We start from the raw sequence: 55,258 nt of genomic DNA, 5'->3' as shown, positions 1-55,258 counted from the left end.
GGCTTCACGGCCCTCAACCGGCGCTTCATCCTGCCGGAACTGCGCGAAGCGGTGCGTAGCGTCGCCGCCGACGTGGTGTTCCTCCAGGAAGTCCACGGCACCCACGAACATCACCCCAAGCGCTATAGCAACTGGCCGACGATGCCGCAGTATGAATTTCTCGCCGACAGCCTTTGGCCGCAGTTCGCCTACGGGCGCAACGCGGTGTATCCGGAGGGCGATCACGGCAATGCGCTGTTGTCGAAATTCCAGATCATCCGCCACGACAACCTCGACGTCTCGATCAGCGGCCACGAGAACCGCGGCCTGCTGCACTGCGTGCTGCGCCTGCCCGGTGACGGGGTCGAGGTGCATGCGATCTGCGTGCACCTGGGCCTGCGCGAAAGCCACCGCAACGCGCAGTTGAAGCTGCTCGGCCAACGCCTTGCGGAACTGCCGGACGATGCCCCGGTGATCATCGCCGGCGACTTCAACGACTGGCGCCAGCGCGCCGATGCGCTCCTCACACCCTGGGGCCTGCGCGAGGTCTTCGCCGAGCATCACGGCAAACCCGCACGCAGCTTTCCGGCGCGCCTGCCGACCCTGCGGCTCGACCGCATTTACGTACGCAACCTCAAGGCCCGCCAGCCGAAAGTCCTGGCGAACCGGCCCTGGTCACACCTTTCCGACCACGCCCCTTTATCGGTGGAGATTGAATTATGAACAGCGCACCGCTGGAGAAATCCACCGTGGAACCGATCAACATCGCCCCGCCCGTGCGCGAGCCCGGCCAGGTTGACGTCGAGTACAGTTGGCAAGGCAACAACCGTGTCGAACTCCTGGAAAACGGCGAAGAATATTTTCCCCGGGTGTTCGACGCCATGCGTGCGGCGAAAAGTGAAATCCTGCTGGAAACCTTCATCGTTTTCGAAGACAAGGTCGGCGCAGAGTTGCAGCAGATCCTGATCGACGCGGCACAGCGCGGCGTGCGCACCACCGTCAGCCTCGACGGCTTTGGCTGTGGCGAGTTGACCACCGCTTATCTCGCGGCCCTGAGTGATGCGGGCGTGCACCTGCAGATGTTTGATCCGGCGCCCAAGCACCTGGGTTTTCGCACCAACTGGTTCCGCCGCTTACACCGCAAAATCGTGGTGGTCGACGGCCTGGTTGCGTTCATTGGCGGGATCAATTTTTCCGGCGATCACCTGGCCGACTTCGGCCCCGAAGCCAAACAGGATTATGCCGTGCAGATTCAGGGCCCAGCGGTTGCTGACCTGCATCACTTTGCCCTGGTGCAAAGCGGTCGCCCCGGACGCGCACGCTTCTGGTGGCAGCGTCGGCGCCAGCGTCGCGCAGACATGGCCTTCAGCGACCACGACGGTCAGGTGCGCCTGGTCTTTCGCGACAACGATCAGCACCACACCGATATCGAAGACGTGTACTTGCAGGCACTGCGCCGGGCCAAACACCGGGTGGTGATCGCCAACGCCTACTTTTTCCCCGGCTACCGTCTGCTGCGCGAGATCCGCAATGCGGCGCGGCGGGGCGTCGATGTACGGCTGATCCTGCAAGGTCAGCCCGACATGCTGGTGGCCAAACTCGCGGCGCGCATGACCTACGACTACCTGCTCAAGGCCGGCGTGCAGATCCACGAGTATTGCCAGCGACCGCTGCACGGCAAGGTGGCGCTGGTGGACGAAGAATGGAGCACCGTCGGCTCGAGCAATCTCGACCCGCTGAGCCTGTCGCTGAATCTGGAAGCCAACGTGCTGATTCGCGATCGGGAATTCAATCAGCATTTGTTCGAGCGCCTCGAAGACCTCAGCCAGAACCACTGCAAGGCCATGGACGCCGACATGTCCCCGCGCGGACGGATCTGGCACATGACCGTAGGTTTTCTGGTGTTTCACTTTCTGCGGCACTTCCCGGCGATGGCCGGTTGGCTGCCGGCGCACAAACCACGGCTCAAGCCGTTTCGAGGTGGCCAGTCATGAGCCACTCCGAAGCACACTCGACAGGCCACGCCGCGCCAGCGACTCACTCGAAATGGAGCCGCTGGAAACGCCCACTGACGCTGTTGTTTTTCCTCGCGTTGATTGTCTTGCTGACGCTGTTCGCCACCCGTATCGAATGGGCCGAAGTGCTGCAAACCCTCGCCGACTTCAAGGTGCGCACACTGATCATCGCTGCCGGCCTGACCTTGCTGAGTTTCCTGACTTACGCCAGTTTCGACCTGATCGGCCGCACCTACATTCGCCAGGACCTGACCTGGAAACAGATCCTGCCCGTGGGGATCATCAGTTACGCGTTCAACCTCAACCTCAGCGCCTGGGTCGGCGGTATCGCCATGCGGTATCGGCTGTATTCGCGCCTGGGCGTGAGCAAAGGCAACATTGCGAAGATTCTCGGCTTGAGCCTGGCGACCAACTGGTTCGGCTACATGACCATTGCCGGTGTGGTATTCAGCAGTGGCCTGGTGCGTATGCCGCCGGGATGGAAACTGAGCAGCGATGCATTGCAGGGCGTCGGTATCTTATTGCTGCTGATCAGCGCCGGGTATCTCGCGGCGTGTCAGTTTTCCAAGCGCCGCGAGTGGTCGATTCGTGGGGTGGAAATCAACCTGCCGTCGCTGCGCATGGCCGTGCTGCAACTGTTGCTCGGTGCCTTGAACTGGTCGCTGATGGCGGCGGTGATCTTCACCCTGCTTCCGAGCAAACTGGATTATCCGCTGGTACTGGGCGTGTTGTTGATCAGCGCGATTGCCGGGGTCATCACCCACATACCGGCGGGGCTGGGTGTGCTGGAAGCGGTGTTCGTCGCGCTGCTGCAACATGAAGCATCACGCGGCAGCCTGGTGGCGGGATTGCTGGCATACCGGGCAATTTATTTTCTGTTGCCGTTGCTGATTACGGTGGTGATGTATTTGCTGGTGGAGGCCAAGGCGAAGGCCTTGCGGATCGAGAAGAAACCGTCCTGAGGTTTTTTGTCGAAGTTGAGAAGGCTATCTCGACTGAATGATGCTCAAGCGCTCCCCCACCACCATCTCGGTAATCCAGTCCACCAGAATCGAGGTATACGCCTGCTGCGACACCGGTTCGCTCAATGCATGATCGGCGCCGTCGATAATCCGGTGCGTCAGCGAATGAGTCTGCTGACACGCCGCGCGATAACTCATGATTGTTGCGTGGGGCACGTAGTCATCGGTTTGCGATTCCACCAGCAACACATCCCCGGTGAATTGCGAACAGGCATGCAGCGCACGGTTAGTGTCGGCACGGACCAAGGTGCTTCGGTAATCACGCAAATCGGCCTTGTCCAGATCGCGCTTGGGCGTGTGCCATTGCTCATCGCGATACAGCGCCGGCACCCGCAGCGCCAGCCAGCGCACCGGACGCAACGAAGTGAGGATCGAGGCGAGGTAACCGCCATAACTGGTGCCGACCACCGCAATCGCCGAGGTGTCGAGCGCAGGGTGCGCGAGCAGGCGGTCGTAGGCTGCGAGGAGATCGCGCAGGTTGTCTTCGCGGGTGACCCGGGTCAGTGGAATGCCGGTGCCACCGGTGTGGCCGCGCAGATCGAAGGTCAGGCAGACGCAGCCAAGACCGGCGATGCCTTTCGCCCGCTCCAGGTCGCGCTCTTGGCTACCGCCCCAGCCGTGGACAAACAACACACCGGGCACCTTGGATTTGGGGCTGAGAAACGTCCCGCTCATCTGTTCATCATCAATGTCGATTTGAATGCTTTCGCTTCTAGCCGTCATAGGGTTTGACCGTTACGTATTTGAGGAGAAACTCGCTGTTCTCGGCCGGCCCGCGATACACCTCGATGGCGTCCGCCGGCAGTGGCTGATCAACGTAGGTTTCCACCGAAGACACGCGAATCGCGCGCATGCCCGGATCGTTGACGAAGCTTTGCAGCGCCGCCACTTCGGCGCTGCTGGCACCGCCCATACGCCAGGATTGTTCGAGCACACCACTGCGCGGTTTGCCATTGCTGTCCAGGCCCTGGGCAATGTCGTAGTTGCGGCGCGAAGCGTAGAACCGCGGATAAGCCTCATCCGCCGCCCGGTCGAAGACCTGCGCCTGCTCGATGGCCAGCCGTACAGCGTCCGGCAGTTCCAGCGCCAGCAACTGCGGATAACCACCCTGTACCACCAGCAGACTCGAACCACCATAGACGTCTTCGCCATGGGCATCTTGAGTCAAGTATTGATCACCGCAGTAGCTCAGCACCTTGCCGCCGATGAATGACTGGCCGACGCTATGGGTGATCACTTCACTCAGATCCTGCTCCAGCACCACACCATCGCGAAACATCTCTGCAGCTTCCGCTCGGGCAAGCACCTCGTCGAACGCGTCGAGGCTGTTGATAACTTCCTGGCCGCGACCGGCACAGGCGTGAATCGGCTTCAGGCGGACCGGCCCGTTGTGCAGCAAATGCTCGGCAGCCGGTCGCGCATCTTCCAGAGCAAACACGGTAAGGCCATCGAGCACCACGTCGCGCACACGCTTGGAGAACAAAGGCGCCCAGCCCTGGGGCGCGTGGGCCAGATGACTGCGCAGGCCGTGGCTGATGGCTTTGGTGCAGATGAAATCGTGTTCGACGAATCCGCCCCACAAGTCATTCGCACCTTTGATGCCCAATTGCTGCGCCTGTTTGGCGCCAACAATGGTTTGCGTCGGCAGCCAGTACAGGTCGCGACCTCGGTGTTTTTCCGGGTCGTAGCTACCACCGAATTTGAGCCCGATGATGTGTGCCAGCCAGCGTGCCAGTGCCTTGTTGGTCTGCACTTCGTGCTCTGGCGCCCCGTTACGAACTGAATGGGCGACTACCAATTTTTTGCTCGGCGTTGGGGTCATGCGTCCCCCTTCAGCGACTCGATGAATGTAGTCGTTGGAAGTGCAGAGATCAGGCCAATCGCCGCGCAACAAGAATGCACAATGAATCAAGCGCTTGCGCCAACATTGATGGCACCGGGCCTGTTTCAATCTGCACGAACATCCGGTAATCCCCGGCAATTTGCATGATCGCGCGACCTACCTTTGCTCTCGAACTTCCCTCCATATAGCGTCAAACATGACGCATCGCTTGTTGATCGCCTGACGCCCGATTTGCATCGCAATCACCTTTGCTTCAGGTGCGTGTCGAGTCAATCGCCCCAGAATCTTCAGCATGGTGACCGCGTGACCCTCATCTTCTTCGATGTGTATGCGGAAAAACTCCAGACCTTCCTCGCTGATATTCAGCCTCTCCAGCGCCGCCAGAATCGGTTTGTAGAGCAATGGCACGATGGCTTCAGCCCCCAGGCATAGCGCCGCGAGACCTTCAACCGGATTTTCACTGCGACAAAATTTCATGACCGAATGGGTAAATTCAATGGTCTGGGGCAGAGGCGGCTGCGCCGTGGCGTGGGTGCCCACAATATTGAGAGATCGTTGGAACAGATCGGCATGGGTGACTTTATCATCACCGTCAATACCCATTTCCTCCTGCAGGTTTTCCATTAAAAGTTTAATGTCGTCGAGTGAATCAAGGCGATTGATAACCGCACAAAGAAAGCGAGTGAAGTTTCGAGAGTAGTAATGATGCTGCACCAGAAAATAGCGCATGCCACTCAAAGAAACATGGCCACTCCCCATTGCCACCAACAGTTCATGATGAACCAGTCTATTTAACGCGCCAGCGTCCAGCCACGTGTCCCATATGGACCCACCGGTGACCGCTTGAATAGCATGCACTACATCATCGCTGTATAACTTGTTATCTTTTTGCACCATAAAATTCCTTTTAACTCTCACCCGGCCATCCAATGACTAAACCATTCAGTGACAAACCAACCAAAGCACTTAAGTCCTGACGGTAGTGTTTTAATCACTGCGCATCACTGCAAACAACTTGTCGCTCATACCTGGCGAGAAAATAAGCACACAGAGAGGCAAAAATAATACACAGACCACCTGACGCAAGAATAAGAGCGCTGCTGGAAAATTGGAGCAACAGCCATCCACTGAGCAAGCTCGCGGGCGGAATAGCCAGATAGGCAATGAGCCTGGTGACCCCGACAGTCCGCCCCAGAATGGCTTGCGGAACCACTTGTTGGCGATAGGTGAAAAAAGCGATGACCACCACGGATTGGCAGCAAGTGGAAAGCGCCCAAAGCGCCGCGAGTATCCAGGGCTCGCTCGCCAGCGCTGCGGCCAACGTGAAGATCCCTGCCAGCAGGCAACTGCCCCGGATGAGCACGCCAGCCGGATAGCGCTTCACAAAAACTGCACCTGTTGCTGATCCGGCAACGGCACCTGCGCCAATGAGTCCGTAGTAGTAGCCGACATCGCTCAACGGCACAGCCAGGAGCGTGGTGAAAACATAGATCAGGCTGGCACCGATCAGGGCAAAACCGAAGTTGCAGAAGAAGAACAGCACAACCAATGAACACAGTTCTCGATGCCGAAGGACATAGAGCAGCCCGGCTTTGATTTCGGTGAAGACCCGGGTGGTGGCGGGCTGAGGTTTGCCCTGCTCTTTTAGCCAGTAGCAAAGCGGCAGAGAGAGCGCAAAGCCGACAATACTGACAACGAGAATCCGCTCCTTGGTGCTGAAAGCCAGTACCGCTGCCACGCTGATCGGCGCAACGATGCGAATGATGTTGTCACTGGCGTTGACGATCGCATTGAACCGATGAAGTTTTCGCCCCTCGACCAGCGCAGGAGCGATGCTCTGAAATACCGGGTGATGGGTTGCGCCAACGCTTGCCAGCATGAAGCTCAGCAGCAACAGCGTGATGCTCAAGGCGTCCCCGGACAAGGTGCTCACGGCGACGTACATCAGGCTGCCGATGGCAATGTTGATAAGATCGCCACCGATCAGAAATCGCCGTTTGCTGTAGCGATCACTCCACACCCCGGCAAAGGGGGTGACCAGTATGTAAGGCGCCATCGCCGCGAAAAAAGCCAGCGATGTCCAGACAGGGGAGCCTGTCTGCTCATAGACGTAAAGCGGGATGAGAAATGCAATGGCCCATGAGCAAACGGACGTGATGACATAGGACGCCAGCAGCTTGAACATCTAGACGGTCTCCGTCTGCACGGATAGCTGCTGCGAATTGGCGAGATGCCCGCACACCGGGCAGTCCGGATTCTGCTGCCAGACTTCGGCAATGCCGACATCCAGATCGTCGAAGGTGAATTCCTTGAGCTTGTTGGTCAATTGTGGCGGCTGGCAGCCGGTGAGGATCTTGACGGTTTCGCTCACCATCATGCCCGCGGTCACGGCCACCAGGGTCACCAGTGCCGGGCCTGGGTGCCGGTAGGTTATGTCGTGTTGCTTGGCCATGGTCGAAATACTGTTAACCAGGCTGCTTTTGTTGCGCGCCGAAGTCAGCCAGCAAGCACCGCACCCCGAGCTGCCGGGTACCACCGAATAGAAAACCGAGCGGCGCACATCGAGCCCACCGGATATGAAGGGGACGCCCTCCTGAACGCAGGCCTCGTTCAGCCAGTCGGCCATGTAGTTCGCGGGTTTGTCGGCAACGCAAATCACAATATCGTGGCCACTTACGACTCTGGCGACATCCTGAGCCGATTCAAGGCGCGTCTCATGGGCGGTGATGTCGAGGTGACTGTTGAACTCAAGCAACCGGCGCCGGGCGGTCTCGACCTTCGGCATCCCGATGTCGCTCTCCTTGTAAAGGATCTGTCGATTCAGATTGCTCAACTCGATCTTGTCAAAATCAAGGATCGTCAGCTGATGTACACCCAGCGCTACCAGATCGAACAGGATATGGGTGCCGAGCCCGCCGCAACCCAGTACGCAGACCCTGGCCGCACGCAGTTTCTCCTGAGAGGAAAACTTGTTCTCTCCCACCGCCGCCATCGACCCGAAAAAATCGATGTTTCGGGAAAATCTGTTGCGATCGTGGTCCGAAAGAGAAGTCGTCTCGGACGCATCAGGACTCTCGACCAGTCGGTATCTGATCAAATCCTGCGCAACGCTGCGCAGATCCTCCTGATCCACTGCGGGATAACGTTCGGCCACCTGGTTAATCAACGTTTCGAATGGCGCACTGCCGTCCAGTGCAGTTGCGAATTCCCAGATAGCACCATGGGGGTCGGGGATCTTCGCGTATTGCCCGTTGAACCGCAGAACAACCTGGCCTTCAAGTTTGAACGGAATGATGGTCGGCTTCAGGCAAAGTTTCATATAGCAGCCTCAGATACAGTTAAAAATAAGTTCATCAAGAACCAGGGCCATAAGGCCCCAGTTCTCATTGGCTAGCTCAGCCGATCTGAGAATCGCCAGCGGAAGATGCTTTTTCGAAAGTCATAATGATTTCCTCAAAAGTTAAAGGGCCAGTGGTCGAACCAACTTTCCACCGGAGTGAAGGTGTGCACATACAAAACCTAGAATAAGTTTCCGAGACTTGCGAACCCGCGTTATTTCTTAATGTTACTCAAATAAAATGCGCACCATCACTCCTACTGCACGCAAGTGTTAGTTCTTACAGAAACCAGAAAAAACAATGTAGGAATATTTCCTAAAACTTAAACAACAAAAAAACAATTACTAAAATCCAAAATAATTGTGACGAGCTGACACAACATTTCAGATACGACCAAGCGATGTGTTCCTCACGGCAAAAACACTGACGAACCGTGCGCGTCAGGACTTTTTCGATGCATCGAAAAAATCTCACGCGTGAGCCATTGATGGCACTTTGAATTGGTTGTAGTGTGGCTCACGCGTGAGATGTTCATAACGGAGTCATCGCCATGAAAAGCCGCTCCCCCACTGTTGCGTCAGAGAGCCCAAAGGGAGAGCGCTCGAAATCGTCCGCGAAAAAGCCGTCGAGCTTCTACATGAAGCAGATGCGTGCGGGCCTGGCTGCCGCCGGTTATGTGAAACACGAAACTTGGGTGCTTCCGGAAAACCGAAGCTTGCTCAAGCAAATGGAGCAACAGCTACGCCAACCGATTCTGGCTGGCTCATTCATGTCGGAGAATTACATGAGCGCAGGCAACAACTGGAACATTGATAGCCTCTTCAACGCCCTCAAGGCACTGGATGAGGTGGCTTCGCACGAGATCACACTGTCTCTGATCCAGAGCTCCGAACCCAGCATCAAGCTGGAAATGAACGAATTCGGCGGTCTGCCGATTCACATCGCCCTGGCCGGTGCACAGATCATCGTCGACACCGTGCTGGTGGACAGCGATTCGATCACTGACGTGCGCGCCTTCAACGACGCCGTGCTGCGCAGCCGGGAAATGTTCCCGCTGTCGTCGATCGGTATCGAGTCGATGCCGAACGGGCAGACCGTTTACAACATGTTTGGCGCCCTCAGCGCCGACTCGAGCCTGACCAACGTCGTCACCGAGGTGAAAACCCTGGTCGACAACGTGCAGCGCGCGAGCGAAGCCTTCGAACACTTCTTCAAGTAATCAACAGGGAATATCCAATGACTCAGTCCATCTGGAGCAAGTTGTTCACCGCACTGCGCGGCGGCGCCAATGAAGTCGGCGAAGCGATCGTCGATCAACAGGCCCTGCGCATCCTCGACCAGGAAATCCGCGACGCCGATACCGCGCTGTCCAACGCCCGTCGCGAACTGGTCACCATCATGGCCAAGCACAAACTGGCGGCCGACCGCGTGAGCGAGTACGACGCCAAGATCAAGGACCTGGAAGCCAAGGCGGTCTCGGCCCTGAGCGCTGGCCGTGAAGACCTCGCCATGGAAGTGGCCGAAGCGATTTCGACCCTGACCAATGACCTCACCGCCGAGAAAAAGCTCAGCGACGAATTCGGCACCTACGCCGAAAACATGCGCAAGGACATCAACAAGGCCGAAGCGCGAATCAAGAGCCTGCGCCAGCAAGTGGACATGGCCAAGGCCCGCGACAGCGTGCAGAAAGCCCAGGTCAGCGCATCCATCGCCAGCGGCGGCGCCAACGGCAAACTGGAAACGGCCGTCGGCACCCTGAACCGCCTGCAAGCCAAGCAGCAGCAACGCGCGGCCGAGTTGAGCGCAGCGGACGAACTGGCCGACGCTTCGACCGGCAACGATCTGGAACGCAAACTGCGCGACGCTGGCATCACGCCGAACGAAGGCAGCGCCAATGCGATCCTCGAGCGCCTGAAGCAGAAGTCCGCTCAGTAAACCCATAAACAAAACCGGTGGGAGCGGGCTTGCTCGCGAAGACGCAGTGTCAAACGACATCCCTGTTGAATGACATTCCCTCTTCGCGAGCAAGCCCGCTCCCGCATGGTTTGTGCAGTGCAAATGTCACTGCTCGTTCGCCGCCCGGCCCGGTACACTAGCGGCGCTTTTTACGACGAACACCTCCACCCGCCTCAAGGAACGTACCCATGGGATGGTTTAAAGATTTGCTGGGCACCAGCAACTGGCAGGCCGCTGCGCCAACCTCGACCGCCGCCAGCGGCCCACTCGGGATGGCCCAGGGCAAAGGCGTCCGGTTCGATTCGACCCTGGCGCTGCTGCTCGACGGTTCGACGTCGGTTCGGGTGCCTTTCGATCAGGCGATCTGGAGCGCAGGCTGGGTGGACCTCGGCCAGTCCAACAAACTGCACCGCTATTACATGAACGACGAGGATTTCTGGGTACAGATCCACGTCACCGGTGATGACCAGGTCGAATCGGTCACCCTGTTCAACTACCTCAGCTACGTGACCGTGAACAGTGACGCCGAACTGCAGCGCCTGGCCGGCCCCAACAGCCTGATCGGTCTGCCGGCCTACACCCATCAGGGTGTCGAATACCTCCGCGAATGGGGCACCGAACAAGGCCAGACCGAACTGGTGCCGATGACCGAACACGTGGTCAATCCGGACGAGAGCTACACCATCAACCATCACTCGATGCTTTACGCGCGCGACACCGGCCTGACCGATCGCCGCGAACTGCTGCTGTTCTCCGTCGAACAAGACGAAGAAGGCACCGTCAGCCTGAGCACCTCACTGGGCATCTCGCTGTACACGACTGACCTGAGCACCATTTAAATAAGGAAGTTTTTCATGCTGGAAGTGCTGGCCGTTTCCCTGAACAAGACCGCGTTGACCGGTTTCGCTGTCTACCTGATCGGCGCCGTGCTGCTGTTCATGCTGTTTCAATTCATCTACACCCGCATCACCCCGCACAAAGAGTTCGAGCTGATTCGCGCCGGCAACAGTGCCGCGGCCATCGCCTTGGCCGGTGCAATCATCGGGTTCGCGATTCCGGCAAGCAACATCATCTCCCACTCGGTCAACGTCCTCGACTTCGTACTCTGGGCGGTGATTGCGGCCGTGGTGCAACTGCTGGCATTCCTGGCAACCGGTCTGGTGCTCAAGGGCACGTCCCAGCGCATCGCCAACGGTGAAATCGCCTCGGGCATCTACGTGGCCGCAGTGGCTATCAGCGTCGGCATGCTCAACGCCGCATGCATGACCCCGTCCAACTGATCGGCAGGAAGCCTTCGATGAAACGCAGCAAGTACGTTCAACTGTCCCTCGCCGCTTCAGTGGCGCTGGCGATTTCCGGCGAGGTGGCCGCGCAGGACACGCAACGCTTTCAATCTGTCGAGGAGTGCGTCGGCGCCGAAGTGGCCGCCGATGTCTGCACCAACGCCTACGTCGCGGCGCTGACCGAGCACCGGCGCATTGCACCGGCCTACGACGACAAGGCCCAGTGCGATGCAGATTTTGCCGCGGACTGGTGTCAAAAAAATTCCGCTGGCCGCTTTGTACCGAAACTCGGCGGCTTCAAGGTGCCGCAAAACGGTGAGGCACCGCAGAATCTCGACGCTGTGGCCAATGCGCAAATGCCCGCGGGTGAAGCAGCGGCTGCACAGCATGTGCAAAGCACGTCCCACTCTTCCGGGGGCGGGGGCAATGGCTGGTTGAGTGGCTGGCTGATCGGCAACGCGATGAGCAACAACGCGAACCGTACGGTATATCGAGATCGCGACGATGACCGCCAGACCTACACCACCTCGACGCAATACCGCAAAATCGAGTCGGCACCGACGAGTCGTACCGACACCAGCAGCTACGACAGCACTCGAAGCAAATCGGTAAATGTCGCTTCCTCGACCTCCCGCGGCGGCTTCGGCAGTCAGTCTTCGGCGCGCAGCGGTTGGGGCGGCTGGGGCAGTTCGAGCAGCTGACCATGAAGAAGATCCACTGCGCCGAGCGCCCCGACTGGCAACAGACCGCTGAAGAGCTCGGTTTTCTGTTCCACACCATCGACGACGAGCCGTACTGGGACGAAAGCGCTTACTACCAGTTCACGCTCGCGCAGATCGAAAACGATCTGGAGGACCCGACCACCGAACTCCACGAGATGTGCATGGATCTGGTCGATCGCGTGGTGCGCAGCGAAGAACTGCTGGATCGTCTGAGTATTCCGGTTTCGTACTACGACATGATCCGAACATCCTGGCTGGAAGGTCATCCGCATCTGTACGGACGCATGGACTTTTCCTACAGCGGCAACGGCCCGGCGAAACTGCTGGAGCTGAACTACGACACACCGACCAGCCTCTATGAAGCGGCGGCGTTTCAGTGGGGCTGGCTGGAACAATGCATCGAGCGCGGGATGCTGCCGCGCCATGCCGACCAGTTCAACAGCATTGATACCAAACTGCATCAGGCGTTTTCCGAGTTGCAGCTCAAGCGGCCGTTCTACTTCGCCTCGATGAAAGATTCCGTCGAAGACCGCGGCACCACCGACTATCTGCGCCTGATCGCAGAAAAAGTCGGCATCGAGTCGCGGCACATCGACATCGAAGACATCGGCCTGACAGCCGAAGGCCGCTTCGTTGATCTGCAGGATCGCTGGATCCCGCACCTGTTCAAGCTCCATGCCTGGGAGTTCATCTTCCACGAACCGTTTGGGCCAGCGATTGCCGAGTGCGACACGCAGTTCTTCGAACCCGCATGGAAGTCGATCCTGTCGAACAAGGGCGCGTTGCCGTTGCTGTGGGAACTGCATAAGGGGCACCCGAACCTGCTCGCGGCGCACCTTGATCCAAATCCAGCCAGTGCGGTGCCGAAAGGCTGGGTGCGCAAACCGTATTTCTCCCGCGAAGGCGCCAACATCGAACTGCAAACGGCGGAAGGTCTGATCGTCAAAGAGGACGGACCTTACACCGATGCGCCGTTTATCCTGCAGGCGTTTGCGCCGTTACCGAAGTTCGATGACAGCTACACCCTGATCGGCTCGTGGGTGATTGGCGACCAGGCAGCGGGGATTGGTGTGCGCGAGGACAACAGCCTCATTACGAAAGACTCCAGCCGGTTTCTGCCCCACTTGATCCTCGACTGAAAACGAACAACCTGTGCGAGCCTGCTCGCGATAACCGACTGTCATTCAATAAATGTTTTGACTGACCCGACGCCTTCGCAAGCAGGCTCGCTCCCACAAAAAAGGCCCGTCGCTTGTTGCGACGGGCCTTTTTATTTAACGCGGATGCAGCAACCAATCAGAACGGAATATCGTCATCAAAGCTGTCGAAATCCGGAGCCGGTTGCGGTGCGGCCTGCTGTGGAGCCGGGGCCGGGCGCTGTTGCGGAGCCGACTGCTGCGGGCGTGGCGCCTGCTGACGCGGAGCCTGCTGCTGGTAGTTGTTGCCACCGCCTTGTTGGTCGCCCTGTTGTGGACGGCCGCCGAGCAGTTGCATGGTGCCTTGCATGTCGACCACGATTTCGGTGGTGTAACGCTTGATACCGTCTTTTTCCCACTCGCGGGTCTGCAGCTTGCCTTCGATGTAGACCTGCGAACCCTTGCGCAGGTATTCGCCGGCGATCTCGGCAACCTTGCCGAACATCGACACACGGTGCCATTCGGTCTTCTCGACCTTCTGACCGGTTTGCTTGTCGGTCCACTGTTCGCTGGTTGCCAGACTCAGGTTGGTCACGGCGTTACCGTTAGGCAGGTAGCGAACTTCGGGATCCTGGCCGCAAGTGCCGACCAATATGACTTTGTTAACCCCACGGGCCATAACGTTCTCCTAGGCTTCGCAAGCAGCCCCGGCCGGGTTGTTGACCAGGCGTTCGAGGGTGTCGCGATCCACTAATTCTTTGTCCAGTTTGATGTAAACAGCCGCTTCGTCAGCGACTATCACTGCATCTGTTACCCCTACGAGGGCCTTGAGGCGCTCGACCAGACCCGCTTCGCGGATCGCCTCGGGCGACAACGGCAAGCGCAGACTCGTCACGTAGGGAGGTTCGCGCATGGTAACAGCAAAGGCCAGCCAGATGGCAGCCAGACCGGCACATCCAAGGAACACAACCGACAGACCGCCATGCTGAAACAGCCAGCCGCCAAGTATCCCGCCGAGTGCCGAACCCAGGAATTGACTGGTGGAATACACGCCCATCGCCGTGCCCTTCCCGCCCGCCGGTGAAACCTTGCTGATCAGCGACGGCAATGAGGCCTCCAGCAGATTGAACGCGGTGAAAAACACCACCGTGCCGATCACCAGCGCCCGCAAGCTGTCACCGAACTGCCAGAAGAATAGCTCAGTGAGCATCAGCGTCATGACGGCGCCGAGCAAAACTCGTTTCATTTTGCGTTTCTTCTCGCCATAGATGATGAACGGGATCATGGCGAAGAACGAAATCAACAACGCGGTGAGGTAGACCCACCAGTGCTGTTCCTTGGGCAAACCGGCCTTTTCCACCAGCGCCAGCGGCAAGGCCACGAAGCTCGACATCAACATGGCATGTAACACAAAGATGCCCAGATCCAGGCGCAGCAGATCCGGATGCTTGAGCGTCGGCATCAACGCCTGCCGCGCAACGCCGGACTCACGATGCTGCAATGGCCCGGTGGACTTCGGCACCACGAACAGGATGATGGCGATACCAATCAGGGCCATCGCCCCGGTGGCGAGGAACAAGCCCGAGAGCCCGAAAGCCCGGGTCAACAACGGCCCGACGACCATGGCCACGGCAAACGACAGACCGATGGTCATGCCGATCATGGCCATCGCCTTGGTGCGGTGCTGTTCGCGAGTGAGATCGGAGAGCAAGGCCATGACCGCCGCGGAAATCGCCCCGGCGCCTTGCAGGATGCGACCGGCGATCACGCCCCAGATCGAATCCGCCTGCGAGGCCAGCACACTGCCAAGGGCGAAGACGATCAAGCCCAGGTAAATGACGGGACGCCGGCCAATACGGTCGGAAATGATCCCGAACGGAATCTGGAAAATCGCCTGGGTCAGGCCGTAAGCGCCGATGGCCAGCCCGATCAAGGCCGGGGTCGCGCCCGCCAGATCCATGCCATAGGTCGCCAGGACCGGCAACACCATGAACATGCCAAGCATACGGAAGGCGAACACCAGGGCCAGACCGCTCGCCGCGCGGGTCTCGCTACCACTCATGCGTTCGCTGTGGGGATCGTGCATGGAAAAACCTCGTGTGAACCGGCGGCGATTCTACCAGTCCCATCGAAAGACGGGGTATATCGCGACGCTTTGCCACGTATAGATGAAACTCTCTTCATGTAGAGCAAAAAACGCTTCGCTTGATAGTGTGCATCCATCCAGTATTTGCCCGTATACTCCTACGTTTTCGACGCCCGCCGAGCGAGGCCACTTTGGACAAGATCCTGATACGTGGGGCCCGTACCCACAACCTGAAGAACATCGACCTGACCCTGCCACGGGACAAACTGATCGTCATCACCGGCCTGTCCGGATCCGGCAAATCGTCTCTGGCCTTCGACACGCTGTACGCCGAAGGTCAGCGCCGTTATGTCGAATCGCTGTCGGCCTACGCCCGTCAGTTCCTGTCGATGATGGAAAAACCTGACGTCGATACCATCGAAGGCCTGTCGCCGGCAATCTCCATCGAACAGAAGTCGACCTCGCACAACCCGCGCTCTACGGTCGGCACCATCACCGAAATCTACGACTACCTGCGTCTGCTGTATGCACGCGTCGGTACGCCGCGCTGCCCCGATCACGATATTCCGCTGGAAGCACAGACCGTCAGCCAGATGGTCGACCTGGTGCTGGCCCAACCGGAAGGCAGCAAACTGATGTTGCTGGCGCCGGTGATCCGCGAACGCAAGGGCGAGCACTTGTCGGTGTTCGAGGAATTGCGCGCGCAGGGCTTCGTCCGCGCGCGGGTCAACGGCCGCATTTGCGAGCTTGATGAACTGCCGAAACTGGACAAGCAGAAGAAGCACTCGATCGACGTGATCGTCGACCGCTTCAAGGTCCGCGCCGACCTGCAGCAACGTCTGGCCGAGTCATTCGAGACCGCGCTGAAACTGGCAGACGGCATTGCCCTGGTCGCGCCGATGGACGACGAGCCGGGCGAAGAGATGATCTTCTCCGCACGCTTTGCCTGCCCGATCTGCGGCCATGCGATCAGCGAGCTGGAACCCAAGCTGTTCTCCTTCAATAACCCGGCCGGCGCCTGCCCGACCTGTGACGGTCTGGGCGTTAAGCAATTCTTCGACATCAAACGTCTGGTCAACGGCGACCTGACACTGGCCGAAGGGGCGATCCGCGGCTGGGACCGGCGCAACGTCTATTACTTCCAGATGCTCGGGTCACTGGCCTCGCACTATGGCTTCAGTCTGGAAGTACCGTTCAACGAACTGCCGGCCGACCAGCAGAAATTCATCCTGCACGGCAGCGGTTCGCAAAACGTCGATTTCAAATACCTGAACGACCGCGGCGATATCGTCAAACGCTCGCACCCGTTCGAAGGCATCGTGCCGAACCTCGAGCGCCGCTACCGCGAGACCGAGTCGGCCAGCGTGCGTGAAGAACTGGCCAAGTTCCTCAGCACCCAGGCTTGCCCGGACTGCCGTGGCACTCGCCTGCGCCGTGAGGCGCGGCACGTATGGGTAGGTGAGAAAACCCTGCCGGCGGTGACCAATCTGCCGATCGGCGATGCGTGCGAGTATTTCGGCGAGCTGAAGATGACCGGCCGCCGCGGCGAAATTGCCGACAAGATTCTCAAGGAGATTCGCGAGCGTCTGCAGTTTCTGGTCAACGTCGGCCTTGACTACCTGTCGCTCGATCGCAGTGCGGACACCCTGTCCGGCGGTGAGGCACAGCGGATTCGTCTGGCCAGCCAGATTGGTGCCGGTCTGGTCGGCGTACTGTACATCCTCGACGAGCCTTCCATCGGCCTGCACCAGCGCGACAATGATCGCTTGCTCGGCACCCTCAAGCACCTGCGCGATATCGGCAACACGGTGATTGTGGTCGAGCACGACGAAGACGCCATTCGTCTGGCTGACTATGTCGTGGATATCGGCCCGGGTGCCGGCGTGCATGGTGGGCAGATCGTCGCCGAAGGTACGCCAGCCGAAGTCATGGCGCATCCTGACTCCCTGACCGGCAAGTACCTGTCCGGGCGAGTAAAGATCGAAGTGCCCGCCAAACGCACACCGCGCAACAAGAAGCTGACCCTGTCGCTCAAGGGCGCGCGCGGCAACAACCTGCGCAACGTCGACCTGGAAATCCCGATTGGTCTGCTGACGTGTGTGACCGGTGTGTCCGGCTCGGGCAAATCAACCCTGATCAACAACACGCTGTTCCCGCTGAGCGCCACGGCACTCAATGGTGCGACCACGCTGGAAGCTGCCGCGCACGACAGCATCAAAGGCCTGGAACATCTCGACAAGGTGGTCGATATCGACCAGAGCCCGATCGGTCGTACGCCGCGTTCCAACCCGGCAACCTACACCGGCCTGTTCACTCCGATCCGCGAACTGTTCGCCGGCGTGCCCGAGTCGCGCTCCCGTGGCTATGGTCCGGGGCGTTTCTCGTTCAACGTCAAGGGCGGGCGCTGTGAAGCGTGCCAGGGCGATGGCCTGATCAAGGTGGAAATGCACTTCCTGCCGGACATCTACGTGCCGTGCGACGTGTGCAAGAGCAAGCGCTACAACCGCGAAACCCTTGAGATCAAATACAAGGGCAAGAGCATCCACGAAACGCTCGAAATGACCATCGAGGAAGCTCGGGAATTCTTCGACGCGGTACCCGCGCTGGCGCGCAAGCTGCAGACGCTGATGGATGTCGGCCTGTCGTACATCAAGCTCGGGCAGTCGGCGACAACGCTGTCGGGCGGTGAAGCGCAGCGGGTCAAGCTGTCACGCGAGCTGTCCAAGCGCGATACCGGCAAGACCTTGTATATCCTCGATGAGCCGACCACCGGCCTGCACTTCGCGGATATCCAGCAATTGCTCGACGTACTGCACCGCTTGCGCGACCACGGCAACACCGTGGTGGTGATCGAACACAACCTGGACGTGATCAAGACCGCCGACTGGCTGGTCGACCTCGGGCCGGAGGGTGGCTCCAAAGGTGGACAGATCATCGCCACCGGCACCCCGGAACAAGTGGCCGAGATGAAACAATCTCACACGGGGCATTACCTCAAGCCGTTGCTGATTCGCGATCGCGCTTAAACGCCGGGCATGAAAAAGCCCCTGTCACCGCAACAGTGACAGGGGCTTTTTTGTATAAGGGCAATCAGGTGTGAGATTGCAGGTAGTTCTCGAGACCAATCAGCTTGATCAGGCCCAACTGCTTTTCCAGCCAGTAGGTGTGATCTTCTTCGGTATCGTTGAGCTGAACCCGCAGGATCTCGCGGCTGACGTAGTCTTTGTGCTGTTCGCACAACTCAATGCCTTTGCACAGTGCCGCACGGACTTTGTACTCGAGACGCAGATCGGCTTCGAGCATCTCCGGCACGGTGCTGCCGACATCCAGATCATCCGGACGCATGCGCGGCGTGCCTTCGAGCATCAGAATCCGGCGCATCAGCGCGTCAGCGTGATCCGCTTCTTCTTCCATCTCGTGATTGATTCGTTCGTAGAGCTTGGTGAAACCCCAGTCCTCATACATGCGCGAGTGAACAAAATATTGGTCACGCGCGGCCAGCTCGCCGGTCAGCAACGTGTTGAGGTAATCGATAACGTCTGGGTGGCCTTGCATCGCCCTACATCTCCCTGCATGAAAGGTCTGTAGTTTGAACCAAGCCGACTGGAAGGTCACTCTTTCTGCGCAATAAAAGTGAAGAAATTCTGAGAAAAGCAGCCTAAATAACGCAAAAACCGCCCTTAATGAGGGCGGTTCTGCTTCTCGTTTAGACTTCGTTAAGCTGTACATCCAGCAGCTTTGCGATTGCTTCTCCATACGCTGGATCGGCTTTGTAGAAATGCTGCAGTTGGCGGTCAACCACATCGGGTGTAACACCGCTCATGGCGCCGGCGATATTGCTGACCAACAAGGCCTTTTGCTCGTCACTCATCAGTCGGAACAACGCACCGGCGTGGCTGTAGTAATCGGTGTCTTCGCGATGATCGTAGCGATCGGCAGCACCGCTCAAAGCCAATGCCGGCTCCGCATAGCGTGGTGCCTGTTTTGGCGATTCGATGTAGCTGTTCGGCTCATAGTTGGGCGCTGCACCACCATTGCTGCCAAAGGCCATTGAGCCATCACGCTGGTAAGTGTTGACCGGGCTACGTGGCGCGTTTACCGGCAATTGCTGGTGATTGGTGCCAACACGGTAGCGATGGGCATCGGCGTAGGCGAAGACACGGCCTTGCAGCATGCGATCTGGCGACAGACCGACACCCGGCACCATGTTGCTCGGCCCAAACGCAGCTTGCTCGACTTCAGCAAAATAGTTGAGCGGGTTGCGGTTCAACTCCAGCTCACCGACTTCGATCAGCGGGAACTCCTTCTGCGACCAGGTCTTGGTCACGTCAAACGGGTTCTCGTAGTGCGCTGCAGCCTGCGCCTCGGTCATGATCTGGATGCATACGCGCCATTTCGGGAACTCGCCGCGTTCGATCGCTTCGAACAGGTCACGCTGCGCGTAGTCCGGATCAGTACCGGCCAGGCGTGCGGCGTCTGCCGGGGCGAGGTTCTTGATCCCTTGCTTGGTTTTGTAGTGCCATTTCACCCAGTGACGCTCGCCTTGAGCGTTGATCAGGCTGTACGTGTGGCTGCCGAAGCCGTGCATATGACGATAACCGTCTGGAATGCCGCGGTCAGAGAACAGAATCGTGACCTGGTGCAGCGCCTCCGGGGAATGTGACCAGAAATCCCACATCATCTGCGCGCTTTTCAGGTTGCTCTGCGGCAGACGTTTTTGGGTGTGGATAAAGTCTGGAAATTTCAGCGGATCACGGATGAAAAATACCGGCGTGTTGTTGCCGACGATGTCCCAGTTGCCTTCTTCGGTGTAGAACTTCAGCGCAAAGCCACGAGGGTCGCGCTCGGTATCAGCCGAGCCGCGCTCGCCGCCGACAGTCGAGAATCGCAGGAAAGTCGGGGTTTGTTTGCCTACCGATTCAAACAACTTGGCGCTGGTGTACTCGGTGATGTCACGCGTGACGGTGAACGTGCCGTAAGCGCCCGAACCTTTGGCGTGTACCCGACGCTCAGGAATGTTTTCACGGTTGAAGTGGGCAAGCTTCTCGATCAGATGAAAATCGTCGAGCAGCAGCGGGCCTCTAGGGCCGGCGGAGCGAGAATTCTGGTTATCAGCGACAGGTGCGCCACTGGCGGTCGTAAGCGTTTTGTTCTGGCTCATACGGTCTTCTTCCTCTGTCAGTCTTGGAACTGCCGGCTACTCGGCTTGGCGGGAAGTATTGATCATCCATGTGACAGCCACAAATTCATTAACTTGCAGGCATCAATAGATAATTACTAATTATGTTTCCCAGCACATAGTGACAACAGAACAATGTCGGAAGCTTGTACGAACCGCTCATTATCTTGCAGGCACAAAAAACCGGGCACTAGGCCCGGTTCTTCGTTTCAGACTGACGTCTTACTCGGCGGATACAGCTTCGCCAGCAGTAGCACGATCAACCAACTCGACGTACGCCATAGGCGCGTTGTCGCCAGCGCGGAAACCGCACTTGAGGATGCGCAGGTAGCCACCCTCACGGGTAGCGTAACGCTTGCCCAGGTCGTTGAAGAGCTTACCAACGATAGCTTTCGAACGAGTACGGTCGAAAGCCAGACGGCGGTTAGCCAGGCTGTCTGTCTTGGCCAGAGTGATCAGCGGCTCGGCAACGCGGCGCAGTTCTTTGGCTTTTGGCAGAGTAGTTTTGATCAGCTCGTGCTCGAACAGCGACACCGCCATGTTTTGGAACATGGCCTTGCGGTGCGAGCTGGTGCGGCTCAGGTGACGCCCACTTTTACGATGACGCATGGTTCATTCCTTACCAAACACTACGTTCGGTGATTACGACGATCAGGCAGTCGCCTTGTCGTCCTTCTTAAGACTTGCAGGCGGCCAGTTGTCGAGGCGCATGCCGAGGGACAGACCGCGGGAGGCCAGAACGTCCTTGATTTCAGTCAAGGATTTCTTGCCCAGGTTCGGAGTCTTCAACAGCTCTACTTCGGTACGCTGAATCAGGTCGCCGATGTAGTAGATGTTTTCCGCCTTAAGGCAGTTAGCCGAACGTACAGTCAGTTCCAGATCGTCAACCGGGCGAAGCAGGATCGGATCGATCTCGTCTTCCTGCTCGACAACCACTGGCTCACTGTCACCTTTGAGGTCGACGAACGCAGCCAACTGCTGTTGCAGGATGGTTGCAGCGCGGCGGATAGCCTCTTCAGGATCCAGAGTACCGTTGGTTTCCAGATCAATAACCAGCTTGTCCAGGTTGGTACGCTGCTCGACACGGGCGTTTTCCACCACGTATGCGATACGGCGAACCGGGCTGAACGAAGAGTCGAGCTGCAAGCGACCGATGCTGCGGCTTTCGTCTTCATCGCTCTGACGCGAGTCGGCTGGTTCATAACCACGACCACGAGCTACGGTGAGCTTCATGTTCAGGGCGCCGTTAGACGCCAGGTTAGCGATTACGTGATCGGGATTAACGATCTCGACATCATGATCCAGCTGAATATCGGCAGCGGTAACCACCCCCGAACCCTTCTTCGACAAGGTCAGCGTAACTTCGTCACGACCGTGCAGCTTGATGGCCAGACCTTTAAGGTTCAACAGGATTTCAATTACGTCTTCCTGTACACCTTCGATGGCGCTGTACTCGTGGAGCACACCGTCAATCTCGGCCTCGACTACTGCGCAGCCGGGCATTGAGGACAACAGGATGCGGCGCAGCGCGTTGCCCAGGGTGTGGCCAAAACCACGCTCGAGAGGCTCGAGAGTGATCTTGGCGCGGGTTGGACTGACAACCTGCACATCAATGTGGCGGGGTGTCAGGAACTCATTTACCGAAATCTGCATGGATGCACCTATTTTCTAGCCCTTACTTGGAGTAGAGCTCGACAATCAGGCTTTCGTTGATGTCGGCGGACAGATCACTGCGAGCAGGAACGTTCTTGAAAACGCCCGACTTCTTCTCAGTGTCTACTTCTACCCATTCTACGCGGCCACGTTGGGCACACAGATCGAGAGCTTGGACAATGCGAAGTTGGTTTTTTGCTTTCTCGCGAACTGCAACCACGTCACCAGCACGAACCTGATACGACGGAACGTTTACGGTCTGACCGTTAACGCTGATCGACTTGTGCGATACCAGCTGGCGGGATTCGGCACGAGTCGAACCAAAGCCCATACGGTATACGACGTTGTCCAGACGGCATTCGAGCAGTTGCAGCAGGTTTTCACCGGTTGCACCTTTCTTGCCAGCAGCTTCTTTGTAGTAGCCGCTGAACTGACGCTCGAGAACGCCGTAGATACGACGGACCTTCTGCTTTTCACGCAGTTGGGTGCCGTAATCGGACTGGCGACCGCGGCGTTGGCCGTGGATACCAGGTGCTGCTTCAATGTTGCACTTCGATTCGATCGCGCGCACGCCGCTCTTCAGGAAGAGATCGGTGCCTTCGCGACGAGCGAGTTTGCATTTTGGACCAATGTAACGAGCCATTCTTTACAATCTCCTGGATTACACGCGGCGCTTCTTCGGCGGACGGCACCCGTTGTGCGGGATTGGCGTCACGTCGGTGATGCTGGCGATCTTGTAGCCACAGCCGTTCAAAGCGCGGACTGCGGATTCACGACCTGGACCTGGACCCTTGACGTTAACGTCGAGGTTTTTCAGGCCATATTCCAGCGCAGCTTGACCAGCACGCTCAGCAGCTACTTGAGCAGCGAACGGGGTGGACTTGCGGGAACCGCGGAAACCCGAACCACCGGAGGTAGCCCAGGAAAGAGCGTTACCTTGACGGTCGGTAATGGTCACGATGGTGTTGTTAAAAGATGCATGGATGTGGGCGATGCCATCAACCACTGTCTTTTTAACTTTTTTACGAGGACGAGCAGCAGGTTTTGCCATGATTAAATTCCTGTCGATTCGCTGGGGCGATTACTTGCGGATCGGCTTACGCGGACCTTTACGGGTACGCGCGTTGGTCTTGGTACGCTGACCGCGTACTGGAAGACCACGACGATGACGCAGACCGCGATAGCAACCGAGGTCCATCAAGCGCTTGATTTTCATGTTGATTTCGCGACGCAGGTCACCTTCAGTGGTGAACTTCGCCACTTCGCCACGCAGCTGTTCAATTTGCTCGTCGCTCAGATCTTTGATCTTTGCTGCTGGGTTTACCCCAGTCACTGCACAGATCTTCTGCGCAGTAGTGCGACCAACACCATAGATGTAGGTCAGCGAGATAACAGTATGCTTGTTATCTGGAATGTTAACGCCTGCAATACGGGCCATTCAGTGGGACTCCAATTGACAGCTACCTACGCCCCGGAAGCCAAGAAATAGGGCGCGAGATAATATCGCTGTAATAACAAATAATCAACCCGGTAGCGCACTAGCTACCGGGCTTGAAGCACAATCACACTCAGCCTTGGCGCTGTTTGTGACGCGGTTCCGCGCTGCAAATTACTCGAACAACACCTTCGCGGCGAATAATCTTGCAGTTACGGCACAGCTTTTTCACCGATGCACGAACTTTCATCACCAACTCCTCGAACCTTATGGGTACTCAGCGCAACATGCCGCTGCCGTAACCCTTCAGGTTGGCTTTCTTCATCAGGGATTCGTACTGGTGCGAAACGAGGTGCGATTGTACTTGGGACATGAAGTCCATCACAACCACGACCACGATCAGCAACGAGGTCCCGCCAAGGTAGAACGGTACGTTTGCTGCAACCACCAGGAACTGGGGCAACAGGCACACGGCCGTCATGTAAAGAGCACCGAACATGGTCAAGCGAGTCAGAACGCCATCAATGTAGCGCGCAGACTGCTCACCTGGACGGATGCCCGGAATAAAGGCACCGGACTTCTTCAGGTTTTCCGCTACGTCTTTCGGATTGAACATCAACGCCGTATAGAAGAAGCAGAAGAAAATAATCCCTGCACTAAACAGCAGAATATTCAACGGCTGACCAGGAGCGATCGACTGCGAGATGTCCTGCAACCAGCCCATACCTTCAGACTGACCGAACCAGGCACCCAACGAAGCCGGAAACAGCAAAATGCTGCTCGCGAAAATAGCCGGAATAACACCGGCCATGTTCACTTTCAGCGGCAAGTGGCTAGTCTGCGCAGCAAAAACCTTACGGCCCTGCTGACGCTTGGCGTAGTGAACAGCAATACGACGCTGACCACGCTCAATGAACACCACGAAACCGATAATCGCTACTGCCAGCAAACCGATGGCAACCAAGGCGAAGATATTGATATCACCCTGACGTGCAGACTCGAAAGACTGCCCGATTGCTCTCGGAAGACCGGCGACGATACCCGAAAAAATCAACATCGAGATACCGTTACCTACACCACGCTCAGTAATCTGCTCACCCAGCCACATCATGAACATCGCACCAGCCACAAACGTGGATACCGCGACGAAATGGAAGCCAAAGTCACCAGTGAACGCAACGCCCTGCCCGGCCAGACCAATGGACATGCCAATAGCCTGAACCAGAGCAAGGACGACGGTGCCGTAGCGGGTGTACTGGCTGATCTTGCGACGGCCAGCTTCACCTTCCTTCTTCAACTGCTCCAGCTGCGGGCTGACGGCTGTCATCAGTTGCATGATGATCGATGCCGAAATGTACGGCATGATCCCCAGTGCAAAGATGCTCATCCGTTCCAGCGCACCGCCGGAGAACATGTTGAACAAGCTAAGAATGGTCCCCTCATTCTGTCGAAACAGGTCTGCGAGTCGGTCCGGGTTGATACCTGGAACCGGGATGTGTGCGCCTATTCGGTAGACGATAATCGCCAGGAACAGAAAACGCAGACGAGCCCAGAGTTCAGACATACCGCCTTTGCCGAGCGCAGAGAGAGCACCTTGCTTAGCCATTTATTCCTCGAACTTGCCGCCAGCTGCTTCGATAGCCGCACGCGCACCTTTGGTGGCGCCGATTCCCTTGCCGATAGTGACAGCGCGAGTCACTTCACCGGACAGCATGATTTTCACACGCTGTACGTTAACGTTGATCACGTTGGCATCTTTCAGGGACTGCACGGTGACGATGTCGCCTTCCACTTTAGCCAGCTCGGACAGACGCACTTCTGCGCGGTCCATGGCTTTCAGGGAAACGAAACCGAACTTCGGCAGGCGACGATGCAGCGGCTGTTGACCGCCTTCAAAGCCTGGAGCAATGGTGCCACCGGAGCGGGAGGTCTGACCTTTGTGACCACGGCCACCAGTCTTACCCAAACCGCTACCGATACCACGGCCCGGACGATGCTTTTCGCGACGGGAACCCGGCGCTGGACTCAGATCATTGAGTTTCATCGATTAACCCTCGACACGCAGCATGTAGTAAGCCTTGTTGATCATCCCGCGATTCTCGGGAGTATCCTGGACTTCTACAGTGTGACCGATGCGACGCAGACCCAGACCCTTAACGCACAGTTTGTGGTTAGGGATGCGGCCGGTCATGCTTTTGATCAGCGTTACTTTAACGGTAGCCATGATCAGAAGATCTCCTTGACGCTTTTGCCACGCTTGGCGGCAATGGATTCAGGAGACTGCATAGCTTTCAAACCTTTGAAAGTGGCGTGAACCACGTTTACCGGGTTAGTCGAGCCGTAGCACTTGGCCAGAACGTTCTGAACGCCAGCAACTTCGAGGACAGCACGCATAGCGCCGCCAGCGATGATACCGGTACCTTCAGAAGCAGGCTGCATGTACACCTTCGAAGCGCCGTGAGCGGACTTCATTGCGTACTGCAGAGTGGTGCCGTTCAGATCAACTTGGATCATGTTGCGGCGAGCAGCTTCCATTGCCTTCTGGATCGCAGCAGGCACTTCACGCGACTTGCCACGGCCGAAGCCAACACGCCCTTTACCATCACCTACCACGGTCAACGCGGTGAAAGTGAAGATACGGCCGCCTTTAACGGTTTTGGCTACGCGGTTAACTTGAACCAGCTTCTCAATGTAGCCTTCGTCGCGCTTTTGGTCGTTATTTGACATAACTTAGAACTCCAGCCCAGCTTCACGAGCAGCATCAGCCAGCGCTTTAACGCGGCCGTGGTACTTGAAGCCAGAGCGGTCGAAAGCCACTTGCGAGACGCCAGCGGCCTTAGCACGCGTAGCGACCAGCTGGCCAACCTTTGTGGCCGCGTCGATGTTGCCAGTGGCGCCATCACGCAGTTCTTTATCCAAAGTCGAGGCGCTTGCCAGGACTTTGTTGCCGTCGGCCGAGATGACCTGGGCGTAGATGTGCTGCGACGAGCGGAACACGCAGAGACGCACGACTTCGAGTTCGTGCATTTTCAGGCGTGCTTTGCGAGCGCGACGCAGTCGAGTAACTTTTTTGTCGGTCATTTGCTATGCCCTACTTCTTCTTGGCTTCTTTACGACGGACGACTTCGTCCGCGTAGCGCACACCTTTGCCTTTGTACGGCTCTGGTGGACGGAAGTCGCGGATCTCAGCGGCCACTTGACCTACCAGCTGCTTGTCGATGCCCTTGATCAGGATATCGGTCTGGCTAGGAGTCTCAGCGGTGATGCCTTCCGGCAGTTCGTAATCCACTGGGTGCGAGAAGCCAAGGGCCAGGTTCAGAACCGTGCCTTTTGCTTGCGCCTTGTAACCAACACCGACCAGCTGGAGCTTGCGCTCGAAGCCTTGGCTTACGCCTTGGACCATGTTGTTTACCAACGCACGCGTGGTACCGGCCATTGCGCGAGTTTGTTGATCGCCATTGCGAGCAGCGAAACGCAGCTCACCAGCTTCTTCAACGATCTCAACGGACGAATGGATGTTCAGTTCAAGAGTACCCTTGGCACCCTTCACCGAAAGCTGTTGGCCTGCGAATTTTACTTCGACACCGGCTGGCAGCTTAACGGGGTTCTTAGCGACGCGAGACATGCTTATCCCCCCTTAGAACACAGTGCAAAGAACTTCGCCGCCGACACCGGCAGCGCGCGCAGCACGATCCGTCATCACACCTTTGTTGGTGGAGACGATAGACACGCCAAGACCGCCACGAACTTTCGGCAGATCTTCAACGGACTTGTACTGACGCAGGCCTGGACGACTAACGCGCTTCACTTCTTCGATAACCGGACGGCCTTCGAAGTACTTCAGCTCGATGGACAACGACGGCTTAGCGTCGGTGGTGATCTGAAAATCCGCGATGTAACCTTCGTCCTTCAGGACTTTTGCTACAGCCACCTTCAGCGTGGAAGACGGCATGCTTACGACAGACTTTTCAGCCATCTGGGCATTACGGATTCGAGTTAGCATGTCCGCTAACGGGTCCTGCATACTCATGGGCTAGACGCTCCTAATACAGAAAAATTAGCCTTGCGGCTACTACTTGTCGCCGAGAACTTCCGGGCATGAAAAACACGGGCTCAGGCGAGCCGGTCATTCTAGACACACCCCAGAAATGAATCAAGCCCCAAAAGGGGCTTGATTCAGATTCAAGGCCACCGATGGTCAGGTTCTTGCAAACCCGACCATCAAGGCTTTGACAACGATTACCAGCTGGCTTTAACCAGACCTGGAACGTCACCACGCATTGCAGCTTCACGCAGTTTGTTACGGCCAAGGCCGAACTTGCGGTAAACGCCGTGCGGACGACCAGTCAGGCGGCAACGGTTACGCATGCGCGAAGCGCTTGCGTCACGTGGTTGCTTCTGCAGAGCTACGGTAGCTTCCCAACGCGCTTCTGGACTTGCGTTCAGATCGACGATGATAGCTTTCAGCGCTGCACGCTTGGTGGCGTACTTGGCAACGGTGAGCTGACGCTTCAGCTCACGGTTTTTCATGCTCTTCTTGGCCATTTTCCTACTCCAATCAGTTGCGGAACGGGAATTTGAAAGCACGCAGCAGAGCGCGGCCTTCATCATCGTTCTTGGCAGTGGTGGTCAGGGTAATGTCCAGACCGCGGAGAGCATCGATCTTGTCGTAGTCGATTTCCGGGAAAATGATCTGCTCTTTCACGCCCATGCTGTAGTTACCACGACCATCGAAGGACTTGGCATTCAGGCCGCGGAAGTCGCGAACCCGAGGCAGGGAGATCGACAGCAGACGATCCAGGAACTCGTACATACGCTCACGGCGCAGGGTCACTTTGACACCGATCGGCCATCCTTCGCGGACTTTAAAGCCAGCGATGGATTTACGAGCGTAGGTCACAACGACTTTCTGGCCGGTGATCTTTTCCAGGTCAGCAACAGCGTGCTCGATGACTTTTTTGTCGCCGATCGCTTCGCCCAGACCCATGTTCAGGGTGATTTTGGTAACGCGCGGAACTTCCATCACGTTCGAAAGCTTAAGTTCTTCCTTAAGTTTCGGAGCGATTTCCTTCCGGTAAATCTCTTTTAGTCGTGCCATGGTCTTCTACCTAGCAGTGTTCAAGCATCAACCGCTTTTTGGGTCGACTTGAAGACACGAATTTTCTTACCGTCTTCTACTTTGAAACCAACGCGGTCAGCCTTGTTGGTTTCGCCGTTGAAGATGGCGACGTTGGAAGCGTGCAGTGGCGCTTCTTTCTCGACGATACCGCCCTGTACGCCCGACATCGGGTTAGGCTTGGTATGACGCTTGACCAGGTTCAGACCGCCAACAACCAGACGGTTGTCAGCAAGAACCTTCAGCACCTTACCGCGCTTACCTTTGTCTTTGCCGGCGATCACGATGATCTCGTCGTCACGACGAATCTTTTGCATGTCGGATCTCCTTACAGCACTTCTGGGGCGAGCGAGACGATCTTCATGAACTTCTCAGTACGAAGTTCACGGGTCACTGGCCCAAAGATACGGGTGCCGATCGGCTCTTGCTTGTTGTTCAGAAGAACAGCAGCGTTGCCATCAAAGCGGATAATGGAGCCATCAGCACGACGTACGCCGTGACGAGTGCGGACTACAACAGCAGTCATCACTTGGCCTTTTTTCACTTTACCGCGAGGAATTGCTTCCTTCACGGTAACTTTGATGATGTCACCGATACCAGCGTAACGACGATGGGAGCCACCCAGCACCTTGATGCACATAACACGGCGAGCGCCGCTGTTATCGGCCACATCGAGCATGGATTGAGTCTGAATCATATAATTTCTCCGACCCCTAGCCCTTAGACTTCCACAGCGCGTTCGAGAACATCAACCAGCGCCCAAGACTTGGTCTTGGCCATCGGACGAGTTTCACGAATAGTGACTTTGTCGCCGATGTGGCACTGATTGGTTTCGTCGTGCGCGTGCAGCTTAGTCGAACGCTTAACGTATTTACCGTAGATCGGGTGCTTAACGCGACGCTCGATCAGAACGGTGATGGTTTTGTCCATCTTGTCGCTGACAACACGGCCAGTCAGCGTACGGACAGTTTTTTCGGCTTCAGCCATGATCACTTACCTGCCTGCTGGTTGAGCACAGTCTTCACGCGAGCGATGTCACGCTTAACTTGCGAGAGCAGATGAGACTGCCCCAACTGGCCAGTTGCTTTCTGCATGCGCAGATTGAACTGGTCGCGCAGCAAGCCGAGCAGTTGCTCGTTCAGCTGCTGTGCGGATTTTTCACGAAGTTCATTCGCTTTCATCACATCACCGTCCGTTTAACAAAGGAGGTGGCGAGCGGCAGCTTTGCAGCAGCCAGGGCGAAAGCCTCACGCGCCAGCTCTTCAGAAACACCCTCGATTTCATACAGGACTTTGCCTGGCTGAATCTGGGCAACCCAGTACTCCACGTTACCCTTACCTTTACCCATACGAACCTCGAGAGGTTTTTTGGAGATCGGCTTGTCCGGGAATACACGGATCCAGATCTTGCCGCCACGTTTAACGTGACGGGTCAGAGCACGACGCGCTGACTCGATCTGACGAGCGGTGAGACGACCACGAGCAACAGACTTCAGCGCGAACTCGCCGAAGCTGACTTTGCTACCGCGCAGTGCCAGACCACGGTTGTGGCCGGTCATCTGCTTGCGGAACTTCGTACGCTTTGGTTGCAACATTTGGCGTACCCCTTACTTAGCAGCTTTTTTACGAGGCGCTGGTGCTTGTGGTTTCAGTTCTTCTTGGCGACCACCAATAACTTCGCCTTTGAAGATCCAAACCTTTACACCGATCACACCGTAAGTGGTGTGAGCTTCGTAGTTGGCATAGTCGATGTCGGCACGCAGGGTGTGCAATGGCACACGACCTTCGCGATACCATTCAGTACGTGCGATTTCAGCACCGCCGAGACGACCGCTCACTTGGATTTTGATGCCTTTGGCACCAATGCGCATGGCGTTCTGTACTGCGCGCTTCATAGCGCGACGGAACATTACGCGACGCTCCAGCTGCTGAGCTACGCTCTGCGCAACCAGCATACCGTCGAGCTCCGGCTTGCGGATCTCTTCGATATTGATGTGCACAGGCACACCCATTTGCTTGGTCAGGTCCTGACGCAGTTTCTCAACATCTTCACCTTTCTTCCCGATAACGATACCTGGACGAGCGGTGTGGATGGTGATGCGTGCAGTTTGAGCCGGACGATGGATATCGATACGGCTTACGGACGCGCTTTTTAGTTTGTCTTGGAGATACTCACGCACTTTCAGATCTGCGAACAAGTAGTCCGCATAAGTCCGACCGTCTGCGTACCAGACGGAGGTGTGCTCCTTGACGATTCCCAGGCGAATGCCAATGGGATGTACTTTCTGACCCATCTCTTCGACTCCGTTACTTGTCAGCAACCTTGACAGTGATATGGCAAGACCGCTTGACGATGCGATCAGCACGGCCTTTGGCACGTGGCATGATGCGCTTCAGCGAACGCCCTTCGTTGACGAAAACGGTGCTGACCTTCAGGTCATCAACGTCTGCGCCTTCGTTATGCTCGGCGTTGGCTACGGCCGACTCCAGCACTTTCTTCATGATCTCGGCGGCTTTCTTACTGCTGAAAGCCAACAGGTTGAGCGCTTCGCCCACCTTCTTCCCGCGGATCTGGTCGGCGACCAAGCGGGCTTTCTGGGCGGAGATTCGAGCGCCCGACAACTTAGCGGCTACTTCCATTTCCTTACCCCTTAACGCTTGGCTTTCTTGTCAGCCACGTGCCCGCGATAGTTGCGGGTACCGGCGAACTCGCCCAGTTTGTGGCCGACCATGTCTTCGTTAACGAGAACTGGGACGTGCTGACGACCGTTGTGTACTGCGATGGTCAGACCGACCATTTGTGGCAGGATCATCGAACGACGCGACCAGGTTTTAATTGGTTTGCGATCGTTCTTTTCCGCCGCCACTTCGATCTTCTTCAGTAGGTGAAGATCAATAAAAGGACCTTTTTTCAGAGAACGTGGCACTGTCGTATCCCTCTATTTACTTGCGACGACGGACGATCATTTTGTCGGTACGCTTATTACCACGAGTCTTCGCGCCCTTAGTCGGGAAGCCCCATGGCGATACCGGATGACGACCACCAGAGGTACGACCTTCACCACCACCATGTGGGTGGTCAACCGGGTTCATGGCAACACCACGAACGGTTGGGCGAACGCCACGCCAGCGTTTGGCACCAGCTTTACCCAGCGAACGCAGGCTGTGCTCGGAGTTCGAGACTTCGCCCAGGGTCGCACGGCATTCAGCCAGGACTTTACGCATTTCACCGGAACGCAGACGCAGGGTCACGTAGACACCTTCACGAGCGATCAGCTGAGCCGAAGCACCAGCGGAACGAGCGATCTGTGCACCTTTACCTGGCTTCAGTTCGATGCCGTGCACGGTAGAACCGACTGGAATGTTGCGCAGTTGCAGAGCGTTGCCTGGCTTGATTGGAGCCAGAGCGCCCGCGATCAGCTGGTCGCCAGCACTCACGCCTTTAGGGGCGATGATGTAGCGGCGCTCGCCGTCTGCGTAGCAGAGCAGTGCGATGTGAGCAGTACGGTTTGGATCGTATTCGATACGCTCGACAGTGGCGACGATGCCATCTTTGTCGTTGCGACGGAAATCGACCATACGATAATGCTGCTTATGACCACCACCGATGTGACGAGTGGTAATACGGCCATTGTTGTTACGACCACCAGTCTTCGATTTTTTCTCGAGCAGCGGTGCGTGAGGAGCGCCTTTATGCAGCTCCTGGTTGACCACCTTGACCACAAAACGGCGGCCAGGGGAAGTCGGTTTGCATTTAACGATTGCCATGATGCACCCCTTCCTTACTCAGCACTGCTGCTGAAATCGAGATCTTGGCCTGGCTGAAGGGAGATAACTGCCTTCTTCCAGTCATTACGCTTGCCCAGACCGCGAGCAGTGCGCTTGCTCTTACCCAGAACATTCAGGGTAGTGACGCGCTCTACTTTCACGCTGAACAGGCTTTCGACGGCCTTCTTGATTTCCAGCTTGGTTGCGTCAGTAGCAACCTTGAAAACGAACTGGCCTTTCTTGTCTGCCAGAACCGTAGCCTTCTCGGAAACGTGCGGGCCAAGCAGAACTTTAAATACGCGTTCCTGGTTCATCCCAGCAGCTCCTCGAATTTCTTCACGGCCGACACGGTGATCAACACCTTGTCGTATGCGATCAGACTAACTGGATCGGAACCTTGAACGTCACGTACATCTACGTGCGGCAGGTTACGAGCAGCCAGGTACAGGTTCTGATCAACAGCGTCCGACACGATGAGAACATCGGTCAGGCTCATGTTGTTCAGCTTGCCCAGCAGATCTTTGGTTTTCGGAGTTTCAACAGCGAAATCCTGAACCACGACCAGACGATCAGTACGCACCAGCTCAGCAAGGATGGAACGCATTGCTGCGCGATACATCTTCTTGTTCAGCTTCTGGGAGTGATCCTGAGGACGAGCTGCGAAAGTGGTACCGCCGCCACGCCAGATTGGGCTACGGATAGTACCGGCACGAGCACGGCCAGTACCTTTCTGACGCCATGGGCGCTTGCCGCCACCACGAACGTCGGAACGGGTCTTCTGCTGCTTGCTACCTTGACGGCCGCCGGCCATGTAGGCCACGACTGCTTGGTGAACCAGCGTCTCGTTGAATTCGCCGCCAAATGTCAGTTCGGAAACTTCGATCGCTTGAGCGTCATTTACATTTAATTGCATGTCAGCTTCCCCTTAACCGCGAGCCTTGGCTGCTGGACGTACAACCAGGTTGCCGCCAGTAGCGCCAGGAACAGCGCCCTTGACCAACAACAGATTGCGTTCAGCGTCCACGCGCACTACTTCCAGGGACTGCACGGTCACGCGCTCAGCGCCCATATGACCGGACATTTTTTTGCCCTTGAATACACGACCAGGAGTCTGGCACTGGCCGATAGAGCCTGGGACGCGGTGGGATACGGAGTTACCGTGGGTGTTATCTTGCCCGCGGAAATTCCAACGCTTGATCGTACCCTGGAAGCCTTTACCCTTGGACTGACCGGTTACATCAACCAGTTGACCAGCGGCGAAGATTTCAGCGTTGATCAGATCGCCAGCCTGGTACTCGCCTTCTTCAAGACGGAATTCCATGGTGGTGCGACCAGCGGCAACGTTCGCCTTAGCGAAGTGGCCAGCCTGAGCTGCTGTTACACGCGAAGCGCGACGCTCGCCGACAGTGACTTGCACTGCACGATAGCCATCGGTCTCTTCAGTTTTGAACTGGGTGACGCGATTCGGCTCGATCTCAATGACCGTGACCGGAATGGAGACACCTTCTTCGGTGAAAATACGGGTCATACCGCATTTACGACCGACTACACCAATAGTCATGTTGTAAACCTCATGAGTGTACGGGGCTTTCACCCGCTATGGCCGCCCATTTCAGAGCGTTACACGACTAAGACCGAGTCTTAGCCGAGGCTGATCTGCACTTCCACACCGGCCGCAAGATCAAGCTTCATAAGAGCATCAACGGTTTTATCCGTTGGCTGGACGATGTCCAGAACGCGCTTATGAGTGCGGATTTCGTACTGGTCACGCGCGTCTTTGTTGACGTGCGGGGAAACCAGAACGGTGAACCGCTCTTTACGGGTAGGCAGTGGAATTGGACCACGCACTTGAGCACCAGTACGTTTCGCGGTTTCCACGATTTCCTGGGTTGATTGGTCGATCAGGCGATGGTCGAAAGCCTTCAACCTGATACGGATTTGCTGATTTTGCATTGGATTTCAGACTCCGGCTGCTATTCCCACCGGGCGCAATACGCCCGTTAAAAGGAGGCGCAATTCTATAGACGCCCCAGATAGGTGTCAACCCAATAAAAAAGCCCCCGCTGAGCGGGGGCTTTTTCAATCCATCAAGCAGTCTCTATAAAAGAGATTACTCGATGATTTTGGCTACGACGCCAGCGCCGACGGTACGACCGCCTTCACGGATAGCGAAACGCAGACCGTCTTCCATCGCGATGGTTTTGATCAGGGTAACAGTCATCTGAATGTTGTCACCTGGCATTACCATTTCAACGCCTTCTGGCAGCTCGCAGTTACCAGTCACGTCAGTAGTACGGAAGTAGAACTGTGGACGGTAGCCTTTGAAGAACGGAGTGTGACGACCGCCTTCTTCCTTGCTCAGAACGTAAACTTCTGCGGTGAACTTGGTGTGCGGCTTAACCGAACCTGGCTTAACCAGAACCTGACCACGCTCAACGTCGTCACGCTTGGTACCACGCAGCAGAACGCCGCAGTTCTCGCCAGCACGACCTTCGTCGAGCAGCTTGCGGAACATCTCAACACCGGTGCAGGTGGTGGTGGTGGTGTCACGCAGACCAACGATTTCCAGTGCATCTTGAACGCGAACGATACCGCGCTCGATACGACCAGTCACAACAGTACCGCGACCCGAGATCGAGAATACGTCTTCGATTGGCATCAGGAATGGCTTGTCGATCATACGAACTGGTTCTGGGATGTAGCTGTCCAGAGTTTCAACCAGCTTCTTGACGGCAGTGGTGCCCATCTCGTTGTCGTCTTTGCCTTCCAGCGCCATACGAGCCGAACCGATGATGATTGGAGTGTCATCGCCCGGGAAGTCGTAGGTGGACAGCAGGTCGCGAACTTCCATCTCAACCAGTTCCAGCAGCTCAGCGTCGTCTACCAGGTCAGCCTTGTTCAGGAAAACCACGATGTACGGAACGCCTACCTGACGGGACAGCAGGATGTGCTCACGGGTTTGTGGCATCGGACCATCAGCGGCCGAGCAAACCAGGATAGCGCCGTCCATTTGAGCAGCACCGGTGATCATGTTCTTCACATAGTCAGCGTGACCTGGGCAGTCAACGTGAGCGTAGTGACGGATCAGCGAGTTGTACTCAACGTGCGCGGTGTTGATGGTGATACCGCGAGCTTTTTCTTCTGGAGCGCTGTCGATCTTGTCGAATTCAACTACGGCCGAACCGAAAACTTCGGAGCAGACGCGAGTCAGAGCAGCGGTCAGAGTGGTTTTACCGTGGTCAACGTGACCGATGGTGCCAACGTTGACGTGCGGTAGGGAACGATCAAATTTTTCTTTAGCCACGACAATTAACTCCTAGCCTAAAGGGGCTGAATCAGCCTTGTTTTTTGGTTACGGATTCGACGATGTGCGACGGAGCCGTATCGTATTTTTTGAATTCCATAGAGTAGCTTGCGCGACCCTGAGACATGGAACGAACGTCGGTCGCATAACCGAACATCTCACCCAGCGGAACCTCGGCACGGATAACCTTGCCGGACACTGTGTCTTCCATACCCTGGATCATGCCGCGACGACGGTTAAGGTCGCCCATCACATCACCCATATAGTCTTCAGGCGTAACAACCTCTACCGCCATGATCGGCTCAAGCAACTCACCACCGCCCTTCTGGGCCAGTTGCTTGGTCGCCATGGAAGCAGCCACCTTAAACGCCATCTCGTTGGAGTCGACGTCGTGGTAAGAACCATCGAACACGGTAGCCTTCAGGCCGATCAGCGGATAGCCGGCAACAACGCCGTTCTTCATCTGCTCTTCGATACCCTTCTGGATAGCCGGGATGTATTCCTTAGGAACCACACCACCTACTACTTCGTTCACGAATTGCAGACCTTCCTGACCTTCGTCAGCAGGAGCAAAACGGATCCAGCAGTGACCGAACTGACCACGACCGCCGGATTGACGAACGAACTTGCCTTCGATTTCACAGTTCTTCGTGATGCGCTCACGATACGAAACCTGAGGCTTGCCGATGTTGGCTTCGACGTTGAACTCACGGCGCATCCGGTCAACCAGGATGTCCAGGTGCAGCTCGCCCATGCCGGAGATGATCGTTTGACCAGTCTCTTCATCAGTCTTAACGCGGAAAGACGGGTCTTCCTGAGCAAGTTTGCCCAGAGCGATACCCATTTTTTCCTGGTCATCCTTGGTCTTAGGCTCTACGGCAACCGAAATAACCGGCTCCGGGAAGTCCATGCGAACCAGGATGATTGGCTTGTCAGCGTTGCAGAGGGTTTCACCAGTGGTGACGTCCTTCATGCCGATCAGGGCCGCGATGTCGCCAGCGCGTACTTCCTTGATCTCTTCACGGGCGTTTGCGTGCATTTGCACCATACGACCCACGCGCTCTTTCTTGCCTTTAACCGAGTTGATTACGCCGTCGCCGGAGTTCAACACGCCCGAGTAAACACGGACGAAGGTCAAGGTACCCACGAATGGGTCGGTAGCGATTTTGAACGCCAGAGCAGCAAACGGCTCGTCATCACTTGCGTGACGCTCCATTTCCTCTTCCTCGTTATCAGGGTTGGAACCCTTGATAGCAGGAATATCGGTAGGAGCAGGCAGGAAGTCGATAACGGCGTCGAGAACCAGGGGAACGCCCTTGTTCTTGAACGAAGAACCGCAAACAGCCAGAACGATTTCGCCGGCGATAGTACGCTGACGCAAAGCAGCTTTGATCTCTTCGATCGACAGCTCTTCGCCTTCCAGGTACTTGTTCATCAGCTCTTCGTTGGCTTCGGCAGCAGCTTCAACCATGTTGTTGCGCCACTCTTCAGCCAGCTCTTGCAGCTCGGCAGGAATGTCCTTGCGAACAGGGACCATACCCTTGTCGGAGTCATTCCAGTAGACAGCTTGCATGTTGATCAGATCGATCTGACCCTGGAAGTTGTCTTCGGAGCCGATTGCCAACTGGATTGGCACCGGAGTGTGACCCAGACGCTGCTTGATCTGACCGATCACGCGCAGGAAGTTAGCGCCAGCACGGTCCATCTTGTTTACGTAAACAAGACGTGGAACGCCGTACTTGTTGGCTTGACGCCATACGGTTTCCGACTGAGGCTCAACACCCGAAGTACCGCAGAACACAACGACAGCGCCGTCGAGTACGCGCAGGGAACGCTCTACTTCAATAGTGAAGTCTACGTGGCCCGGGGTATCGATTACGTTGAAGCGATGCTCGTGCGGGTACTGCTTCTCGGAACCTTTCCAGAAGGCGGTAATAGCAGCAGAAGTAATGGTAATACCACGCTCCTGCTCCTGAACCATCCAGTCTGTGGTCGCGGCGCCGTCATGCACCTCGCCCATTTTGTGACTTTTGCCGGTGTAAAACAGAACGCGCTCGGTGGTGGTGGTTTTACCAGCATCCACGTGAGCGACGATACCGATGTTACGGTAGCGGCTAATCGGAGTAGTACGAGCCATAAAGCCCTCGCAAAATTAGTGAAGCTAAAATTAGAAGCGGTAGTGCGAGAAAGCTTTGTTAGCTTCGGCCATACGGTGCACGTCTTCACGCTTCTTAACAGCAGCACCTTTACCTTCAGCAGCATCCAGCAGCTCGCCAGCCAAGCGCAGAGCCATAGACTTCTCGCCGCGCTTACGGGCGAAGTCTACCAACCAGCGCATTGCCAGAGCGTTACGACGGGAAGGACGAACCTCGACCGGAACCTGGTAAGTAGCACCACCAACGCGGCGCGACTTCACTTCGACCAGCGGAGCGATGGCGTCGAGTGCTTTTTCGAAGAGTTCCAGGGGATCGGTGCCGGCCTTACGAGCCGCAACGGTTTCCAGGGCACCATAAACGATACGCTCGGCAACGGCTTTCTTGCCGCTTTCCATAACGTGGTTCATGAATTTGGCGAGGATCTGGCTTCCGTATTTCGGATCGTCCAGAATCTCACGCTTTGCTGCTACGCGACGTCTTGGCATGATAAGCCCTCAAGCGGTCTTCAGGTTAGCTCGGGACAGATCCGAAGGATGCGTGCCCGACCTTACTCTTATCGACTCAATAAAATAAAAATCTGCAAAACGACCGATTACTTCGGACGCTTGGTACCGTACTTCGAACGACCCTGGTTACGGCCTTTAACGCCGGAAGTATCCAAGGAGCCGCGAACGGTGTGGTAACGAACACCTGGCAAGTCTTTTACACGACCGCCGCGGATCAGTACCACGCTGTGCTCTTGCAGGTTGTGGCCTTCACCACCGATGTACGAGGAAACCTCGAAACCGTTGGTCAGACGCACACGGCATACTTTACGCAGTGCCGAGTTAGGTTTTTTCGGCGTAGTGGTGTACACACGGGTGCACACGCCACGACGTTGCGGGCAGTTCTGCAGCGCAGGTACGTCGGATTTCTCGACGATACGCTTACGCGGCTGACGTACCAGCTGGTTGATAGTTGCCATCTACTAGCTCCACTGTTGTCTTGCGACGCTATTGTCTTGCAAGAAAAGCAAAATGGCAGGAACGAATTCCCGCCAAATTTAGGGGATCAAGAGTCTAAAGAGGATCTTGCCCCCAGTCAAGGCAAGGCCCCGACCTCCCCGCCCGTCGAACCTTGACAATTTGTCTCGATTCGACGAACGGAGCGATCAGGGCCTCAGCTCATTTATCGCAGAACTCAGTTACCGCTCGAGTTCAGCGCTTCGGTCAGTGCAGCTTCCACTTCACTGGCGCTTACGCGCAACGGTTTGTCAGCATCACGGCGGCGCTTGCGCTCGCTGTGATAAGCCAGACCGGTACCGGCCGGGATCAGACGACCCACGACCACGTTTTCTTTCAGGCCGCGCAGATAATCGCGCTTGCCGGTGACTGCCGCTTCGGTCAGTACGCGGGTGGTTTCCTGGAAGGAAGCCGCGGAGATGAACGATTCGGTCGACAACGACGCCTTGGTAATACCCAGCAGAACGCGAGTGAACTTGGAGACAAACTTGTCTTCCGCGTTCAGACGCTCGTTCTCTACCAGTACGTGAGTCAGTTCCATCTGGTCGCCCTTGATGAAGCTGGAATCGCCGGACTCGGAGATCTCAACTTTACGCAGCATCTGACGCAGAATGGTCTCGATGTGCTTGTCGTTGATCTTCACGCCTTGCAGACGATAAACGTCCTGGATCTCGTTAACGATGTACTTGGCCAGCGCGCTCACACCCAGCAGACGCAGGATGTCGTGCGGATCGCTCGGACCGTCGGAGATAACTTCGCCGCGGTTTACCTGTTCGCCTTCGAACACGTTCAGGTGACGCCACTTCGGAATCAGCTCTTCATACGGATCGCTACCGTCGTTCGGGGTGATAACCAGACGGCGCTTGCCTTTGGTCTCTTTACCGAACGCGATGGTGCCGCTGACTTCAGCCAGAATCGACGCTTCTTTCGGACGACGAGCTTCGAACAGGTCGGCAACACGCGGCAGACCACCGGTGATGTCACGGGTCTTCGAAGTTTCTTGCGGGATACGCGCGATAACATCACCGATCGCGATCTTCGCACCATCCGCCACACCGACCAGCGCGTTGGCTGGCAGGAAGTACTGAGCGATAACGTCAGTGCCTGGCAGCAACAGATCCTTGCCGCTGTCGTCGACCATCTTCACTGCAGGACGGATTTCCTTGCCCGCAGCTGGACGATCTTTCGCGTCGAGTACTTCAATGTTGGTCATACCGGTCAATTCGTCAGTCTGACGCTTGATCGTGATGCCTTCTTCCATGCCCACGTAGGTCACGGTACCTTTCATTTCGGTAACGATCGGGTGAGTGTGCGGATCCCACTTGGCCACGATTGCGCCAGCGTCGACCTTGTCACCTTCTTTAACCGAAATCACGGCACCGTACGGCAGCTTGTAACGCTCGCGCTCACGACCGAAGTCATCAGCGATTGCCAGCTCACCGGAACGGGACACAGCAACCAGATGGCCATCCACACGCTCAACGTGTTTCAGGTTGTGCAGACGGACAGTACCGCCATTCTTCACCTGAACGCTGTCGGCTGCGGAAGTACGGCTTGCCGCACCACCGATGTGGAACGTACGCATCGTCAGCTGGGTTCCCGGCTCACCGATGGACTGGGCAGCGATAACGCCGACCGCTTCACCGATGTTCACCTGGTGACCGCGAGCCAGATCACGGCCGTAGCACTTGGCGCAAATGCCATAGCGGGTTTCGCAGCTGATCGGCGAACGCACGATCACTTCGTCGATGCTGTTCAGCTCGATGAATTCAACCCACTTCTCGTCTACCAGAGTACCGGCAGGAACGATAACGTCCTCGGTGCCTGGCTTGAATACGTCACGGGCAATAACACGACCCAATACGCGCTCACCCAACGGCTCTACAACGTCACCGCCTTCAATGTGCGGAGTCATCAGCAGACCGTGTTCGGTGCCGCAATCGATCTCGGTTACAACCAGATCCTGCGCCACGTCTACCAGACGACGAGTCAGGTAACCGGAGTTCGCAGTTTTCAACGCGGTATCCGCCAGACCTTTACGAGCACCGTGAGTCGAGATGAAGTACTGGAGTACGCTCAGACCTTCACGGAAGTTCGCAGTAATCGGCGTTTCAATGATGGAACCGTCCGGCTTGGCCATCAGACCACGCATACCGGCCAGCTGACGAATCTGTGCTGCGGAACCCCGCGCACCCGAGTCGGCCATCATGTACATCGAGTTGAAAGACTCTTGGTCGACTTCGTCGCCGTGACGGTCGATGACTTTCTCTTTCGAGAGGTTGGCCATCATCGCCTTGGAAACTTCATCGTTCGCTTTCGACCAAAGGTCGATCACTTTGTTGTACTTCTCGCCCTGGGTTACCAGGCCGGAGGCGTACTGGCTCTCGATCTCTTTCACTTCGTCGGTGGCTGCACCGATGATGCGGGCTTTTTCGTCCGGGATAACGAAGTCGTTAACACCGATGGAAACGCCGGAGATGGTCGAGTAAGCGAAACCGGTGTACATCAACTGGTCAGCGAAGATCACGGTCTCTTTCAAACCAACCACGCGGTAGCACTGGTTGATCAGCTTGGAGATCGCCTTTTTCTTCATCGGCAAGTTGACGACGTCGTACGACAGACCTTTTGGCACAACCTGGAACAGCAGCGCACGGCCGACAGTGGTGTCGACGATACGGGTACCGCTCACGCTGTTGCCGTCACGGTCGTTGACGGTTTCGTTGATACGTACTTTAACCTTGGCGTGCAGTGCGGCTTCGCCGGCACGGAACACACGGTCAACTTCCTGCAGATCCGCGAATACACGACCTTCGCCCTTGGCGTTGATCGCTTCACGAGTCATGTAGTACAGACCCAATACAACGTCCTGCGACGGAACGATGATTGGCTCACCGTTGGCTGGCGACAGAATGTTGTTGGTCGACATCATCAACGCACGCGCTTCGAGCTGGGCTTCCAGCGTCAGCGGTACGTGCACGGCCATTTGGTCGCCGTCGAAGTCGGCGTTGTACGCGGCGCAGACCAGCGGGTGCAGCTGAATAGCCTTACCTTCGATCAGTACCGGTTCAAACGCCTGGATACCCAGACGGTGAAGGGTCGGTGCACGGTTGAGAAGAACCGGGTGTTCGCGAATCACTTCAGCGAGAACGTCCCAAACCTCTGGCAGTTCGCGCTCGACCATTTTCTTGGCCGCTTTGATGGTGGTCGCGAGACCACGCATTTCCAGCTTGCCGAAAATGAACGGTTTGAACAGCTCGAGAGCCATCTTCTTCGGCAGACCGCACTGATGCAGACGCAGGGTCGGGCCTACGGTAATTACCGAACGACCGGAGTAGTCAACACGCTTACCGAGCAAGTTCTGACGGAAACGACCCTGCTTACCCTTGATCATGTCAGCCAGGGATTTCAGAGGACGCTTGTTCGAACCGGTGATAGCGCGGCCACGACGACCGTTGTCGAGCAGAGCATCGACAGCTTCCTGCAACATACGCTTTTCGTTGCGCACGATGATGTCCGGAGCGGACAGATCCAGCAGGCGCTTCAAACGGTTGTTACGGTTGATCACTCGACGATACAGATCGTTGAGGTCGGAAGTCGCGAAGCGACCGCCATCCAGCGGGACCAGTGGACGCAGATCTGGCGGCAGAACCGGCAGAACGGTCAGCACCATCCACTCTGGCAGGTTGCCGGAACCCTGGAAGGCTTCCATCAACTTCAGACGCTTGGACAGCTTCTTGATCTTGGTTTCGGAGTTGGTTTGCGGAATTTCTTCACGCAGACGGCCAATCTCGTGTTCCAGGTCGATAGCGTGCAGCAGTTCACGGACAGCTTCTGCACCCATGCGGGCGTCGAAGTCGTCACCGAACTCTTCCAGCGCTTCGAAGTACTGCTCGTCGTTCAGCAGCTGACCTTTTTCAAGGGTGGTCATGCCTGGATCGATAACGACATAGCTCTCGAAGTAGAGAACGCGTTCGATATCACGCAGGGTCATGTCCATCAGCAGGCCGATACGGGACGGCAGCGATTTCAGGAACCAGATGTGGGCTACCGGCGAAGCCAGTTCGATGTGCGCCATGCGCTCACGACGAACCTTGGCCAGCGCAACTTCAACGCCGCACTTCTCGCAGATCACACCACGGTGCTTCAAGCGCTTGTACTTACCGCACAGGCACTCGTAATCCTTTACCGGGCCAAAGATCTTGGCGCAGAACAGACCGTCACGCTCAGGTTTGAACGTACGGTAGTTGATGGTTTCCGGCTTTTTAACTTCACCGAACGACCACGAGCGGATCATCTCAGGCGAGGCCAATCCGATACGGATGGCGTCGAACTCTTCGACTTGACCCTGGTTTTTCAGCAAATTCAGTAGGTCTTTCAAGGCCTTTCCTCCTGGCGGAGCAGAGAGCGGGCAATCCTGCCCCGCTCTCGATTCGCGTCACGTGTTATTCGGTTTCCAGATCGATATCGATGCCGAGGGAACGAATTTCCTTGATCAACACGTTGAAGGACTCGGGCATGCCCGGCTCCATACGGTGATCGCCATCCACGATGTTTTTGTACATCTTGGTACGGCCGTTCACATCGTCCGACTTCACTGTGAGCATTTCTTGCAGAGTGTAAGCAGCACCGTATGCTTCCAGTGCCCAGACCTCCATCTCCCCGAAACGCTGACCACCGAACTGCGCCTTACCACCCAGCGGCTGCTGGGTAACCAGGCTGTACGAACCGGTAGAACGCGCGTGCATCTTGTCGTCTACCAAGTGGTTCAGCTTCAGCATGTACATGTAGCCAACGGTAACTGGACGCTCAAACTTGTTGCCGGTACGGCCGTCAGTCAGCTGCATCTGGCCGCTTTCCGGCAGGTCTGCCAGTTTCAGCATGGCCTTGATTTCGCTTTCCTTGGCGCCGTCGAACACTGGGGTGGCCATTGGAACACCGCCACGCAGGTTCTTCGCCAGATCCAGGATTTCCTGATCGGAGAAGCTGTCCAGATCTTCGTTACGACCGCCGATCTGGTTGTAGATCTCGTCCAGGAAGGTACGCAGCTCAGCGACTTTACGCTGCTCTTCGACCATCCGGTTGATCTTCTCGCCCAGGCCTTTGGCCGCGAGGCCCAGGTGGGTTTCAAGGATCTGACCAACGTTCATACGCGAAGGTACGCCCAGCGGGTTGAGGACGACGTCGACCGGGGTGCCATTGGCATCGTGCGGCATGTCTTCAACCGGCATGATCACGGAGACCACACCTTTGTTACCGTGACGACCGGCCATCTTGTCGCCCGGCTGGATGCGACGACGGATTGCCAGGTAAACCTTGACGATTTTCAGCACGCCTGGAGCCAGGTCATCGCCCTGCTGCAGTTTGCGCTTCTTGTCTTCGAACTTGTCGTCGAGCAGACGGCGGCGATCAACGATGTAGGCCTGAGCCTTCTCGAGCTGCTCGTTCAGAGCATCTTCAGCCATGCGCAGCTTGAACCACTGACCATGCTCAAGACCGTCGAGTACTTCGTCGGTGATGTCCTGACCCTTCTTCAGACCGGCGCCGCCTTCAGCCTTGTGGCCTACCAGAGCGGAGCGCAGACGTTCGAAGGTCGCGCCTTCAACGATACGGAACTCTTCGTTCAGATCCTTGCGGATCTCGTCCAGCTGGGACTTCTCGATCGACAGTGCACGAGCATCACGCTCAACGCCGTCACGGGTGAAGACCTGTACGTCGATGACAGTACCTTTGGTGCCAGTTGGCACGCGCAGGGAGGTGTCTTTAACGTCGCTGGCTTTTTCACCGAAGATCGCACGCAGCAGTTTTTCTTCCGGAGTCAGCTGGGTCTCGCCTTTCGGAGTGACCTTGCCCACCAGGATGTCGCCTGCGCCTACTTCAGCACCTACGTAAACGATACCGGCTTCGTCCAGCTTGTTCAGTGCAGCTTCACCCACGTTCGGGATGTCCGCAGTGATTTCTTCTGGGCCAAGCTTGGTGTCACGGGCCACACAGGTCAGTTCCTGAATGTGGATCGTGGTGAAACGGTCTTCCTGAACAACACGCTCGGACAGGCAGATGGAGTCTTCGAAGTTGAAGCCGTTCCATGCCATGAACGCGATGCGCATGTTCTGACCCAGCGCCAGTTCACCCATGTCGGTGGACGGGCCGTCGGCCATGATGTCGCTACGCTGAACGCGATCACCCTTGCTCACCAGCGGACGCTGGTTGATGCAGGTGTTCTGGTTCGAGCGGGTGTATTTGGTCAGGTTGTAGATGTCGACACCCGCTTCACCGGTTTCGACTTCATCATCAGCAACACGAACCACGATACGGCTGGCGTCGACGGAATCGATCACGCCGCCACGACGAGCCACGACGCAAACGCCGGAGTCACGGGCTACGTTACGCTCCATGCCGGTACCTACCAGCGGCTTGTCAGCGCGCAGGGTTGGTACAGCTTGACGCTGCATGTTCGAACCCATCAACGCACGGTTGGCGTCGTCGTGCTCGAGGAACGGAATCAGCGACGCTGCGACCGAAACTACCTGCTTCGGCGAAACGTCCATCAAAGTGACGTCTTCCGGCGCCTTGACGGTGAATTCGTTCAGGTGACGTACGGCTACCAGTTCGTCGATCAGGACTTTCTGGTCGTTCATGGTCGCCGAAGCCTGCGCGATCACGTGATCGGCTTCTTCAATGGCGGACAGGAACACGATCTCGTCGGTGACCACACCCTCTTTCACCACGCGGTACGGGCTTTCCAGGAAGCCGTACTGGTTGGTGCGAGCGTAAGCCGCCAGGGAGTTGATCAGACCGATGTTCGGACCTTCCGGCGTTTCGATCGGGCATACACGGCCGTAGTGAGTCGGGTGTACGTCACGAACTTCAAAGCCTGCGCGCTCACGAGTCAGACCACCAGGGCCGAGTGCAGAAACACGACGCTTGTGGGTGATCTCGGACAGCGGGTTGTTCTGGTCCATGAACTGCGACAGCTGGCTGGAACCGAAGAACTCTTTCACCGCCGCAGCCACTGGCTTGGCGTTGATCAGGTCTTGCGGCATCAGGCCTTCGCTTTCTGCCATCGACAGACGCTCTTTGACCGCACGCTCAACACGCACCAGGCCAACGCGGAACTGGTTCTCGGCCATCTCGCCGACGCAACGAACGCGACGGTTACCCAAGTGGTCGATGTCGTCGACGATGCCTTTACCGTTACGGATGTCGACCAGAGTCTTCAGTACCGCGACGATGTCTTCCTTGCACAGCACGCCCGAACCTTCGATCTCGGTGCGACCGATACGACGGTTGAACTTCATCCGGCCGACCGCAGACAGGTCATAGCGCTCAGGGCTGAAGAACAGGTTGTTGAACAGGGTTTCGGCAGCGTCCTTGGTTGGCGGCTCGCCTGGACGCATCATGCGATAGATCTCGACCAGCGCTTCCAATTGGTTGCTGGTGGAGTCGATCTTCAGCGTGTCGGAGACGAACGGACCGCAGTCGATGTCGTTGGTGTACAGAGTTTCGATGCGAACGACACCGGCCTTGGCAATTTTCGCCAGGACTTCGGTCGACAGCTCGGTGTTGCACTCTGCCAGGATTTCGCCGGTAGCCGGATGCACGATGACCTTGGCGGTCGTGCGACCCAGGACGTAGTCCAGAGGCACATCCAGCTCTTTGATCCCGGCTTTTTCCAGCTGGTTGATGTGGCGGGCAGTAATACGACGGCCCTGCTCAACAATCACCTTGCCTTTGTCGTCCTGAATGTCGAGGACAGCGACTTCACCGCGCAGGCGCTGAGGCACCAGTTCCAGGCTCAGGCCTTCGCCTTTAACGTGGAATACGTTGGTGGTGTAGAACGCGTCCAGCACTTCTTCGGTGGTGTAACCGAGCGCGCGCAGCAGTACCGAGGCCGGCAGCTTGCGACGACGGTCGATACGCACGAACACGCAGTCTTTCGGGTCGAACTCGAAGTCCAGCCACGAACCGCGGTAAGGAATGATGCGAGCGGAGTACAACAGTTTGCCGGAGCTGTGCGTCTTGCCGCGGTCGTGGTCGAAGAACACGCCCGGGGAACGGTGCAGCTGGGAAACGATAACACGCTCGGTACCGTTGATTACGAAGGTACCGTTCTCAGTCATCAATGGGATTTCGCCCATGTAGACTTCTTGCTCTTTGATGTCCTTGATCGCTTTGTTCGACGATTCTTTGTCGAAAATGATCAGGCGCACTTTTACCCGCAAAGGTACGGCGAAAGTTACACCGCGCAATACGCATTCTTTGACATCAAATGCCGGTTCGCCCAGGCGATAACCGACGTACTCCAGCGCAGCATTGCCGGAGTAGCTGATGATCGGGAAAACGGATTTGAAGGCCGCATGCAGGCCCACGTCGCGGAACTGATCTTTAGTCGCTCCCGCTTGCAAGAATTCACGATACGAATCCAGCTGGATGGCCAGGAGGTACGGCACATCCATGACGTCCGGCAACTTGCTAAAGTCCTTGCGGATACGTTTTTTCTCAGTATATGAGTAAGCCATCAGCGTTCCCCAGCTTGGTCACCTGCTTGTTTGGCCCCTCCCGACGGGAGCAGCCAGAAAATCGTGCAAACCCCATGGTTTGCGCCACCGCATCGGGTGGTTACAGCGCCTTTATCAGCACCGACCCAGTCGGCTGCCAATAACGGAAAAAGGCCGGTGGCAAGAGCCACCAGCCATCAGCCTGTCGCTTGACGCTCGGGCTGGAGGAGCAAAGTCGATACTTATTTCAGTTCGACTTTAGCGCCTGCTTCTTCCAGCTTCTTCTTAGCGTCTTCAGCAGCTTCTTTCGAAACGCCTTCAGCTACAACCTGAGGAGCGCCGTCTACTTTCTCTTTGGCTTCTTTCAGGCCCAGACCGGTCAGTTCACGAACTGCCTTGATCACGTTAACCTTCTTCTCGCCAGCTTCCAGCAGAACAACGTTGAACTCGGTTTGCTCTTCAACAGCAGCAGCAGCTACAGCTGGGCCAGCCGAAGCAGCAGCAGCGGTAACACCGAAGGTTTCTTCCATCGCTTTGATCAGCTCAACGATTTCCACTACGGATTTCTGGCCGATTGCTTCGATGATTTGTTCGTTAGTCAGAGACATGACTCAATTCCTGAATTGGGGGACGGCCTACGCGACCATCGAAATAAACAAAAAACGCGAGAAGTTGACGAGCCTTAGGCTGCGGCAGCTTCTTTCTGGTCGCGAATTGCCGCCAGAGTACGAGCCAATTTGCTGGTAGCGCCTTGAATCACGCTCATCAGCTGAGAAATTGCTTCGTCACGGGTCGGCAGAGTTGCCAGTACGTCGATCTGATTAGCTGCGAGGAACTTGCCCTCGAACGCAGCTGCCTTGATCTCGAACTTGTCCTGACCCTTGGCAAACTCTTTGAAGATACGGGCAGCAGCGCCCGGATGTTCGTTCGAGAATGCAATCAGGGTCGGGCCGGTGAACACGTCGTTGAGGACACTGTATTCAGTGTCAGCAACAGCGCGCTTGAGCAGGGTGTTACGTACAACACGTACGTAAACGCCAGCTTCACGAGCCTCTTTACGGAGTCCGGTCATTGCGCCTACTGTTACGCCACGGGCATCAACCACGACAGCGGACAGAGCGACTTTGGCAGCCTCGTTGACTTCAGCGACGATGGCCTTCTTGTCTTCGAGATTAATTGCCACGGGTTTAACTCCTGCTTGTTACCGTTTCACTCGGTCGAAACCGAATGTCGTTTTGGTGTCTGATTCGGTAAGGAACCGGGAGCACCATCTGCGTAGGCTTGTGGTTTAAGGCTTGCGCCGCCTACGGTCTTGGATAGCCCCCGCCAGGCAGGGACCCCAATCTTTCAACTGGCGCGATCAAATCGCGCCAATTTTTGTCTTACGCGTCGAGCGAGCTTTGGTCGATAACCAGACCTGGGCCCATGGTGGTGCTCAGGGTAACGCGCTTGACGTAAATGCCTTTCGAGGAAGCTGGCTTGATACGCTTCAGATCAGCGATCAGGGCTTCAACGTTTTCCTTCAGCTTGACGGCATCGAAGCCGATCTTGCCAACGGAAGTGTGGATGATGCCGTTTTTGTCGGTGCGATAACGAACCTGACCAGCCTTGGCGTTTTTAACCGCGTTAGCCACGTCTGGAGTTACGGTGCCGACTTTCGGGTTAGGCATCAGGCCACGTGGACCGAGGATCTGACCCAGTTGACCTACAACGCGCATGGCATCCGGGGATGCAATCACTACGTCATAGTTCAGGTCGCCGCCTTTCATTTCGGCAGCCAGATCGTCCATACCTACACGGTCAGCGCCGGCAGCCAGAGCGGCCTCGGCAGCTGGACCCTGGGTGAACACGGCTACGCGAACGGTCTTGCCAGTGCCATGTGGCAGCACAGTAGCGCTACGAACAACCTGGTCGGATTTACGTGGGTCTACACCCAGGTTTACAGCAACGTCGAACGACTCGCTGAACTTGACAGTCGACAGCTCAGCCAGCAGAGCAGCAGCGTCTACAATGTTGTAGGCCTTGCCTGCTTCGATTTTGCCGGCGATAGCCTTTTGACGCTTGGTCAGCTTAGCCATTACACACCCTCCACGTTAAGGCCCATGCTACGAGCAGAACCGGCGATAGTACGCACGGCTGCATCCATATCAGCTGCAGTCAGATCCGCGTTTTTGGTTTTCGCGATTTCTTCCAGCTGAGCACGGGTAACAGTGCCGACCTTAACGGTGTTCGGACGAGCGGAACCGCTGGTCAGACCGGCCGCCTTCTTCAGCAGAACCGAAGCAGGGGTGGATTTGGTTTCGAAAGTGAAGCTACGGTCGCTGTAGACAGTGATGATCACTGGAGTCGGCAGACCTGCTTCAAGACCCTGAGTACGGGCGTTGAAGGCCTTGCAGAATTCCATGATGTTCACGCCGTGCTGACCCAGAGCAGGACCAACAGGTGGACTTGGGTTAGCCTGAGCGGCCTTCACTTGCAGCTTGATGTAAGCGGTAATCTTCTTGGCCATGAGGCACTCCAATTACGGGTTCGAACGCCTCGAAAGGCTCCCCGGTTACTTGCGCGTTTATCCCAGTGACGACAAAACCCCACAGCCTTGGGCTGTGGGGTTGGGATGCTTGCCCAGTTAGACCTTTTCGACCTGACTGAACTCCAGCTCCACCGGAGTAGAGCGACCGAAAATGAGCACCGCCACTTGGATCCGGCTCTTTTCGTAGTTAACTTCTTCAACAACGCCGTTGAAATCGGCGAATGGACCGTCGTTGACACGTACCGTCTCACCTGGCTCGAACAACGTCTTCGGCTTAGGCTTGTCGCTACCATCAGCAACGCGACGCAGAATTGCTTCTGCCTCTTTATCCGTAATAGGCGCTGGCTTATCAGCAGTACCGCCGATAAAACCCATCACGCGAGGAGTGTCCTTGACCAAGTGCCAAGTACCCTCATTCATATCCATCTGAACCAGCACGTAGCCTGGAAAGAACTTTCGCTCGCTTTTGCGCTTCTGGCCATTGCGCATCTCAACCACTTCTTCAGTGGGAACCAGAATCTCGCCGAAGCCATCTTCCATGCCAGCCAGCTTTACGCGCTCGATCAGCGAGCGCATCACATGCTTCTCGTAACCCGAGTAAGCATGCACAACATACCAACGCTTAGCCACGGGACACCCTTAGCCGACAATCAAGGAAACAAGCCAGCCGAGCAGGGAATCAAGCCCCCACAACAGCAACGCCATAACCAGAACAACAGCCACGACAATCAGCGTGGTCTGCGTGGTTTCTTGGCGAGTTGGCCACACGACTTTACGAATCTCGGTGCGAGCTTCCTTAACCAGTACAAAGAAAGACTTGCCCTTAGCAGTCTGCAGGCCTACAAAGGCAGCTACAGCAGCAATGACAAGCAAAGCAAGTACACGGTACAGGATCGGCGAAGCAGCGTAATACTGATTGCCAACAACGCCAACAACCACCAAAGCGACTACTACAAGCCACTTGAGCAGATCGAAGCGAGAGCCTTGAGCTTCAGCCTTAGGAGTCATCTATGAAGATCCTGTGAAAAGAAAGCCAGACACACCGAGTGAATCTGGCAGGTCAGGAGGGAATCGAACCCCCAACCTACGGTTTTGGAGACCGTCGCTCTGCCAATTGAGCTACTGACCTAAAACAAAATCAGGCCGACCATTATGCCGGCCCGAAAAATACATTACAACCGTTTATTCGATGATTTTGGCTACGACGCCAGCGCCGACGGTACGACCGCCTTCACGGATAGCGAAACGCAGACCGTCTTCCATCGCGATGGTTTTGATCAGGGTAACAGTCATCTGAATGTTGTCACCTGGCATTACCATTTCAACGCCTTCTGGCAGCTCGCAGTTACCAGTCACGTCAGTAGTACGGAAGTAGAACTGTGGACGGTAGCCTTTGAAGAACGGAGTGTGACGACCGCCTTCTTCCTTGCTCAGAACGTAAACTTCTGCGGTGAACTTGGTGTGCGGCTTAACCGAACCTGGCTTAACCAGAACCTGACCACGCTCAACGTCGTCACGCTTGGTACCACGCAGCAGAACGCCGCAGTTCTCGCCAGCACGACCTTCGTCGAGCAGCTTGCGGAACATCTCAACACCGGTGCAGGTGGTGGTGGTGGTGTCACGCAGACCAACGATTTCCAGTGCATCTTGAACGCGAACGATACCGCGCTCGATACGACCAGTCACAACAGTACCGCGACCCGAGATCGAGAATACGTCTTCGATTGGCATCAGGAATGGCTTGTCGATCATACGAACTGGTTCTGGGATGTAGCTGTCCAGAGTTTCAACCAGCTTCTTGACGGCAGTGGTGCCCATCTCGTTGTCGTCTTTGCCTTCCAGCGCCATACGAGCCGAACCGATGATGATTGGAGTGTCATCGCCCGGGAAGTCGTAGGTGGACAGCAGGTCGCGAACTTCCATCTCAACCAGTTCCAGCAGCTCAGCGTCGTCTACCAGGTCAGCCTTGTTCAGGAAAACCACGATGTACGGAACGCCTACCTGACGGGACAGCAGGATGTGCTCACGGGTTTGTGGCATCGGACCATCAGCGGCCGAGCAAACCAGGATAGCGCCGTCCATTTGAGCAGCACCGGTGATCATGTTCTTCACATAGTCAGCGTGACCTGGGCAGTCAACGTGAGCGTAGTGACGGATCAGCGAGTTGTACTCAACGTGCGCGGTGTTGATGGTGATACCGCGAGCTTTTTCTTCTGGAGCGCTGTCGATCTTGTCGAATTCAACTACGGCCGAACCGAAAACTTCGGAGCAGACGCGAGTCAGAGCAGCGGTCAGAGTGGTTTTACCGTGGTCAACGTGACCAATGGTCCCTACGTTGACGTGGGGCAGGGAACGATCAAATTTTTCCTTAGCCATCGATAACACCCTCAAACAGAAGAATTAGACAAACAATATCTACCATTAAAACAAAGGCAGATATTTTCATATCTGCCTTGTTATATGGAGCTCTTGAGCGGATTTGAACCGCTGACCTCACCCTTACCAAGGGTGTGCTCTACCAACTGAGCTACAAGAGCGAAACACTTTGCACAACCTGCAAACTTGGAGCGGGTAGCGGGAATCGAACCCGCATCATCAGCTTGGAAGGCTGAGGTTCTACCACTAAACTATACCCGCGGAGCCTGCAGCTCACGCTAAAATCTGGTGGAGGGAGAAGGATTCGAACCTTCGAAGTCGTAGACGTCAGATTTACAGTCTGATCCCTTTGGCCGCTCGGGAACCCCTCCTAATCAGGCCGGCATTCTATACTATGCCAAACCCCTGTCAAGCATTTTCTCATTTAAAAACCTGAGGTTAGCTGCATTGACACCGCTCTACTGCAACCGCCTGTTCAGGCCTTCACTGTGGAGCGGGCGCCATTCTATGCAAACTATTCAGCCGGTGCAACCCCTCCACACAGCATTATTTTATGTTTTAACTCATTGAATTCCTTGGAAAGGTTCTTCAACTGCTCATCTCCCAGCAAACGCTGGCTTTCAGGTGAAATTCGCAACCAATATCCTGAGTCAGGAAAGTCTTTTTGCGAAGACTGAGTCTTCACCTCCATCTGAACAAGACGCCGATCGAGAGCCTGCAGTGACTCCGCGCGGGCAAACCCACCGACGTAAAGGCACTGTTCACCTTCCGCCTCCGTGCGCGACGCCCCGGCTTTCTGTGCAGGAGAGCCACCACTCTCACTCAGCAAGCGAATATCTTGTTGCGTCCCCCGATACAAACTGAGGGGAGTGACATCTTTGGCTCGCAAAGGAGCCTCCTGCTGATGCCAGACGTAATAGAACACATTGAGAACAACCAGCAGCAGGAACAACCAACGCATACGAACCTCAGGAAAAAGGACACGCCATAGCCAAGCCCACAAACACCAGATCGGGAACGATTCGAGCATCAGGCGCAGCGCCTGCAACCAGTTCGGCATCTCCACCAGTGATAAAAACAGTGAAGTCCTGCCCCCAATAGGCTCGCGCCATCTCCAACTGAGTGAGCACAAACCCCTTCAACATCAGCGAACATCCGCGCTCTACAGCCTCGACCGTGGTACGGCCTGGAGCCTGGCTGGCCAAGGCACGCTCGGCAGCCAGATCCCCATATCGAATTTTCCTGGTATGGGTTCGCAGCTGATTACGCATCAACGGCATACCGGGACAAATGAAGCCACCAAGATGCTCACCGTCTGCAGCAATAAAATCCGCAGTGACCGCAGTGCCGAAATCCAGAACCAGGCACGCGCCATTCGCCAGATGAAAGCCACCAAGCATTGCAAGCCAACGATCCAGCCCCAGTCGCTCGTAATCCTCGTATCCATTTTTTACGCCAGACATCTCTCTAGCAGATTTCGCACAGACGACCGTTACGCCGAACTCCCGCTCAAGCATCGCGGTTAGCGCAACAGTTTCCTCAACAGTACGCACACTCACCAAACGGCAGTTACTTAATGCAAGTCCATCCAGGCCTCGAAGGCTTTCCAACAGCGCCTGATCTGAATCGACCACACCCTCTGCCATCAAGGCTACCGCCTTGGCCTTCAGCACTCGCCATTTAATGAAGCTGTTGCCGCAGTCGAGCTCAAGAATCATCACGCAACCTCAGGCTAAGCTCGCCGCCACTAAAGACTTTTTCCATGCCATTCACCTTCAATCGCAGCGCGCCCTGGTTATCGATCCCAAGCACTACGCCATCTATCTGATTGACACCCGCTATCAGGGAAACCATCCGCCCCTGCCAAAGATGGTTTTCTTCCCACTCAGTCTGAAGAACAGAAAAACCACCGACCTGGTGACGCTGTATGTATGCCTGTAATTGGTTACTCAACTCGACGACCAGCGCATTTCGATCAAAGCTTTTACCTGACTCCAACCTCATCGAGGTCCATTGCTGATCAACCTCATCAGCCGCCTGCATATTCACGTTAATGCCGATCCCTAGCACTACATGACATACATCTGCCGGATCTCCGACGAGCTCGAGCAATATCCCGGCGATTTTTTTACTGTCGACGAGAACATCATTCGGCCATTTCAGCCCCACGTCAGCCACTCCCAGCTTTCTGAGGGTTTGCATAACCGCGAGCCCAACGACCAGGCTCAGACCCTCAAGCTGACGCATACCACCATCAATGCGCAGTACAAGGCTGTAATAGAGATTCTCGGCAAAGGGACTTACCCATTTGCGCCCCCTACGCCCTCGACCGGCAATCTGCCGCTCCGCGACTACCAAAAATGGTGCAACCTGACCTTGCCCAATGGCCCGCAGCGCCTGGGCATTAGTAGAGTCAATGGAGTCAAAAACCGTTACTGGCCAGCTTGGCGACATTCCTGCCATGCCAAGGGGATCCAGCAACATCAAGGGGGTAGCCAACTGATAGCCTCGCCCCCGAACCTTATGAATGGACAGCCCAAGCTCCGCCTCAAGATGCTGAAGCTGCTTCCACACCGCACTTCGACTAATTCCCAGGGCCTCGCCCAAGTCCTGACCAGAATGGAATCGGCCATCCTTCAGAAGGTTCAACAACGTCAGCATGCAGATCTCGCCTCACAATGAGGCCCGAATAATATCCATGACCCGCGCCGTTGCATAGAAATCAAGCAGACGCATTTCCTGCGGGCAAAACAAAACCCCAACTGCTTTCGCAATTGGGGTTTCGGAATTTAATCTTGACGATGACCTACTCTCACATGGGGAAACCCCACACTACCATCGGCGATGCATCGTTTCACTTCTGAGT

The 55,258-nt window shown here is 56.4% G+C and carries 63 protein-coding genes, 4 tRNA genes and 1 rRNA gene (1 of these 68 cut by a window edge); 10 read left to right on the top strand and 58 right to left on the bottom strand.

Annotated elements, in window-relative coordinates:
- The 3 genes in view from PseuLF5_RS27060 to PseuLF5_RS27050 are tightly spaced (each overlapping or abutting the next) and all read left to right on the top strand, a layout consistent with a single transcriptional unit that may run on beyond the window.
- Window positions 1-702: the 3' portion of an endonuclease/exonuclease/phosphatase family protein gene (locus tag PseuLF5_RS27060; protein ID WP_123463726.1), read on the top strand. It extends 96 nt beyond the left edge of the window; 702 of the gene's 798 nt are visible here — the last part of the coding sequence; its start codon lies beyond the left edge, outside the window; it ends in the stop codon at window positions 700-702.
- Entirely contained in the window at window positions 699-1,973 is a 1,275-nt protein-coding gene (gene clsB / locus PseuLF5_RS27055) for a cardiolipin synthase ClsB (protein WP_340135040.1), read from the top strand. Before PseuLF5_RS27060 ends, clsB begins: the two co-directional genes overlap by 4 nt.
- Window positions 1,970-2,956 (top strand): lysylphosphatidylglycerol synthase domain-containing protein, encoded by a 987-nt coding sequence (locus PseuLF5_RS27050; RefSeq protein WP_186746092.1) that lies wholly within the window; start codon window positions 1,970-1,972, stop codon window positions 2,954-2,956. The genes clsB and PseuLF5_RS27050 overlap by 4 nt, the downstream gene beginning before the upstream one ends.
- Before the next feature lie 24 nt (window positions 2,957-2,980).
- On the opposite strand, the gene PseuLF5_RS27045 is transcribed toward PseuLF5_RS27050, so the two are convergent.
- From PseuLF5_RS27045 to PseuLF5_RS27025, 5 genes are all read right to left on the bottom strand, one after another.
- Window positions 2,981-3,739 carry an alpha/beta hydrolase family protein gene (locus PseuLF5_RS27045; protein WP_128614745.1) on the bottom strand — a complete coding sequence of 253 codons (759 nt, stop codon included), beginning with the start codon at window positions 3,737-3,739 and terminating at the stop codon, window positions 2,981-2,983.
- Window positions 3,729-4,838, bottom strand: coding sequence for a DUF3182 family protein (locus PseuLF5_RS27040; RefSeq protein WP_340135039.1), 1,110 nt, complete (start codon window positions 4,836-4,838; stop codon window positions 3,729-3,731). The genes PseuLF5_RS27045 and PseuLF5_RS27040 overlap by 11 nt, the downstream gene beginning before the upstream one ends.
- A 177-nt stretch (window positions 4,839-5,015) precedes the next feature.
- Complete coding sequence (locus PseuLF5_RS27035; protein ID WP_340135038.1) at window positions 5,016-5,756, bottom strand: TenA family transcriptional regulator; 741 nt, start codon at window positions 5,754-5,756, stop codon at window positions 5,016-5,018.
- A gap of 94 nt (window positions 5,757-5,850) precedes the next feature.
- Window positions 5,851-7,044 carry an MFS transporter gene (locus tag PseuLF5_RS27030; RefSeq protein ID WP_340135037.1) on the bottom strand — a complete coding sequence of 398 codons (1,194 nt, stop codon included), beginning with the start codon at window positions 7,042-7,044 and terminating at the stop codon, window positions 5,851-5,853.
- Window positions 7,045-8,178 (bottom strand): ThiF family adenylyltransferase, encoded by a 1,134-nt coding sequence (locus tag PseuLF5_RS27025; RefSeq protein WP_340135036.1) that lies wholly within the window; start codon window positions 8,176-8,178, stop codon window positions 7,045-7,047.
- A 569-nt stretch (window positions 8,179-8,747) separates the two neighbouring features.
- Between PseuLF5_RS27025 and PseuLF5_RS27020 the strand changes: the two genes are divergently transcribed.
- From PseuLF5_RS27020 to PseuLF5_RS26995, 6 genes are all read left to right on the top strand, one after another.
- Complete coding sequence (locus PseuLF5_RS27020; RefSeq protein ID WP_429541667.1) at window positions 8,748-9,416, top strand: YjfI family protein; 669 nt, start codon at window positions 8,748-8,750, stop codon at window positions 9,414-9,416.
- A 17-nt stretch (window positions 9,417-9,433) separates the two neighbouring features.
- Window positions 9,434-10,132, top strand: a complete 699-nt coding sequence (locus PseuLF5_RS27015; protein WP_340135035.1) for a PspA/IM30 family protein — start codon at window positions 9,434-9,436, stop codon at window positions 10,130-10,132.
- Between the two features lie 209 nt (window positions 10,133-10,341).
- A complete protein-coding gene (locus PseuLF5_RS27010; RefSeq protein ID WP_340135034.1) occupies window positions 10,342-10,992 on the top strand; it encodes a DUF2491 family protein in 651 nt (216 codons plus the stop codon).
- Between the two features lie 15 nt (window positions 10,993-11,007).
- The gene (locus PseuLF5_RS27005) at window positions 11,008-11,433 is read left to right on the top strand and encodes a DUF350 domain-containing protein (RefSeq protein WP_123463706.1); all 426 of its coding nucleotides are present in this window, start codon (window positions 11,008-11,010) and stop codon (window positions 11,431-11,433) included.
- A 17-nt stretch (window positions 11,434-11,450) separates the two neighbouring features.
- Window positions 11,451-12,137 (top strand): DUF1190 domain-containing protein, encoded by a 687-nt coding sequence (locus tag PseuLF5_RS27000; RefSeq protein WP_123463704.1) that lies wholly within the window; start codon window positions 11,451-11,453, stop codon window positions 12,135-12,137.
- A gap of 2 nt (window positions 12,138-12,139) precedes the next feature.
- Window positions 12,140-13,297, top strand: a complete 1,158-nt coding sequence (locus PseuLF5_RS26995; protein ID WP_123463702.1) for a glutathionylspermidine synthase family protein — start codon at window positions 12,140-12,142, stop codon at window positions 13,295-13,297.
- A 157-nt stretch (window positions 13,298-13,454) separates the two neighbouring features.
- Here PseuLF5_RS26995 and PseuLF5_RS26990 read toward each other — a convergent pair whose 3' ends face one another.
- Both PseuLF5_RS26990 and PseuLF5_RS26985 read right to left on the bottom strand, forming a co-directional pair.
- Entirely contained in the window at window positions 13,455-13,973 is a 519-nt protein-coding gene (locus PseuLF5_RS26990; RefSeq protein WP_007966163.1) for a single-stranded DNA-binding protein, read from the bottom strand.
- A gap of 9 nt (window positions 13,974-13,982) precedes the next feature.
- Complete coding sequence (locus tag PseuLF5_RS26985) at window positions 13,983-15,380, bottom strand: MFS transporter (protein WP_123463701.1); 1,398 nt, start codon at window positions 15,378-15,380, stop codon at window positions 13,983-13,985.
- Window positions 15,381-15,571: 191 nt separating this feature from the next.
- Here PseuLF5_RS26985 and uvrA point away from each other — a divergent pair, with 191 nt between their 5' ends.
- On the top strand, window positions 15,572-18,406 hold the full coding sequence (gene uvrA, locus PseuLF5_RS26980) for an excinuclease ABC subunit UvrA (RefSeq protein WP_123463699.1): 2,835 nt from the start codon (window positions 15,572-15,574) through the stop codon (window positions 18,404-18,406).
- 64 nt (window positions 18,407-18,470) lie between these two features.
- Here uvrA and bfr read toward each other — a convergent pair whose 3' ends face one another.
- From bfr to rrf, 51 genes are all read right to left on the bottom strand, one after another.
- On the bottom strand, window positions 18,471-18,935 hold the full coding sequence (gene bfr, locus PseuLF5_RS26975; protein ID WP_340135033.1) for a bacterioferritin: 465 nt from the start codon (window positions 18,933-18,935) through the stop codon (window positions 18,471-18,473).
- Window positions 18,936-19,086: 151 nt separating this feature from the next.
- Window positions 19,087-20,541, bottom strand: a complete 1,455-nt coding sequence (locus PseuLF5_RS26970) for a catalase (protein WP_123463695.1) — start codon at window positions 20,539-20,541, stop codon at window positions 19,087-19,089.
- 240 nt (window positions 20,542-20,781) lie between these two features.
- The gene (rplQ, locus tag PseuLF5_RS26965; protein WP_003176402.1) at window positions 20,782-21,168 is read right to left on the bottom strand and encodes a 50S ribosomal protein L17; all 387 of its coding nucleotides are present in this window, start codon (window positions 21,166-21,168) and stop codon (window positions 20,782-20,784) included.
- Between the two features lie 42 nt (window positions 21,169-21,210).
- Window positions 21,211-22,212 (bottom strand): DNA-directed RNA polymerase subunit alpha, encoded by a 1,002-nt coding sequence (locus tag PseuLF5_RS26960; RefSeq protein WP_003186012.1) that lies wholly within the window; start codon window positions 22,210-22,212, stop codon window positions 21,211-21,213.
- 22 nt (window positions 22,213-22,234) lie between these two features.
- Entirely contained in the window at window positions 22,235-22,855 is a 621-nt protein-coding gene (rpsD, locus tag PseuLF5_RS26955; RefSeq protein ID WP_003176404.1) for a 30S ribosomal protein S4, read from the bottom strand.
- 18 nt (window positions 22,856-22,873) lie between these two features.
- The gene (gene rpsK, locus PseuLF5_RS26950; RefSeq protein ID WP_002555466.1) at window positions 22,874-23,263 is read right to left on the bottom strand and encodes a 30S ribosomal protein S11; all 390 of its coding nucleotides are present in this window, start codon (window positions 23,261-23,263) and stop codon (window positions 22,874-22,876) included.
- Between the two features lie 30 nt (window positions 23,264-23,293).
- Window positions 23,294-23,650 carry a 30S ribosomal protein S13 gene (gene rpsM / locus PseuLF5_RS26945; protein WP_003186020.1) on the bottom strand — a complete coding sequence of 119 codons (357 nt, stop codon included), beginning with the start codon at window positions 23,648-23,650 and terminating at the stop codon, window positions 23,294-23,296.
- Window positions 23,651-23,780: 130 nt separating this feature from the next.
- On the bottom strand, window positions 23,781-23,897 hold the full coding sequence (gene rpmJ / locus PseuLF5_RS26940) for a 50S ribosomal protein L36 (RefSeq protein WP_002555468.1): 117 nt from the start codon (window positions 23,895-23,897) through the stop codon (window positions 23,781-23,783).
- 27 nt (window positions 23,898-23,924) lie between these two features.
- Entirely contained in the window at window positions 23,925-25,253 is a 1,329-nt protein-coding gene (gene secY / locus PseuLF5_RS26935) for a preprotein translocase subunit SecY (protein WP_003228718.1), read from the bottom strand.
- Window positions 25,254-25,691, bottom strand: a complete 438-nt coding sequence (rplO, locus tag PseuLF5_RS26930) for a 50S ribosomal protein L15 (RefSeq protein ID WP_003228720.1) — start codon at window positions 25,689-25,691, stop codon at window positions 25,254-25,256. It lies immediately after the preceding gene.
- A gap of 3 nt (window positions 25,692-25,694) precedes the next feature.
- Window positions 25,695-25,871 (bottom strand): 50S ribosomal protein L30, encoded by a 177-nt coding sequence (gene rpmD, locus PseuLF5_RS26925; protein WP_003176408.1) that lies wholly within the window; start codon window positions 25,869-25,871, stop codon window positions 25,695-25,697.
- Between the two features lie 2 nt (window positions 25,872-25,873).
- Window positions 25,874-26,374 carry a 30S ribosomal protein S5 gene (gene rpsE, locus PseuLF5_RS26920; protein ID WP_003186035.1) on the bottom strand — a complete coding sequence of 167 codons (501 nt, stop codon included), beginning with the start codon at window positions 26,372-26,374 and terminating at the stop codon, window positions 25,874-25,876.
- Between the two features lie 3 nt (window positions 26,375-26,377).
- Complete coding sequence (rplR, locus tag PseuLF5_RS26915) at window positions 26,378-26,728, bottom strand: 50S ribosomal protein L18 (RefSeq protein ID WP_003186037.1); 351 nt, start codon at window positions 26,726-26,728, stop codon at window positions 26,378-26,380.
- 10 nt (window positions 26,729-26,738) lie between these two features.
- The gene (gene rplF, locus PseuLF5_RS26910; RefSeq protein WP_003176412.1) at window positions 26,739-27,272 is read right to left on the bottom strand and encodes a 50S ribosomal protein L6; all 534 of its coding nucleotides are present in this window, start codon (window positions 27,270-27,272) and stop codon (window positions 26,739-26,741) included.
- Window positions 27,273-27,284: 12 nt separating this feature from the next.
- Window positions 27,285-27,677, bottom strand: coding sequence for a 30S ribosomal protein S8 (gene rpsH, locus PseuLF5_RS26905; RefSeq protein WP_007918458.1), 393 nt, complete (start codon window positions 27,675-27,677; stop codon window positions 27,285-27,287).
- A gap of 209 nt (window positions 27,678-27,886) precedes the next feature.
- Window positions 27,887-28,192, bottom strand: coding sequence for a 30S ribosomal protein S14 (gene rpsN, locus PseuLF5_RS26900; protein ID WP_003228726.1), 306 nt, complete (start codon window positions 28,190-28,192; stop codon window positions 27,887-27,889).
- A 13-nt stretch (window positions 28,193-28,205) separates the two neighbouring features.
- A complete protein-coding gene (gene rplE, locus PseuLF5_RS26895; protein ID WP_003210069.1) occupies window positions 28,206-28,745 on the bottom strand; it encodes a 50S ribosomal protein L5 in 540 nt (179 codons plus the stop codon).
- A 20-nt stretch (window positions 28,746-28,765) separates the two neighbouring features.
- Window positions 28,766-29,080, bottom strand: a complete 315-nt coding sequence (rplX, locus tag PseuLF5_RS26890) for a 50S ribosomal protein L24 (protein WP_003186046.1) — start codon at window positions 29,078-29,080, stop codon at window positions 28,766-28,768.
- Between the two features lie 11 nt (window positions 29,081-29,091).
- Window positions 29,092-29,460 (bottom strand): 50S ribosomal protein L14, encoded by a 369-nt coding sequence (gene rplN, locus PseuLF5_RS26885; RefSeq protein ID WP_002555479.1) that lies wholly within the window; start codon window positions 29,458-29,460, stop codon window positions 29,092-29,094.
- Window positions 29,461-29,483: 23 nt separating this feature from the next.
- Window positions 29,484-29,750, bottom strand: a complete 267-nt coding sequence (rpsQ, locus tag PseuLF5_RS26880) for a 30S ribosomal protein S17 (protein ID WP_003194644.1) — start codon at window positions 29,748-29,750, stop codon at window positions 29,484-29,486.
- Window positions 29,751-29,752: 2 nt separating this feature from the next.
- The gene (gene rpmC, locus PseuLF5_RS26875; RefSeq protein ID WP_002555481.1) at window positions 29,753-29,944 is read right to left on the bottom strand and encodes a 50S ribosomal protein L29; all 192 of its coding nucleotides are present in this window, start codon (window positions 29,942-29,944) and stop codon (window positions 29,753-29,755) included.
- Window positions 29,944-30,357 carry a 50S ribosomal protein L16 gene (gene rplP, locus PseuLF5_RS26870; protein ID WP_003228729.1) on the bottom strand — a complete coding sequence of 138 codons (414 nt, stop codon included), beginning with the start codon at window positions 30,355-30,357 and terminating at the stop codon, window positions 29,944-29,946. The genes rpmC and rplP overlap by 1 nt, the downstream gene beginning before the upstream one ends.
- 12 nt (window positions 30,358-30,369) lie before the next feature.
- Window positions 30,370-31,056 carry a 30S ribosomal protein S3 gene (gene rpsC, locus PseuLF5_RS26865; protein WP_003176422.1) on the bottom strand — a complete coding sequence of 229 codons (687 nt, stop codon included), beginning with the start codon at window positions 31,054-31,056 and terminating at the stop codon, window positions 30,370-30,372.
- 13 nt (window positions 31,057-31,069) lie between these two features.
- The gene (rplV, locus tag PseuLF5_RS26860) at window positions 31,070-31,402 is read right to left on the bottom strand and encodes a 50S ribosomal protein L22 (protein ID WP_003103908.1); all 333 of its coding nucleotides are present in this window, start codon (window positions 31,400-31,402) and stop codon (window positions 31,070-31,072) included.
- Between the two features lie 11 nt (window positions 31,403-31,413).
- Window positions 31,414-31,689: a 30S ribosomal protein S19 gene (gene rpsS / locus PseuLF5_RS26855; protein ID WP_011336172.1), complete on the bottom strand. Its 276-nt coding sequence runs from the start codon at window positions 31,687-31,689 to the stop codon at window positions 31,414-31,416.
- 16 nt (window positions 31,690-31,705) lie between these two features.
- A complete protein-coding gene (gene rplB / locus PseuLF5_RS26850; protein WP_003228734.1) occupies window positions 31,706-32,530 on the bottom strand; it encodes a 50S ribosomal protein L2 in 825 nt (274 codons plus the stop codon).
- Between the two features lie 14 nt (window positions 32,531-32,544).
- Entirely contained in the window at window positions 32,545-32,844 is a 300-nt protein-coding gene (gene rplW, locus PseuLF5_RS26845) for a 50S ribosomal protein L23 (protein ID WP_002555488.1), read from the bottom strand.
- Window positions 32,841-33,443: a 50S ribosomal protein L4 gene (gene rplD, locus PseuLF5_RS26840; RefSeq protein WP_003228735.1), complete on the bottom strand. Its 603-nt coding sequence runs from the start codon at window positions 33,441-33,443 to the stop codon at window positions 32,841-32,843. The genes rplW and rplD overlap by 4 nt, the downstream gene beginning before the upstream one ends.
- A 12-nt stretch (window positions 33,444-33,455) precedes the next feature.
- Window positions 33,456-34,091, bottom strand: coding sequence for a 50S ribosomal protein L3 (gene rplC / locus PseuLF5_RS26835; RefSeq protein WP_003228738.1), 636 nt, complete (start codon window positions 34,089-34,091; stop codon window positions 33,456-33,458).
- 80 nt (window positions 34,092-34,171) lie between these two features.
- Window positions 34,172-34,483, bottom strand: a complete 312-nt coding sequence (rpsJ, locus tag PseuLF5_RS26830) for a 30S ribosomal protein S10 (RefSeq protein ID WP_003186070.1) — start codon at window positions 34,481-34,483, stop codon at window positions 34,172-34,174.
- Between the two features lie 157 nt (window positions 34,484-34,640).
- A complete protein-coding gene (tuf, locus tag PseuLF5_RS26825; RefSeq protein WP_024164425.1) occupies window positions 34,641-35,834 on the bottom strand; it encodes an elongation factor Tu in 1,194 nt (397 codons plus the stop codon).
- A gap of 31 nt (window positions 35,835-35,865) precedes the next feature.
- Window positions 35,866-37,971 (bottom strand): elongation factor G, encoded by a 2,106-nt coding sequence (fusA, locus tag PseuLF5_RS26820; protein ID WP_064589462.1) that lies wholly within the window; start codon window positions 37,969-37,971, stop codon window positions 35,866-35,868.
- A 30-nt stretch (window positions 37,972-38,001) separates the two neighbouring features.
- A complete protein-coding gene (rpsG, locus tag PseuLF5_RS26815) occupies window positions 38,002-38,475 on the bottom strand; it encodes a 30S ribosomal protein S7 (protein WP_016772941.1) in 474 nt (157 codons plus the stop codon).
- Window positions 38,476-38,582: 107 nt separating this feature from the next.
- The gene (gene rpsL, locus PseuLF5_RS26810; protein WP_003186084.1) at window positions 38,583-38,954 is read right to left on the bottom strand and encodes a 30S ribosomal protein S12; all 372 of its coding nucleotides are present in this window, start codon (window positions 38,952-38,954) and stop codon (window positions 38,583-38,585) included.
- Between the two features lie 215 nt (window positions 38,955-39,169).
- Complete coding sequence (gene rpoC / locus PseuLF5_RS26805; RefSeq protein WP_340135027.1) at window positions 39,170-43,369, bottom strand: DNA-directed RNA polymerase subunit beta'; 4,200 nt, start codon at window positions 43,367-43,369, stop codon at window positions 39,170-39,172.
- 64 nt (window positions 43,370-43,433) lie between these two features.
- On the bottom strand, window positions 43,434-47,507 hold the full coding sequence (rpoB, locus tag PseuLF5_RS26800) for a DNA-directed RNA polymerase subunit beta (protein ID WP_123467463.1): 4,074 nt from the start codon (window positions 47,505-47,507) through the stop codon (window positions 43,434-43,436).
- Between the two features lie 221 nt (window positions 47,508-47,728).
- A complete protein-coding gene (gene rplL / locus PseuLF5_RS26795; RefSeq protein WP_007962228.1) occupies window positions 47,729-48,094 on the bottom strand; it encodes a 50S ribosomal protein L7/L12 in 366 nt (121 codons plus the stop codon).
- 74 nt (window positions 48,095-48,168) lie between these two features.
- Window positions 48,169-48,669 (bottom strand): 50S ribosomal protein L10, encoded by a 501-nt coding sequence (rplJ, locus tag PseuLF5_RS26790; protein ID WP_003228752.1) that lies wholly within the window; start codon window positions 48,667-48,669, stop codon window positions 48,169-48,171.
- A 199-nt stretch (window positions 48,670-48,868) separates the two neighbouring features.
- The gene (rplA, locus tag PseuLF5_RS26785) at window positions 48,869-49,564 is read right to left on the bottom strand and encodes a 50S ribosomal protein L1 (protein ID WP_024014523.1); all 696 of its coding nucleotides are present in this window, start codon (window positions 49,562-49,564) and stop codon (window positions 48,869-48,871) included.
- On the bottom strand, window positions 49,564-49,995 hold the full coding sequence (rplK, locus tag PseuLF5_RS26780; RefSeq protein ID WP_003228756.1) for a 50S ribosomal protein L11: 432 nt from the start codon (window positions 49,993-49,995) through the stop codon (window positions 49,564-49,566). Before rplK ends, rplA begins: the two co-directional genes overlap by 1 nt.
- Window positions 49,996-50,112: 117 nt before the next feature.
- Entirely contained in the window at window positions 50,113-50,646 is a 534-nt protein-coding gene (nusG, locus tag PseuLF5_RS26775; RefSeq protein ID WP_007957598.1) for a transcription termination/antitermination protein NusG, read from the bottom strand.
- 9 nt (window positions 50,647-50,655) lie between these two features.
- Window positions 50,656-51,024: a preprotein translocase subunit SecE gene (secE, locus tag PseuLF5_RS26770; protein WP_064589465.1), complete on the bottom strand. Its 369-nt coding sequence runs from the start codon at window positions 51,022-51,024 to the stop codon at window positions 50,656-50,658.
- Between the two features lie 45 nt (window positions 51,025-51,069).
- Window positions 51,070-51,145, bottom strand: a tRNA-Trp gene (locus PseuLF5_RS26765).
- A 53-nt stretch (window positions 51,146-51,198) separates the two neighbouring features.
- Complete coding sequence (gene tuf, locus PseuLF5_RS26760) at window positions 51,199-52,392, bottom strand: elongation factor Tu (protein WP_024164425.1); 1,194 nt, start codon at window positions 52,390-52,392, stop codon at window positions 51,199-51,201.
- Between the two features lie 85 nt (window positions 52,393-52,477).
- Window positions 52,478-52,553 (bottom strand) — tRNA-Thr (locus PseuLF5_RS26755).
- Between the two features lie 26 nt (window positions 52,554-52,579).
- A tRNA-Gly gene (locus PseuLF5_RS26750) sits at window positions 52,580-52,653 on the bottom strand.
- Between the two features lie 25 nt (window positions 52,654-52,678).
- Window positions 52,679-52,763, bottom strand: a tRNA-Tyr gene (locus PseuLF5_RS26745).
- A gap of 143 nt (window positions 52,764-52,906) precedes the next feature.
- On the bottom strand, window positions 52,907-53,353 hold the full coding sequence (locus tag PseuLF5_RS26740) for a hypothetical protein (RefSeq protein ID WP_123467469.1): 447 nt from the start codon (window positions 53,351-53,353) through the stop codon (window positions 52,907-52,909).
- A 7-nt stretch (window positions 53,354-53,360) separates the two neighbouring features.
- Window positions 53,361-54,110: a pantothenate kinase gene (locus tag PseuLF5_RS26735; RefSeq protein WP_123467467.1), complete on the bottom strand. Its 750-nt coding sequence runs from the start codon at window positions 54,108-54,110 to the stop codon at window positions 53,361-53,363.
- On the bottom strand, window positions 54,100-55,053 hold the full coding sequence (birA, locus tag PseuLF5_RS26730) for a bifunctional biotin--[acetyl-CoA-carboxylase] ligase/biotin operon repressor BirA (RefSeq protein WP_222834195.1): 954 nt from the start codon (window positions 55,051-55,053) through the stop codon (window positions 54,100-54,102). Before birA ends, PseuLF5_RS26735 begins: the two co-directional genes overlap by 11 nt.
- Window positions 55,054-55,185: 132 nt before the next feature.
- A 5S ribosomal RNA gene (gene rrf, locus PseuLF5_RS28390) occupies window positions 55,186-55,258 on the bottom strand; the annotation flags it as partial.

The sequence above is a fragment of the Pseudomonas sp. LF-5 genome (genome assembly GCF_037626295.1).
Classification (GTDB): Bacteria; Pseudomonadota; Gammaproteobacteria; order Pseudomonadales; family Pseudomonadaceae; genus Aquipseudomonas; species Aquipseudomonas monsensis.
Note: the sequence above shows the minus strand (reverse complement) of the source record. Positions and strands in the feature narration are given on the sequence as shown.

What these genes read in the sequence shown, in the direction of transcription:
- clsB (WP_340135040.1), top strand. Translation starts at nt 699, where the DNA reads ATGAACAGCGCACCGCTGGAGAAATCCACCGTGGAACCGATCAACATC.
- PseuLF5_RS27050 (WP_186746092.1), top strand. Translation starts at nt 1,970, where the DNA reads ATGAGCCACTCCGAAGCACACTCGACAGGCCACGCCGCGCCAGCGACT.
- PseuLF5_RS27045 (WP_128614745.1), bottom strand. Translation starts at nt 3,739, where the DNA reads ATGACGGCTAGAAGCGAAAGCATTCAAATCGACATTGATGATGAACAG.
- PseuLF5_RS27040 (WP_340135039.1), bottom strand. Translation starts at nt 4,838, where the DNA reads ATGACCCCAACGCCGAGCAAAAAATTGGTAGTCGCCCATTCAGTTCGT.
- PseuLF5_RS27035 (WP_340135038.1), bottom strand. Translation starts at nt 5,756, where the DNA reads ATGGTGCAAAAAGATAACAAGTTATACAGCGATGATGTAGTGCATGCT.
- PseuLF5_RS27030 (WP_340135037.1), bottom strand. Translation starts at nt 7,044, where the DNA reads ATGTTCAAGCTGCTGGCGTCCTATGTCATCACGTCCGTTTGCTCATGG.
- PseuLF5_RS27025 (WP_340135036.1), bottom strand. Translation starts at nt 8,178, where the DNA reads ATGAAACTTTGCCTGAAGCCGACCATCATTCCGTTCAAACTTGAAGGC.
- PseuLF5_RS27020 (WP_429541667.1), top strand. Translation starts at nt 8,748, where the DNA reads ATGAAAAGCCGCTCCCCCACTGTTGCGTCAGAGAGCCCAAAGGGAGAG.
- PseuLF5_RS27015 (WP_340135035.1), top strand. Translation starts at nt 9,434, where the DNA reads ATGACTCAGTCCATCTGGAGCAAGTTGTTCACCGCACTGCGCGGCGGC.
- PseuLF5_RS27010 (WP_340135034.1), top strand. Translation starts at nt 10,342, where the DNA reads ATGGGATGGTTTAAAGATTTGCTGGGCACCAGCAACTGGCAGGCCGCT.
- PseuLF5_RS27005 (WP_123463706.1), top strand. Translation starts at nt 11,008, where the DNA reads ATGCTGGAAGTGCTGGCCGTTTCCCTGAACAAGACCGCGTTGACCGGT.
- PseuLF5_RS27000 (WP_123463704.1), top strand. Translation starts at nt 11,451, where the DNA reads ATGAAACGCAGCAAGTACGTTCAACTGTCCCTCGCCGCTTCAGTGGCG.
- PseuLF5_RS26995 (WP_123463702.1), top strand. Translation starts at nt 12,140, where the DNA reads ATGAAGAAGATCCACTGCGCCGAGCGCCCCGACTGGCAACAGACCGCT.
- PseuLF5_RS26990 (WP_007966163.1), bottom strand. Translation starts at nt 13,973, where the DNA reads ATGGCCCGTGGGGTTAACAAAGTCATATTGGTCGGCACTTGCGGCCAG.
- PseuLF5_RS26985 (WP_123463701.1), bottom strand. Translation starts at nt 15,380, where the DNA reads ATGCACGATCCCCACAGCGAACGCATGAGTGGTAGCGAGACCCGCGCG.
- bfr (WP_340135033.1), bottom strand. Translation starts at nt 18,935, where the DNA reads ATGCAAGGCCACCCAGACGTTATCGATTACCTCAACACGTTGCTGACC.
- PseuLF5_RS26970 (WP_123463695.1), bottom strand. Translation starts at nt 20,541, where the DNA reads ATGAGCCAGAACAAAACGCTTACGACCGCCAGTGGCGCACCTGTCGCT.
- rplQ (WP_003176402.1), bottom strand. Translation starts at nt 21,168, where the DNA reads ATGCGTCATCGTAAAAGTGGGCGTCACCTGAGCCGCACCAGCTCGCAC.
- PseuLF5_RS26960 (WP_003186012.1), bottom strand. Translation starts at nt 22,212, where the DNA reads ATGCAGATTTCGGTAAATGAGTTCCTGACACCCCGCCACATTGATGTG.
- rpsD (WP_003176404.1), bottom strand. Translation starts at nt 22,855, where the DNA reads ATGGCTCGTTACATTGGTCCAAAATGCAAACTCGCTCGTCGCGAAGGC.
- rpsK (WP_002555466.1), bottom strand. Translation starts at nt 23,263, where the DNA reads ATGGCAAAACCTGCTGCTCGTCCTCGTAAAAAAGTTAAAAAGACAGTG.
- rpsM (WP_003186020.1), bottom strand. Translation starts at nt 23,650, where the DNA reads ATGGCCCGTATTGCAGGCGTTAACATTCCAGATAACAAGCATACTGTT.
- rpmJ (WP_002555468.1), bottom strand. Translation starts at nt 23,897, where the DNA reads ATGAAAGTTCGTGCATCGGTGAAAAAGCTGTGCCGTAACTGCAAGATT.
- secY (WP_003228718.1), bottom strand. Translation starts at nt 25,253, where the DNA reads ATGGCTAAGCAAGGTGCTCTCTCTGCGCTCGGCAAAGGCGGTATGTCT.
- rplO (WP_003228720.1), bottom strand. Translation starts at nt 25,691, where the DNA reads ATGAAACTCAATGATCTGAGTCCAGCGCCGGGTTCCCGTCGCGAAAAG.
- rpmD (WP_003176408.1), bottom strand. Translation starts at nt 25,871, where the DNA reads ATGGCTACCGTTAAAGTAACGCTGATCAAAAGCATGACCGGCCGCATC.
- rpsE (WP_003186035.1), bottom strand. Translation starts at nt 26,374, where the DNA reads ATGTCAAATAACGACCAAAAGCGCGACGAAGGCTACATTGAGAAGCTG.
- rplR (WP_003186037.1), bottom strand. Translation starts at nt 26,728, where the DNA reads ATGACCGACAAAAAAGTTACTCGACTGCGTCGCGCTCGCAAAGCACGC.
- rplF (WP_003176412.1), bottom strand. Translation starts at nt 27,272, where the DNA reads ATGTCTCGCGTCGCTAAGAACCCCGTTAAGCTGCCAGCCGGTGTCGAA.
- rpsH (WP_007918458.1), bottom strand. Translation starts at nt 27,677, where the DNA reads ATGAGTATGCAGGACCCGTTAGCGGACATGCTAACTCGAATCCGTAAT.
- rpsN (WP_003228726.1), bottom strand. Translation starts at nt 28,192, where the DNA reads ATGGCCAAGAAGAGCATGAAAAACCGTGAGCTGAAGCGTCAGCTCACC.
- rplE (WP_003210069.1), bottom strand. Translation starts at nt 28,745, where the DNA reads ATGGCACGACTAAAAGAGATTTACCGGAAGGAAATCGCTCCGAAACTT.
- rplX (WP_003186046.1), bottom strand. Translation starts at nt 29,080, where the DNA reads ATGCAAAAGATTCGTCGTGACGACGAGATCATCGTGATCGCCGGCAAA.
- rplN (WP_002555479.1), bottom strand. Translation starts at nt 29,460, where the DNA reads ATGATTCAGACTCAATCCATGCTCGATGTGGCCGATAACAGCGGCGCT.
- rpsQ (WP_003194644.1), bottom strand. Translation starts at nt 29,750, where the DNA reads ATGGCTGAAGCCGAAAAAACTGTCCGTACGCTGACTGGCCGTGTTGTC.
- rpmC (WP_002555481.1), bottom strand. Translation starts at nt 29,944, where the DNA reads ATGAAAGCGAATGAACTTCGTGAAAAATCCGCACAGCAGCTGAACGAG.
- rplP (WP_003228729.1), bottom strand. Translation starts at nt 30,357, where the DNA reads ATGTTGCAACCAAAGCGTACGAAGTTCCGCAAGCAGATGACCGGCCAC.
- rpsC (WP_003176422.1), bottom strand. Translation starts at nt 31,056, where the DNA reads ATGGGTCAGAAAGTACATCCCATTGGCATTCGCCTGGGAATCGTCAAG.
- rplV (WP_003103908.1), bottom strand. Translation starts at nt 31,402, where the DNA reads ATGGAAGTAGCCGCTAAGTTGTCGGGCGCTCGAATCTCCGCCCAGAAA.
- rplB (WP_003228734.1), bottom strand. Translation starts at nt 32,530, where the DNA reads ATGGCAATCGTTAAATGCAAACCGACTTCCCCTGGCCGCCGTTTTGTG.
- rplW (WP_002555488.1), bottom strand. Translation starts at nt 32,844, where the DNA reads ATGAACCAGGAACGCGTATTTAAAGTTCTGCTTGGCCCGCACGTTTCC.
- rplD (WP_003228735.1), bottom strand. Translation starts at nt 33,443, where the DNA reads ATGCAATTAAATGTAAATGACGCTCAAGCGATCGAAGTTTCCGAACTG.
- rplC (WP_003228738.1), bottom strand. Translation starts at nt 34,091, where the DNA reads ATGACTATTGGTGTAGTCGGTCGTAAATGCGGTATGACCCGTATTTTC.
- rpsJ (WP_003186070.1), bottom strand. Translation starts at nt 34,483, where the DNA reads ATGCAAAATCAGCAAATCCGTATCAGGTTGAAGGCTTTCGACCATCGC.
- fusA (WP_064589462.1), bottom strand. Translation starts at nt 37,971, where the DNA reads ATGGCTCGTACTACTCCGATTAGCCGCTACCGTAACATCGGTATCGTC.
- rpsG (WP_016772941.1), bottom strand. Translation starts at nt 38,475, where the DNA reads ATGCCAAGACGTCGCGTAGCAGCAAAGCGTGAGATTCTGGACGATCCG.
- rpsL (WP_003186084.1), bottom strand. Translation starts at nt 38,954, where the DNA reads ATGGCAACTATCAACCAGCTGGTACGTCAGCCGCGTAAGCGTATCGTC.
- rpoB (WP_123467463.1), bottom strand. Translation starts at nt 47,507, where the DNA reads ATGGCTTACTCATATACTGAGAAAAAACGTATCCGCAAGGACTTTAGC.
- rplL (WP_007962228.1), bottom strand. Translation starts at nt 48,094, where the DNA reads ATGTCTCTGACTAACGAACAAATCATCGAAGCAATCGGCCAGAAATCC.
- rplA (WP_024014523.1), bottom strand. Translation starts at nt 49,564, where the DNA reads ATGGCTAAGCTGACCAAGCGTCAAAAGGCTATCGCCGGCAAAATCGAA.
- rplK (WP_003228756.1), bottom strand. Translation starts at nt 49,995, where the DNA reads ATGGCCAAGAAGATTACCGCTTACATCAAGCTGCAAGTGAAGGCCGCT.
- secE (WP_064589465.1), bottom strand. Translation starts at nt 51,024, where the DNA reads ATGACTCCTAAGGCTGAAGCTCAAGGCTCTCGCTTCGATCTGCTCAAG.
- tuf (WP_024164425.1), bottom strand. Translation starts at nt 52,392, where the DNA reads ATGGCTAAGGAAAAATTTGATCGTTCCCTGCCCCACGTCAACGTAGGG.
- PseuLF5_RS26740 (WP_123467469.1), bottom strand. Translation starts at nt 53,353, where the DNA reads ATGCGTTGGTTGTTCCTGCTGCTGGTTGTTCTCAATGTGTTCTATTAC.
- PseuLF5_RS26735 (WP_123467467.1), bottom strand. Translation starts at nt 54,110, where the DNA reads ATGATTCTTGAGCTCGACTGCGGCAACAGCTTCATTAAATGGCGAGTG.
- birA (WP_222834195.1), bottom strand. Translation starts at nt 55,053, where the DNA reads ATGCTGACGTTGTTGAACCTTCTGAAGGATGGCCGATTCCATTCTGGT.